Here is a 55696-nt window from a genome sequence, read left to right as displayed (position 1 = left end):
CGGCGCCTCCACCGCCCTGACCGACCTGCGGCGCCTGGTCGCGGTGCTGCGCGACCCCGACAAGGCACCGGCCCACCCCGAGACCCGGCTCGTCGATCCCGCCGAGCTGCCGACGGAACTCGACGCCCTGATGGAGCGCGCCCGCACCGCCGGAGTCCCCCTCACCGCTTCGGTCGATCCGGCCGTGGCCGGCCTGGACGCGGTACGGGCGCTCACCGTGGTGCGGCTCGTCCAGGAAGGGCTCACCAACGTCGTCAAACACGGCGATCCGCAGCGACGCGCCGGGGTGCGCGTCGGCTTCACCGGCAGCGGGGAAGTCCAGGTGGAGGTGTGCAACGAGGGCACCTTCCCGCTGCCGAACGGCAGCCCCGACTCCTACGGCCTGGCGGGCCTGCGGGAACGGGTCGCCCTCACCGACGGTCGGCTCCACGCGGGCCCGGCCCGTGACGGGTGGCGGCTGGCCGCGACCCTCCCGGCAACGCCGAGCAGCCCGGCAGAGAACGCCGCGCCCCCCGCCCCCCGTGGATCGGAGCAGCAGCCGTGATCCGTCTCCTGATCGTGGACGACCAGCAACTCGTCCGCGCCGGCCTGCGGATGCTGTGCGCGTCCGCCCCCGACCTCAGCGTCGTCGCGGAGGCCGGCAACGGGCAGGAGGCCGTTCGCCAGGCGCGCGAGGCGGTGCCCGACGTCGTCCTGATGGACCTGCGCATGCCCGGCATGGACGGCACCGAGGCGACCCGCCGCATCCTCGCCGAACGCCCCGCGACCCGCGTTGTCGTCCTCACCACCTTCGACGACGACGAGCACCTGTACCCGGCCCTGGCCGCCGGGGTGTCCGGCTTCCTCGCCAAGGACTCCACCCCGGTCGAACTGCTCGCTGCGATCCGCCGCGCCGAGGACGGCGACACCCCGTTCAGCCCCGGCGTCCTGCGCCGCCTGGTCAACGAGGCCCTGCGCACCCGCCAGACCACCCGGCCCTCTGGTCACGTCGCGCCCGCCCTCCCCGACTTCACCGCGCGGGAACAGCAGGTGCTGACCCTCGTCGCCTCCGGTCTGTCCAACGGCGAGATCGCCGAACGGCTCCATGTGGGCGTCACAACGGTGAAGACGCACGTCGCCAGCCTGATGATGAAGACCGACGCCACCAACCGCGTCCGCCTGGCCGTGTTCGCCGCCCAGCACGACCTGGCCCACCCGGCTGACGTGGCGAACCACGTCGTCACCGGACGGCCGCCGCATGTCAGGCCGCCCCACGTCAGCAGGTGTTTGTGATCCCTGGCCGTGAGGTGGGTACGGCTGGATGATCTGGTTCGTGGAGGGCTGGCGGGACGGCTCGGCGGTACTGCCGGGAGTGTGGTGATCCACTGCCGCAGACGAGGGCGGCGGAGACGGTGTTCTGCTCGGGGCGGTGCAGGTCACGGCGGTGGCGGAGGCTTCAGCGGACCCGGCAGCGGGTGGCTGCGATGCAGCGGGGAAGGCGGGCGGAGCAGCATGCGCATGCGCACACGTCTGCGCCTGCGCACTGGACATTGAACCGCTCTCGGGCGCGAGACGTTGCTCCACCTGATAGGGAGTCATCTGCACATCGAGTCCAGGAGAGATTATGCCTGCAAACGACGGCACTGATCCCCGAATTCAAGATTTTCTTGACACCCTTCCAGGGGAAACTCGGACACTGGTTGAGGAAGGCGCACTAGAGCGCCGGGAAGCAGCGGATCTATTGACCAGGTATCAAACGGTTGCCCGCGAAAGGCATGATGAGATTGTGGCGCTGATCCCGCAGATGGGTGCCGACGACGCAATTTTCGAGGCTGGGCAGCGCTATGATGCCGACAATTTGCAGGATACTCGCCTCAAGACGCTTATCGCCCAGTTCCCGGATATGCGGGATCAAATCGTATCAGGCGGGGCGGAAATAATTCGGCACGTGGATCGCGGGTTGACTGCGCAGGACGCCCTCTACGAGGTGGAAGTTGCACGAGTCGGCTACGATCGTGACCCTGGGTTCCGAGAGGATGTTGAGGCTGCGTTTTCCGCAGGTCTATATGAGACCAGGATCGATGCCGCGATTGATCTTGATCATGCGCGGGATGCGGCGTGGGTACGATCACTGGGAAACGACACCCGGGCCGCTCGCGAGAATTCACTTCCGGAGTATATTCAGGACCGCCGGCAGGACCCGCGCTCCGATACGCCTTGGCAACGTCCCAACCCGCTGCCCGCCTATACTCCACCGCAACCCCCTGCATATCAGCCTATTAACGCTGACGTGGCCCGTCACGCGGTGAACCCGGAACAGCACGACCAGCAGTCCGGGAATCGACATCCTCTTCGCCGGTCGGCACGACTCCTTTCCCGTAACACAAATGGGGCCGGTACACCTCCGTTTCGCCGGTCGGCACGACTCCTTTCCCGTAACACAAATGGGGCCGGTACACCTCCGTACAACCAGCAAAGCAACAGTCAAGGCGGCCGTAGAAGTTCGGGTCGGTGAGCCGGTGACCTCGCCGGTCGATCTGACTTCGTCGTCCACCGCAGCGGCAACATCGGATCCCCGCGCACATCCGGCTCGACCGGCGCAAGCAGTCCGGGCCGCAGCCCGGGACCGAGATCCACGGCCCGCTTGCGCCCGCCGCCCTCCCGCCGGACCCGTCCCAACGGCGCTTCACCGGCCTCCAGTTCAGCCACCCCACGCGAGACGGTGCCCTCGCGGACCCCGGCCGCGCGGGCGACGAGGCTGATCCCGCCATGCCCCAGCGACCGCGCCTGCGCTCCGGCGGGGTATTCCGGCGACCGTCCCGGCTCGATGACCGTGACCGGGGAAGACGCGATGGCGACGAGGTCCGGGAATGCCGGCCTGGTGCCGGGTCCGGTCGACGGCCGGCCGGTGGCACTTCGGCCCGGCACGCCGGCCGCCCGGGCTCATCAAGGTCCCTGACAGGATTCGTCAAGGTCTGGCGGGCACACTTCACCGTCAGGGCTGACAGGCGCTGCAGCCTCGCCCGTCGGTGCTGCCGCACCTGCTTCGCAGCGGAAGCAGCCGTCGCGCCGGGCGCGGGGACGCCGAGCAGAACCGGCCCGGGGCCACGCCCGCATCCTGGTCCCTCTACGCCGCCCGCGAAGGCATGCGGGCGGGCGGCTGAGGTCGTGAGCTGCTCACATACGTGCGGCGGCTGCCGGAGCGCTCGCCCGCTTCATGCACACGTACGAGAGAGTCTGGGGGGTGGCTGTCGATGCAGCCGTTGCACGCCGAGGATCCGGTGGCCTTCGGCCCGTACCGGCTGCTGGCGCGGCTGGGGGCGGGGGGCATGGGGCGGGTGTATCTTGCGCGCTCGGCGGGAGGGCGGACCGTCGCGGTCAAGGTCGTGCGACCGGAGCTGGCCGAGGACGGCGGGTTCCGGCAGCGGTTTCGGCAGGAAGTGGAGGCCGCACGGGCGGTGTCGGGGACGTACACCGCGCCCGTCGTGGACGCCGACACCGAGGGGGCGTTGCCGTGGCTGGCGACGGCGTACGTCCTCGGGCCCTCGCTGTCCGACGTCGTGGAGCGGCACGGGCCGCTGCCGGAGACCACTGTGCGCGCCCTGGGTGCCGGGCTCGCGGAGGCGCTGGTCGCGGTCCACGGCGCCGGGCTGGTGCACCGGGACCTCAAGCCGTCGAACGTACTGCTGACCGCCGACGGCCCGCGCGTCATCGACTTCGGTATCGCCCGCGCCGTCGACGGCGACCACCTGACGAGCACCGGCGTCATCGTCGGCTCGCCCGGCTTCATCCCGCCGGAGCAGGCGAGCGGACAGCACGCCGGTCCCGGGGGCGATGTCTTCTCGCTGGGCGTGGTGCTGGCGTACGCGGCGACCGGGCGGCAGCCGTTCGGTCAGGGCAGCGCGCCCGCGCTGCTGTATCAGGTGGTGCATGCGGATCCCGACCTGAGCGGGGTGCCGGACGGCCTGCGCGGCCACATCACGCCGCTGCTCGCCAAGGATCCGGCGATCCGGCCGGGCCCGGAGCAGGTCGGCGCGGGCTTCGCGGCCGGCGGCGCGGCGGAGCTGCTGCAGTCGTGGCTGCCAGGCCCGGTCGCGTCCACGATCGCGCAGCACGCGGCGTGGATTCTCGACCTGGAGGAGCCGCTGCGGGAAGGCGCCCCCGCGGGCGCCGCAGGGCCGCCGGCGGCGTTCGGGCCGGTTCCGGACGGGGCCTACGACGCGACGAGGCCCGGCGGCGGCACACCGGCGCCCGGCGCCGGGGCCGGGGCCGGGGCCGGCTCCGGATACACCCCGACCGCCTTTACCGCGCCCCGGCCGGATCCCGCCGGGGGCAAGCGGTCCTCCCGGCGGAGGTTCCTGGCCGCCGGGCTCGGCACCGGTGCGCTCGCGCTCGGCGGCGGCGGGCTGGCCGCGTGGCTGCTCCCCGGCGCGGACGGCGGCGGGAAGCCGGACGACGACAAGGACAAGCTGCCCGAGGCGCTGGACGCGGAGAACTTCACCACCCCGCCCGCCGGCACGAGCCCGGAGCCGCTGTGGCGGCAGCGCGCCAAGCCGCTGAGCTTGGCGTACGACGTCGCGCCGCAGGTCATCGACGGCCTGGCCATCGCCATGGGCGACCCGCTGCTCGCGTACGACCCGGTGACCGGCGACAAAAAGTGGTCGGAAGCGGGCATCACACCCGGCTCCGGGATCGTGCACAGCGGCGGATTGCTGTTCCTGCTCAGCGCCGACTACGACGGCGACTTCGTCGGCCTCGACGTCAAGACCGGCAAGGAGGCGTGGCGCAGCCGCCTCGGCGCCGGCTTCACCAACCCGCGGCCCGTCGCCGCCGACGGCAGACACGTCTACGTGATCGCCGAGATCGAGGGCGTGGAAAGCGCCGGGGAAGGCGGCACCGTCGTCGCCGCCGTGGACCTGGAGTCCCGCAAGGTCGTCTGGCGCAAGCAGCGCGACCCGGGGGCGGGTGAGTGGAGCGTGGCCGCGACCACCGACGGGACCTACCTCGTGTATGCCGACGACAACTACAACCTCACCGTCCGCTCCACCGCCGCCGGAAACCAGGTGTGGACCAAGGAGGTCGGCGACGAGATCGCCCAGCGTCCCGCCCTCCACGGCGACAAGGCAGTCTTCGCCAACCAGAGCGAGCGGACGCTGGTCGCCTATGCGCTGGACAGCGGGGACGAACTCTGGTCGGTCCCCTCTGGGCACCCCGGTAACGGCTTCAACCCCTCGGTGAGCGTCGTCGACGGGGTGGTGTACGCATCCGTCACCCGGCACGCGGTCTTCGCCGTGAACGCCGACAGCGGCGAGGTGCTGTGGCGCAACAAGGACGTGTCGCCGATGGAGATGCCGATCAGCTTCGTGCGGGCCGAGGACTCGGTGTACGGCGCCTCGTACTTCGACGGCGGCGGCATCTACGCGTTCGACGCCGAATCCGGCGAGCTGCGCTGGCGATACAACGACGGCGTGAACGACAGCGGCCAGTGGCAGGTGGCAGCGGCGGGCAGCCGGCTCATCGCCGTCCACACAGACAACATCTACGGCCTTCCCGCCGTATGACGGGGGCGGGGGCCGGCCTCATCTGGGAGGCGGGTGACGGCCCGGACGACGATGACGGGCTATCAGGCGCGCTCGTACCGGCCAACGGAGACCAAAACTGAGACCACCACCACGAATGCCGGGCCCGTCGCGGGCCCGGCATTCGTGTTTCTGCTCTTCAGCGGCGGTAGCGGTGGGATTTGAACCCACGGTGGAGTTGCCCCCACACTCGCTTTCGAGGCGAGCTCCTTCGGCCGCTCGGACACGCTACCGCCACGCAGCTTAGCCCACCCGCCGCCGTGAGCAGAAATCGTTACGGGCGCGGGCCGTCCGGGGCCGGGGCGGTGCGGAAGAAGGCGGTGAGCAGGGCGGTGGCGGGTGGGGCCAGGACGTGGGGGATGACCTCCGGGCGGTGGTTCAGGCGGCGGTCGCGGAGGACGTCCCAGAGGGAGCCCGCCGCGCCCGTCTTGGGGTCGCGGGCGGCGTAGACGACGCGGTCGACGCGGGCGAGGACCGCGGCGCCCGCGCACATCGTGCACGGCTCCAGCGTGACGACCAGCGTGCAGCCCGTCAGCCGCCAGCCGCCCAGCTCCGCCGCCGCCGCCCGCAGCGCCAGGATCTCCGCGTGCGCCGTGGGATCGCCCGTCGCCTCCCTCTCGTTCCGGGCGCGGGCCAGGATCCTGCCCGTGGGCGGTGCCTCGATCAGCGAGGCGTACGAGTCCCCCGACGCGTCCACCGGACCCACGACCACCGCGCCCACCGGCACGTCACCCGTCTCCAGGGCGCGCTCCGCCTCCGCCAGGGCCGCGCGCATCGGCGGTGCCCACAGCTCCTCGTACGGGCCGCTCTCCCCTTCTCCGCCGGGCTCGGTCAGCGGACCGCCTCCAGGACGTCCGCCGCGCCGAGCATCTCGGCGATCTCGTTGACCGCATCGCTGTGCAGCGCCAGCAACTGCTTCTCCGAGACCCCGAGGTCCTCCAGCAGCTCCGTGTCGCCCACCGGGCCCGCCGGCGTGCCGGGCGGGGCGTCCGGGTCGGCGTCGGCGTCCGCGCCGGAGCCGCCGGCGGCGTCCGGCTCGCCGTCCTCGGTGCCGTCCAGGTCCGTCAGGCTGTCCAGGGCGCTGTCGTCCTCGGGCTCCCGGCCGAGCAGCTCGGGGGTGAGCAGGATCTCCCCGTACGCGCTGCGCGCGGCCCCCGCGGCGTTCGAGACGAAGACGCGCGGGTCGTCCTCGCCGTCTATACGGATGACGCCGTACCAGATGCCCTCCTGCTCGAGCAGCACCAGCACGGTCTCGTCGTCGTCGGCCGTCGCCTCGCGGGCGAGGTCGGCCAGGTCGTCCAGCGTCTCCACGTCGTCGAGCTCTGTATCGCTCGCTTCCCACCCGTCTTCGGTGCGCGCGAGCAGTGCGGCGAAGTACACCGTGACTCTCCCACTGGTCCTAGGTGTGCCGGGCCGGGTGGTCGAGCTTGCCTGCTCTCTCCCCCCGACCAGGGGCGGGGGACCCGCCCTCACCGGAATCGTGACAGAAACCTGCGCTGTCTGCGGGGTCTTCCGCTGTGCGTCGTGAATTGGGCCGTCGCGCGGCCCCCGTTCCGCCGCTCATCGGCCGTCTACCAGCGAAAGGTGCGCATGCGGTGGACATGCCGACGCCGCGCCGCCCGGGCGCGCCGCGGCTGGACGCGCGCCCGCAGCGCCTCGGCTTCGTGCAGGTCGCGCAGGAAGGCGGCGCGGCGCCGGCCGCGGTCGTCGGTGGTCTCGGCCAGCGGATCACCGCTGCGCAGATCACGATCCGGCATCACACACCTCCAGCGTCCGAGCGGGCCGGGCGGACATATCCGCCTTGCACCCGGTTGGCGGTTGTGTACGCACCGCGGCCCGTTTCTCCACGCGTACCCCCTGGCCCCCACGGGTATCCGTGCCCGGCCGGGTCTCGGATAGATTCGGGAGCATGCGGATTCACGTGGTCGACCACCCCCTGGTGGCGCACAAGCTCACCACGCTGCGCGACGAGCGCACGGACTCTCCCACCTTCCGGCGGCTGGCCGACGAGCTCGTCACGCTCCTCGCGTACGAGGCGACGCGCGACGTCCGCACCGAACAGGTCGACGTGCGCACCCCCGTCGCGCAGACCACCGGTGTGCGGCTGGCCCGTCCCAAGCCGCTGATCGTGCCGATCCTGCGCGCCGGGCTCGGCATGCTCGACGGCATGATGCGGGTGCTGCCGACGGCGGAGGCGGGCTTCCTCGGGCTGATACGCGACGAGGAGACCCTGCAGCCCAGCACGTACGCGAACCGGCTGCCGGAGGATCTGTCCGGCCGGCAGGTCTACGTCCTGGACCCGATGCTGGCCACCGGCGGCACCCTGGTCGCGTCGATCCGCGAGCTGATCCGGCGGGGCGCGGACGACGTCACGGCGATCTGCCTGCTGGCGGCGCCGGAGGGGACGGACGCGGTGGAGCACGAGCTGGCGGGCGCGCCGGTGACGGTGGTCACGGCGGCGATGGACGAGCGGCTGAACGAGGCGGGGTACATCGTGCCCGGCCTGGGCGACGCCGGCGACCGGATGTACGGGACCGCCTAGCGGCGAGCCCGGCCGGGGACCGCCGGGCCGGCAGGCGCCGGGTCAGCGACCGCCGGGTCGGCGGGTACCCCGTGGTGCCCCGTGCCGCGGGCTGCCGCGGGCGTCCTCAGTCGCACGCCCCCGGCTTCGCCTTCGCCGGGGCCGCCAGCGCCTTCAGCGCCGCCTTCGCCTCCGCCGGCTTGGCCAGCCCGCGGAACTCGTCGCCGATGATCAGATCGACCACCGCGCCCTTGCGCTCCACCGCCTTCGGCTCCGCCTGCGCCAGTTGCGTGCCCAGCACCTTCAGCTCGCCGTCCACGGTCCCCGGGGCGCCGAGCAGGACGCCCTCGCCGGGTACCTTCTTGTCGTACGCCGCGGGCGCGTTGTCGACCTTGCCGATCTTGAAGCCGCGCTTCTCCAGCTCGTCGGCGGTCTTCTGCGCGAGGCCGGTCCTGGCGGTGGCGTTGAGCACGTTGACCTCGACCCGGCCCGGGGCGGGCAGCTCGGCCGGCTTCCCGCCGGGACCGCTCTCGGGTCTCTTGCCCTCGCCGGACTTCGCGCCGGTTTCCCCGGCGCCGCAGTCCTCGGGCGTACGGGCCTGCACCGCCTTCTCCTCCTCGTCGCCGCCCGTGAAGGCGTCGACGAGTTGCAGCGTGCCCCAGCCGGCGAGCGCGACCGCGAGCACGGCACCGAGCAGGATCAGCACCCTCCGGCGCCGGCGGCTTCGCCGCATACGCGGATATTTGGTGCCCTTGATGCGGTACGGCCCGCCCATCTCGGGGGGCGTCAGCATGCTCATGGCGGCAGCGTAGTAGCCGGAAGGGGCCGTGCCTACTAAATGATCTACGGGGTGGACGCGGGTCCCCCCGAAAGGGTCAACGGACTGCTCAGTCCAGCTCAAGGACGCGCGCGTGCAGCACCTGGCGCTGCTGCAGCGCCGCCCGCACCGCGCGGTGCAGTCCGTCCTCCAGATACAGGTCGCCGCGCCACTTCACGACGTGGGCGAAGAGGTCGCCGTAGAAGGTCGAGTCCTCGGCGAGCAGGGTCTCCAGGTCCAGTTGCTGCTTCGTCGTCACCAACTGGTCGAGGCGTACCGGGCGTGGCGCGACATCAGCCCACTGGCGGGTGGACTCCCGGCCGTGGTGGGGGTACGGCCTCCCGTTTCCGATGCGCTTGAAGATCACACGGAAAGCCTACCGGGGATGCGCCTCCGGGCGCAGCAGTGATGCACAGGAGCCACAAGCCAGCGGCAAGTGCGAAGCAAGGCGGAGGCAAGCGGGGGACGGCATAAGCAAGGCGGAGCACGGCGGAGCAAGGTGGAGCACGGTGGAGCACGGCCGAAGAGAGGCGGCGGCAAGGCGGGCGGAACGGCAGGAGCCCGGGCCGTCCGCGGCCCGGGCTCCCCTCGCGTCTGTGCTACGCCGTCACGCGCTCACCGCTCCGCGTGGTCGTCGTGCGCACCCCCGCCGCTGCCCTCGTCGCCCTCGGTGGGCACGAACGACACCGGCTCGCGCAGCGAGCTGACGTCGTGCGCGTACGTCCCGACCGCGTTGGCGATGACGTCGATGTTCGCGTCGAACGCCGGCATGCTGATGTTGTCCAGGTCGTCGCACGCCGTGTGGTAGCACGGGTCGTACGCCTTGCCCGCCGTGCCGCCGAACTTCACGGCCTGCGCCTCGGTCTTCGTCCCCTCCGCGCCCGTGAACGTGCCGCCGGACGGGATGCCCACCTCGATGAAGGGGCCGTAGTCGGAGCGGCCGGTGAAGTCGGTGCCCTCGTGCGGCATCCCCTTCCGGTCCATGAAGTCGGTGATCTGCCGCTCCAACTGCGCCGAGCCCTCCGGGCCCGGGCCCTCGCCGACGCCGTCGGAGTCGTCGCCGTCGTAGACGAAGAGGCCGTAGTTCGGCGAGGCGACCATGTCGAAGTTCAGGTACAGCTCGATGTCCCGCAACTGGCGCGGGGTCAGCCGGCTCACGTAGTCCGTGGAGCCGACGAGGCTCAGCTCCTCCGCCGACCAGAATGCGAAGCGCACCTGGTTGCGCGGCTTCTCCTCCGCCTTCGCCAGCTCCTTCGCGACCTCCAGCAGCGCCGCGGAGCCCGAGGCGTTGTCGTTGATGCCGGCGCCCTCGGAGACCGAGTCGAGGTGCGCGCCGAGCATGACCGTGCGGTCGTCGGCGCCGCCCTTGGTCTCGGCGATGACGTTCCGCGTCGTCCGCGGCTCGACGATCATCTGGATGTCGACGTGGACGGTGACCTCGCCCTGCGTCAGCAGCGTGGCCAGGGCCTCGCCCTCGGCCTTGGTGATGCCGCCGGTGGGCACCTTGACCGCGTCGGCGTCGCCGAGGGTGCCGTTGAGGGCGCCCTCGGTGTTGTTGTAGATGACGGTGGCGACGGCGCCCGCGTCCGCGGCGTTGGCCTGCTTGACGGCGAAGTTGCAGCCCCCGCGCTGGACGAGCGCGACCTTGCCCGTGTAGTCGCCGCCCGTGAAGTCGCCCGGCTCGCAGCCCGAGGTGCCGTCGGCGTCGACGGGCACGGCGGCCAGCGGCGCGTCGAGGCCGCCCTCGGGGGTCGCCTTCGAGAAGGTCATCGCGTATATCTCGATGTCCCGTGCCCCGGGCGAGACGACTGCGAACTCGTCCTTGAGCGTCTCGGAGTAGGTGAAGTCGAAGGTGTCGTACGTGACGTCGTAGCCGGCCTGCTTGAGCTGGTCGTAGACGTACGCGGCGGACGCCTCGTACCCCGGCGAACCGGCCGCGCGGTGGCCGCCGTTGCGGTCCGCGATCCGCTGGAACGCCTTGAGGTGCTTGTACGCGTCCGCGGCGCTGGACGCGCGCACCAGCTCACGGGCCAGCTTCGCGCCGTCCGTCGCCGCGGGTGCCGCGCTGGCCAGGAGCAGGGGGACGGCGAGGGCGGCCGCGCCCAGCGCAGCCGTGAATCTTCGAGGGAACACAGGAGTCCTTCCGACGTCAAAGGTGGGCGACCTGTCCGGCGTGTGGGGTCTCCTGTCCGCAAGGCGGACGGGGTGCGAGCAACCTAGCGACTCGAACGGCGTTGCGGAATGGCCGGTGGCCAACCCGTCCCGGTTCAGGCGGTCTTCTTCGCCTTCTGCCCCGTCTTCCCCTGCGCCCCGGCCGCCCCGGACGCCTTGGCCGTCTTGGCCGCCGCCTTCGCCTCCTGCTTGAACGCCCGTACCTCCGTCAGCGTCTCCGGCCCGGTGATGTCCGCGACCGACCGGCGGCTGCCGTCCTCGCCGTACGCGCCCGCCGCCTCGCGCCAGCCGTCGGGGGCGACCCCGTACTGCTTGCCCAGCAGCGCGGTGAGGATCTGCGCCTTCTGCTTCCCGTACCCGGGCAGCGCCTGGAGCCGCCGCAGCAGCTCCCGGCCGCTGCCGGCATCGCGCCAGAGGGCTTCCGCGTCGCCGTCGTACTCGTGCACGAGGTACGCGCAGAGCTGCTGGATCCGCTTGGCCATCGAGCCGGGGTAGCGGTGCACGGCCGGCTTCTCGGAGAGCAGCGTCGCGAACGCCTCGGGGTCCTGCGCGGCGATGGCGTGGGCGTCGAGGTCGTCGCCGCCCATGCGGTGGGCGATCGTGTACGGGCCGGAGAACGCCCACTCCATGGGCACCTGCTGGTCGAGGAGCATGCCGACCAGGACGGCCAGCGGGCTGCGGCCGAGCAGCGCGTCGGCCTCCGGCTGCTGCGCGAGACGGACGGTGACGTTCATCCGAGCATCATGGCAGCAGCCGGTCGCGGCCCCGCCGGGCAACACGCGGCCCCCGGCGCGCGCCTTGCGCACCGGGGGCCGCGGCCCGGCCGGGCGTCCCGCTCAGGCGCCGGCCGGGAGCTGCTTCGCGCGGTGGCGGATGCGAACCGCGGTGGCGATCTCGATGACGCCGACGGCCAGCAGCCAGGCGCCGGCGAGGTAGGTGAGGATCGCGATCGACGTCAGCGGCGACACGATCAGCACGATGCCGGCCAGCGCCGAGATCACGCCGAGGCCGATCTGCCAGCCGCGCGCGGGCATCGCCTCGTCGGAACCGGCGGCCACCGCCTGGGTGATGCCGCGGAAGAGCCAGCCGATGCCGATCCACAGGGCGAGCAGCAGGATGGACCGCAGCGCGCTGCGGAAGCACAGCAGGCCCAGCAGGATGCACAGCGCGCCGCTGATGAACGCCATCACGCGCAGCGCGGTGGAGGCGTGCGTACCGAACGCGGCGACGAGCTGCATCACGCCGATGACCAGCAGGTACAGGCCGAAGAGGATGCCGACGACGCGGAGCGTCTCGCCGGGCCAGGCGAGGGTGAGGGCGCCGAGGACGAGGGCGGCGACGCCCGCGAGCAGCACCGCCTGCCAGGCGCCTCTGGCGAGGAGGCCGAGGGGCCCTTCGGGGACGGCGCCGCGGTCGTGGTGGGCGGTACGTGCCGCGCCGCCGCCGGGCGGCGGGCCCGCGTGCTCGTCGCCCGCGACGACGCTGAGCCGGCGCTCCCGGGGGGCGTGCTCCCCGGGGGTGGCGGTGGGCGCGGCGCGGGGTTCTTCCACGCGGCGGGTGCCGTCGCCGACGGGGTGTATGCCTTCGTCGGTGTCAGCGTCGGCGGCGTCGGCAGCGGAGGGACCGGGTCTGTCGGGGCGGCCGCGGTGCGGCGCCGGGTCGGTGCTCATGCTCCAGGCTGCGAGCGGCTCCGGCCGGGCTGCCACCGGCGCTGGGCCGTACGGGTGACGCGTACGGCCGCGGATCAGCCGCGCTCCAGCTCCTCCGCGAGCACCGTCAGGTGGCTGCGCTGCACTTCCTTCGTGCTGGTCACCAGCGTCAGCGGCCCCTGCTCGTAGAGCGCGCGCAGATGCGCGAGCGCCTCCGCCCGCTCGTGGTCGGCCAGCTCCTTGCGGTAGCGCTTCACGAAGTCCGGGTAGCGCTCGAAGTCCGCGTGCAGCCAGTGGCGCAGTTCGTCCGAGGGCGCGATGGCCTTCAGCCACTCGTCGATGTGCGCCTTCTCCTTGGTCATGCCGCGGGGCCAGATCCGGTCGACGAGGACGCGCCGGCCGTCGTCCTCGGCGGGGGCGTCGTAGACGCGGCGTATCCGAGGAGGTGCGTGTTTTGTCGTCATACGTCCACGGTAGCCGTGCGGCGAGCCCCCCGCGCCCGCCGCACGGCCCCGCTCACTCCTCGCCGGCCCCGTGTCCTTCGGCCGCCACCGCCCGGAGCAGGCCGCCCGCCGGCGGGGGCCCGCCCGCCGGAGAGCCGGCCGTCAGCCGGGGGAGCAACTGCGCCGTGAGGAGGGTCGAGAGCGCGGTGCCATCAACGCCGCCGCCCCCGCCGCCGTCCGTGCGGATGACCGTCGGCTGCGGCGCGCTGCCCGCGAGCACCGCGCCCACCTCCAGCCGCCGCCTGGCCAGCTCGTACTGCAGCACCGCGCGGTTGTCGCGGTACGCCTGCGCCAGCCGGCGCTGCGCCTTCGCCTCGTTCTCGGCGGCGATCAGGCCGCTGCGCCCGCGGGTCTCGATCTCGAAGCGGACCTTCTGCGCCTCGGTCTCCTGCTGCTCCAGCAGCCGGGCGACCTCCTCGCGGGCCCGGTTCAGCGCGGCCTTGACCTCGACGAACCGCGCGTCGCGTGCCTTCTTCGCCCGCTCGATGTCCATCTGGAGGTTGTCGATGCGGCGCTTGCGGGTCAGGCCCCACTCCTGCTCGTACGCGGTCCGCTCCTTCGCCACCCGCTCGCGGGTGGCGAGGTGCTGCTGGTACTGCGCGGGGAGCTGGACGTCGGGGATGTTGGCGCCGGTGATGCGCACGCCGTAGCGGGCCAACTGGCGGTTGAGCAGGTCCTGCATGTCCGCGACGTCCGAGCCGCGCAGGTCGTACGCCCGCTCCGTGCGCACCCGGCGCGCGCGCTGGCGGATCGCGTCCTGCACGGCGCTGGAGAGCACCAGGTCGAAGTTGCCCGCGCCGATGGTGCGGACGAAGAGCACCGCGTCGTTGATGCGGAACTTCAGGAAGAACTCGATCGAGCGCAGCGGCACGTTCTCCTGCGTCGGGCAGGCCATGACCGGCGCCGAGTACGGGATCTCCGTGGCCGTGTCGACGACGAAGTCCACCCGCGACCAGGGGTGCCAGACGAAGTGCCGGCCCGGGCCCAGCGTGCGGGCGATGGCGCCGTAGCGGGTGAGGACGCCGTTCGTGCCCTGCTCGATCTTCACGATCGAGGAGCGCCACCACCACAGCACGCCGACGACCAGCAGGAAGACGCCGGTGCCGTACGCGGCCGCCGCCAGCGCGTCGTACGCGCTCGCGCTCCAGCCGTCCTCGCTGCCGCTCTGCAGCCCGGCCATCACGCCGGTCGTCAGCGCCAGCAGCGCCAGCCACAGCGGCACCATCCACCACAGCCGGCGGCGGTGGCGGGGGATGATGACGGGGATCAGGGTGCCGGCCTCGCCGCCGCGCAGCAGTTGGGGGATGTCGCCCCAGGCCGCGACGAGTTCGGAGATGACCGACCTGCGCTTCATGGCCGCCGTGCTCATGCTCCCGCCTCCTCGTGCCCGTGGTTCGCGGGCCCGAAGCCCGTGCTCTCGTGTCCGTAGCCTTCGCCGGCGACTCCGATGGCGGCACCGACTGCCTGCGGCTCGTGCGGCGCGGGCTGCTGCTCCGCCTCCGCGCTGCCCGCCGGGGCCGGCACCGGCGCCGGCCGCTCGGCCTCGCGCAGCGCCCGGATCTCCGGCTCCCGCTCGGCGATCCGCGCCGCGACCTCGGCCAGCCGCTCCCGTACGGCCGCCATCTCGGCCTCCGAGAACAGGTCCGCGCCGTGCTCGCCGATCAGCTCCCGGGCGAGCGCCAGGAAGTCGACGCCCGCGCCGCCGCCGTTCGCGCCGTCGGCGGGGCCGCCGATGCGCAGCAACTGCGGCAGGTGGTCGGCGACCTGCTCCAGGGTGTCGAGGACCTGCTGCTGGTAGCGGTACTCCAGGATCTCCGGCGCCTCGGCCGTCGTCACCGCGCGGATGTCGAGCGCCTGCGCCTCCAGCAGCGCGGCGTTGGCCCGCGCCTCCGACTCGGCCTGGACGTACCGCTGCCGGGCCAGCGCCTCGGCGCGGTTGGTCTCGCGCTCGACGGCGGTGTCCATCTGGGCCTGGTACTGGGCGATGTCCGCCTGGATCGCGGACAGTTCCTCCTCGCGGGTCGCCAGCTCCTTGCTCAGGTCGCCCTCGTCCTGCTCCTTGCGGAGCTGGAGCGCGTACTCGTGGGTGTACGCCTCCTTGGCCATCCGCACCATCTCCGGCGCCGCGAGGTCCATGCGGTACGGCTGGTCGGAGGGCTCGGCGTGGGTGATGTTGGCGTTGGTCAGCTCGACCGCGGGCCGGAACTGGCGGTTCAGCGAGTCGAGCAGCCGGGTGGTGTCCTCGCCGACCATGTCGTAGATGCCGGCGGCCTCCTGCTCGTAGATGAGGCTGCGGATCGTCTCGCTGACGGCGTTGTTCAGCTTCTCCTCGAAGCCGCGCACGGCGCCGAGGGTGTAGACGAACTCGACCGGGTCGCTGATCCGGAACTGGATGAAGAGGTCGATGGACGCCTTCACCCCGCCCTTCGTCGGGGCCTCGCGCACGGGCGCGTTGAAGGGGTACTCGCGGGTGGTGTTGAGGATGTACGAGACCCGCTTCCACGGGTTCAGCAGGATGACCCGGCCGGGGCCGACGACCTGCTCCAGCTTGCCGAACTTGGTGATCAGGGCATGACACCCATCGGGCACCATCACCATCCCCTGCCGCCACCACACGAACCCCACGGCGAAGATCGCCAGCACCCAGTAGTGGGCGCCGAACAGCGGGTTCGTCACCACGTCGTCGCCGGTGGCGGCCACCGCGATGGTGCCGACGGCGCCGACGACGAGCAGCAGCGACACCGGCAGCATGCTGAGGAACGAGCGCCCGCGCGGCAGCACCATCGGGCAGATGGCGTGCACCTGCTCCAAACCCTCGCGCTTCAGCTCGCTGCGGTTCAGCACCTCCCCGGCCTCGTCCAGCGGCACGGACTGCTGCGTCATGACGGTGTCGAGGCTGCCGCCCTGGTCGCGGGCGGCGGGGAAGTCGGCCGGGTCCATCCCGTCCTCCCGGGGCGCGTCACTGCGCCGGCCCCGGCCGCCTTCCCTGCCCTCGCGGCCCTGCTCCCCGTCGGGCAGTACGCCGCGGCGGCGCAGCTCGTCCTGGGCGAGCTGCCTCGGGTCGTTCCCCTCCATCACGGCCTGCGCCGCGCCTCTGATGGTCTGCGCACGCGAACGTGCCATGTCGTCCCCCTCCTCAGTCGCGTGATCACTCTCCGCAAGCCCAACCGTTTCGTACAGTCGTGCGCAAGCACAGGCGCGGATCGTGACAACACGGGTACGTGGTCATTGCACGATTCCGGCAGTAACCGGGTTTAGGAGAGCACCTGCTCTGCTATTCCGCCGCCCGGACTCTCCGGGCACGGTCCCGCTGACCCCGCCGGCCGGGCGGCGGCGCTATCAGGGCCCCGCGTGCACCTGGCACGCCCACAGGCTGGGTGTCTGCGGATAGGTGTCCCGCAGACCGCGTACGGCGCGGTGCAGGGCCTCGGCCGTGCGGTCGGCGTCGAGCGTGCCGTCGCCCCTGGTCAGGCTCTCGTAGACGCTGAGCGCGACCTGCGCCCCGATCACGTCGTCGACGTGCCACAGCGAGCCGACGACATGGGGGAAGCCGGCCATCTGGAAGGCGCTGACGATGTGGACCGCCTCGTCGGCGAGTTCGGGCCTGGTGTGCAGGGTGGCGCAGGCGGACAGGTAGGCGAGCCGGACCGAGGGCAGCCGCAGCCGGGCCAGGTCGCGGACGGTCAGCGGGCGTTCGGCGTGGTCGTGCAGGACGAGCCGGCTGCCGGAGGCGCGTTCCAGGTCGCCCAGGGCGTGGCAGGCGAAGTGGGCGTAGGCGTGCCGGGGCAGCGCCGAGACGACCGCGGAGTGGGTGGCGGAGGCGTCCGCGAGCAGGGTGGCCCGGGGCACCACGCGGGCCAGGTGTCCGGCCTCGCGGAGCGCGCCGGGGAGCGGGGCGTGTCCGGCCGCCTGCGCGACGCTGACGACGAGGGTCCCGGTGCCCGCCGGGCGCGCGGTGCGCAGGCGGGCGTGGTGCAGGGCCCGTAGCGTCGGCGTGTACGAGGAGATCACCCGGTCCAGCGCGCCGGGACCGGCGTCGGCGGGCGCCGCCGCGTGCAGGGGCAGGGTGCCCAGGAGGCCGCCGGGCGACCACCACACGCGGGTGGCGGCGGGCAGGCGGTCGAGGACCGGGCCGGTGACGGCCTCCCACAGCCAGGCGAGGGTCTCCCGTACGTCCCGCTGGGCGTGCTGCGCCTGCTTGCGGGAGGTTTCCGGGGCGTCGATGCGGGTCAGCGCGTTCTCGAAGGTCTTCAGCCGCGCCGCCGCCGTCTGCGGGGTGAGGCCGGGGAGCGGTACGGCATCGATGGAGCGCTCGGTGACGACCAGGGCGTCGCTGCCGTACGGGGAGACGTTGACCAGCACCACCGGGCCCGCGGCCGCCGTGGCGCGGAGTTCGCGCTCGTCCCAGTCCCGCACCGGGCGCAGCAGGCCCAGTTCGGGGTGCTCGGCGCGGATGCGGGTGACGAGGTCCCGCCACTCGGCGGCCAGCCGCTGCCGCAGGTCGGTGCGGGCACCGTCGGAAGCGGACGGTCCCTCGTCCAGGAGTCCCGGACCGCCGGTCGCCGTGTCCAGCGCCTCCCGGAGTTCGTCGAAGCGGTCGGCGAGATCCGGGGCGGTCTCCCTGAGCCGGGTCAGGTCGCTGTCGGCGTCGAAGGCGTGGGAGAGGATCACGCCCCTGGCCTGCTCCAGGAGGCCGACCCCGAGCCCCGGCCGGCCGCAGCGGACCGCGCAGGCGGCGGCAGCGGCGCCGAGACCGACGGTCCTGCTCAGCAGGAACTCCTGGTCGTCGCGGACGAGATGGCGGGGCGCCACGGCGGGCAGCAGGTCGACCGCCACGACGTACCCGTCCAGGGCGCCTTCCCAGTCGCCCAGCTCCGCCCGGATCTCGCCCCAGGTCTGTGCGGCTTCGAGGCGTACGGCGGGCGGGCACTGCTGCTCCAGGGCCGCCTCCCGGCACAGCCCGGCCGCTTCCGCCAGGTCGGCCGGGCGGCGCCGGCGGCCGAGGAGCGGGCCGCGCAGCGCGTTGCCGAGGTTCATCAGGCGCGACGTGCGCGTGGGGTGGCCGGGCGGGGCGGCCTCGGCGGCCCGGCGGTACAGCGCGACCACCTCGTCCCGGGCGGCCGACGAGAGCACGGCACGGGGGCTCACCTGCCGTGCGCTCGCGGCCACGGTGAGGGCGCCCGGCAGTTCCGGGGAGTTCGCGGGCAGCATCGCGACCACCGCGTCGGCCAGTTCGCGCGCCTCGTGGGCGTCTTCGGAGCGCTGCGTGTGCGAGAAGCGGCTCAGCAGGGCGACGGCGAGATTGTGGCGCCGCCGGGACAGCGCCGGGTCGCCTGCCGGGGTGAGGGCGAGGGCTTCTCTGAAGAGCCCTACGGCTTCGTCGAGCCGGGCCAGGGGCTCGGCGGCGCGCTCGGAGCCGGCCATGACGCCGAGAGCCGTCGAGCTGAGCCGCGCCGCCTCGTGCGCGGGCCCGATACCGGGCAGCGCGGCGGCCCGGTGCCGGCATTCCTGCGCCTCCCGCAGGTCGTCGCCGTCCTCGGTCAGCCGGTGCCGCAGGCTCAGCGCCGCGGCGAGGTTGAGCAGCCGCAGCCCGAGCATCGCGTGCCCGTCGCGGGTGAGCGCCACCGACTCGCGATGGACCCGTACGGCCTCGTTCAACTCCTCCGATTTTCCCGAGCGTTGGTAGCACGCCATCAGCACCAGGCCGAGGTCGTCGAGCGCACTGGAACGGTCCGGGTGGTTCTGCGGCATCAGGGTCTCGGCGTGCCTTAGCTGCCGCAGCGCCTCGTCCAGGTCCGCCCCGCGCGTCTCCGGCGCGCGCATGTAGTTGTTGTAGAGGGCCATCGCGGGAGAGATGAGGGGCAGTTCCTGCCCGGCCGCCGCCCCCTCGGCGGTGCCGGAGGGGGCGGTAAGCCTGAGGGCCTCGTCCAGATCGGCCGGGTCGCCGGTCGCCACGTGCCGGGCGCGCAGGGCGTTGCCCAGCGCGTTGCGCAGGGCGGCGGTCTCCCCGGGATCCTCCGCCGTCCGGAGCGCCTGGGTGAACACGGCGATCGCCTCGTGCAGGTCCTCTGCCCGGCCGGTGTGCTGGTACCTGAGGACGAGCGCCATGCCCAGGTCGTGGCCCGCCTCCGCGGCCCCCCGCGGATGGCCGCTGACGGCCAGGCGGCACACGTCCACCACCTCGTCGCACTCCTCGGGGGTCGCGCCCTCCACCTGCCGCAGCATCAGCAGCCCGTTCGCCAGGGTGCTGAGACAGACGGCCAGGTGCGGGCTCCCGGGCGGCAGTTGGGCCCGTACGTCACGCGCGATGCCGACCGCCGCGTGCAGGTCGTCGGCCTCGTACGTGTCCAGGTGGCGGAGCAGGAGCTGGCGGCCCAGGCCGGCCAGGGTGAGGAGCCGCTCGGGGGAGTCCGCCGGCAGGGCCTTGACGGCGCGGTGGACGAAGCGGACCGGATCCGCGTCGGCCACGTCCCCGAACGGCCAGGCGATTCCGGCATGGGCCACGATGCCGGACAGGTCCCTGAGCCGGGGGGCGAACCGGGGGTGGTGCTCCGGCGTCGCGAGGACGGCGAGGCCGCCGCACCCGATCCCGGTGGCGAGCAGGGCCTCGCGCGAGGCGGTCATGGCGACCATCGCCGCGGCCACCTCGTGCAGCCGGCGGACGTCTTCCGGCGCGTCCGCCGGCGGGTCGCGGTGCTGCCCCTGGGCCGCGAGCCCGACCGCGGCGCACTGGGCCGCCCACTCGTTCGGACCGTCCGCGGCGGCGGGATCGGGGCGGGACGCGGGATCCGCGGTCGCGTAGCCCGCCGCCAGCTCCGGGGGTACCGACTGCGGGTCGGCGACCCACACCGGAAAGAGCAGTGTCCCGGCCATGCACCCGTGCACCCTGCCCCCGGCCTCCGGGTCGGCCATGGCGCGGGCGGCGCAGAGCCAGCCGGCCGCGTGCCGGGCCTCCACGTCGGTCTGCGCGTCGGCGGTCCGCAGCAGCCCCCGGAGTTCGGCGTCCGCGTCGCGGCCGAAGACGACTGCCCGGTCGACACCCCCGTACGCCGCCCCGGCCCGGTCGAGGCGCGCTCCCAGCGCCCGCAGGAACACGTCCCGGTCGTACCTCACACCTTCGCACCCCCTCGCCGCCGCCCCTGACGGTACGTCAACTCGCCCGCAATTCTGCCCGATCTGCGGCATACTCCGACTGTGGTTGCGTCTCCGGGCTTCTCTCCCTCCGACGGCAGAACGGCGGCGGCGCTGTGCACGCTGCTCGGCTCGCCGGAGGACCTGGAGTACCCCGGGGTGCGGGAGGCGGCCGAGCGGGCCCGGGACCTGCTGCGGGCGGGCGCGGACGCCGACGAACTCGCCGCCTGCGTACGCACGCTGGACATGCTGCTGCGCCAGAGCGGGGACGCCCGCGGCCTTGTCGCCGAGTCCCGGGGCGGCGAAGTCCCCGGCGTCACCGCCCACATCAAGGTGGCGGTCTGTCCGGGCCCTGCCCGGTGCACCCGCGTCGAAAGGGCCCGCGACCTGCTCCCCGCCCCGCACTGCGCCGTCAACGACACCCGGATGCACAAGGGCCGGCTCGGGACCGCGCAGTGACCCCGCCCGCATGAACCCGCTCCTCGCCACCCTCGGCGGCAAACTCACCGAGCGCTGGCTGAACCTGCTGGTTCTCCCCGGTGCCCTCTTCCTCGCCGCCACGGCCGTCGGCACCACCCTGGGGCAGCGCCACTGGTACGACGCCGACCGGCTGCGCACCACCCTGGACGACCTCGCCGCCCGCCCCGCCCTCGACCGCACCGGCACCGCCGCCCTCGTGGTGGCCCTCCTCCTGCTCACCGCGGCCGCGGCCTCGCTCGCCGTGCAGTTCCTCGGCGGCGCGATCGAGCGGTACTGGCTGCGCCCGGGCCGGGACCGGCTCTCCCGCGCCCTGACCGCTCGCCGCGCCGGCAGGTGGACGCGCCTGCACGCGCAGCTCGAAGCGGCCGTCGCCGAGATCCCCCTGCGCGGCACCGGACCGCACGGCGCGGTGCTGGTCCCGCCGGACGTCCAGGCGCGCATCGAGGACCTCACCGGGGCCCGCGACCGCATCGCGCTGCGCACGCCCACCCGCCCCACCTGGTACGGCGACCGCATGCAGGCGGCGGCGGACCGGCTGGAGTCCGCGTACGGCGTGGACCTCGCCACCCTCTGGCCCCGCCTGTGGCTGATCCTCCCCGAGCCCGCCGTACGCCAGATCCAGTCGGCGCACGACTCCTTCAGCGCCGCCGCCCGCCTCGCCGCCTGGGCCGTGGGCTACGCCCTCCTCGCCTGCTGGTGGTGGCCGGCCGCGCTGGCCGCCGCCGGCTGCGCGGTGGTCGCCCGCGCCCGGGCCCGCGACGCGCTGGGCGCGCTCGCCGCGCTCGTCGAGGCCGCCGTCGACGTCCACGGCCGGGAGCTGGCCCAGCGGATCGGCCTGATCGGGGCGGACGAGGCGGGGCTGCTCGGGCACGAGGCGGGGGACAGGATGTCGGAGCTGTTCCGGAAGGCCGAGTGAGGCGGCTCTACGGCTCCGGCGACGGCGACGGCGACGGCGACGGTGACGCGGACGGGGACGCGGACGGGGACGCGGACCGGGGCGTGACCGGCGTAGGGTCGCGCCCATGTCTGCCGTCCGGATGCACGCCGACGAGGCGGAGATAGACGCCGCGCTCGTACGGAGCCTGATCGCCGCCCAGTTCCCGCGGTGGGCCGCGCTTCCCGTCGAGCGGGTCGCCTCCGGCGGCACCGTCAACGCCGTCTTCCGGCTCGGCGACGAGCTGAGCGTGCGGATGCCCCTGACCGCCGCCGGTGCCAAGGACGTGGACCTGGAGTTCTCCCATCTGCCCCGGCTCGCCGCCGGCCTGCCCGTGCCCGTACCCGAGCCCGTCGCCGTGGGCGACCCCGGGGCCGGGTACCCCTGGCAGTGGAGCGTCTGCCGCTGGCTCCCCGGGACGATCCTGCCGCCCGACGCCGGCGTCGCCGCCCCCGGGCCGCTCGCCGGCCAGCTCGCCGGCTTCGTCAACGCGATGCGCGCCGCGGACCCGGCCGGCGGCCCGCCCTCGTACCGCAGCGAGACCCTGGCCGACCGCGACGCGGAGACCCGCGCCGCCCTCGCGCAGCTCAAGCCCGAGGACGGCGTGGACGTGCCCGCCGTGACCGCCGCCTGGGAGACCGCGCTGCGCGCGCCCGCGTACGCCGGGCCGCCGGTGTGGCTGCACGCCGACCTGTCCCCCGGGAACATCCTGCTCACCGACGACGGCCGCCTCGGCGGCGTCATCGACTTCGGCTGCATGGGCCTCGGCGAACCGGCCGTCGACCTGATCGCCGCCTGGAACCTCTTCACCGGCCCGGCGCGCGAGGCGTTCCGCGCCGCGGTGACGGGCGGGGACGACGACGCGGCGTGGGCGCGCGGGCGCGGGTGGGCGCTGTCGATCTCGCTGATCCAGTTGCCGTACTACCGGCACACCAACCCGGTCATGGTCGCCAGTTCGAAGTTCGTCATCGACGAGGTGCTGGCCGACGGGTAGGGTTGCGGGCATGACCTGGCGACATTGATGTATACGTACCGCCCGCCCCGAGCGGCGATTGGCGGCCTGCTTCTACGCGTACTCGTTCCTGGACGACTTCGTCCTGCTCTACCCCGTGTACGCGCTGCTCTTCGCCGACCACGGGCTGTCGCTGTGGCAGATCTCCTCCCTCTTCGTCATCTGGTCGCTGACGTCCCTCCTGCTCGAAGTCCCCTCCGGGGCCTGGGCCGACGCGTTCTCCCGCCGCCTGCTGCTGTGCGCGGGGCCGCTGCTGACGGGCGTGGGGTTCACGCTGTGGATACTGGCGCCGTCGTACTGGGCGTTCGCGGCGGGGTTCGTGCTGTGGGGAGCGAAGGGCGCGTTCGCGTCGGGGGCGCTGGAGGCGCTGGTATACGAGGAGTTGGGCCGGGCGGGCGCGGCGGACCGGTACGCGCGCACGCTGGGGCGGGGGCGCGCGGCGGGCACGGTGGGCGTGATGGCGTCGATGGCGGCGGCGGCCCCGGTGTTCGCGGCCGGCGGGTACGCGGCGGTGGGGGCGGCGAGCGTGGCGTCCTGCCTGCTGGGGGCGGCGGTGGCGACGCGGTTTCCGGAGCACCGGGCGGCTGCCGCCGGCGCTGAGACGGTACGGGCGCGGGGGCAGGGTCCGGCGGGTGGCGAGGCGGCACCGGACGGGGAGCCACCGTCGGGCGGGAACGCGGGCGGCTCCGGCAGCGCTCGCCGGGGCGACGGTCAGGGCGCGTCCTCGGGCGTGGACGCCGGTCCCCCCGCCGACGCCGACGCCGGTCCCGACTCCGGTGACCCCGAACTCGGCTGGGTCGGCACCCTCCGCGCCGGGCTCGCCGAACTCCGCGCCGAGCCCTCCGTCCGCGGCGCCCTCCTCCTCGTCCCCGCCGTCGTCGCCGTCTGGGGCTCCCTCGACGAGTACACCCCCTACCTCGTCCGCGAGGCCGGCGTCGCCGACCCCGCCGTCCCGCTGTACCTGCTGCTGATCTGGGCCGGTGCCGCCGCCGGCGGGCTGCTGGCCGGGCGGGTCGAGGAGCGGGGCCGGGCCGCCAGGACGCCGGCGGGGGTGCTGGCCGCGCTGCTCGCCGGGTCCGCGGTGGCGCTCGCCGCGGGCGGGCTGCTGGGGACGGCGGTGGGGATCGCGCTGGTGGGGGTCGCGTTCGGCGGGTTCCAGGTGGCGACCGTGCTCGCGGAGGCGCGGTTGCAGGAGCGGATCACCGGGCCGGCGCGGGCGACCCTGACCTCGCTGGCCGGCGTCGGTACGGACCTGGGGACGATCGCGGTCTACGGCGCGTACGGCCTGCTCGGCTCGGCCGCCGGGCTCGGGCACGGGGCGGCGTTCGCGGTGTGCGCGCTGCCGTATCTGGTCGTCGCGCCGCTGCTGCTGCGCGGCCGGGGGCGTAAAAGAGCGTAGGGCGCGGCGCCGACCGGGGGCGGTGAGTCAGGGCACCGCCCCCGGTCCCCGGCGCTGCTACGCGCCGTCCCCCGTCACCGGTGCGCCGCTGGGCACCGAGGTCAGGCCGGCGTACAGCACGTCCGGGTCGGCCGGGCTGACGGCGAGGGCGCCGATGCCGTGGTGGCCGGAGTGCCGGATCGTCAGCTCGTCGTCGTCCGCGTCGTGGCGGTAGAGGTTGGTGCCGCTCCACGGGTCGCCGTACTCGAAGTAGACGACGTCGGCGTCGGTCGGATCCGGGCGCATCCAGCCGCCGTTGTAGATCACGACGTCCTCGCCGTCCTGGAACTGGTCGACCACGGTCCTGAAGGTGCGGCCGCCGTCGGTGGAGCGGTAGAGGTGCCGGCCGCTCTCGCCGGCCTCCAGCTCGGTGACGTTCAGCGCCTTCGCGTAGACCACCCGCGGGTCGACCGGCGAGATCGCCAGGGAGAAGCCGTTGACCTTGTCGCCCGCGGCGCCGAGCCTGGCGCGGCGCCAGGTGCGGCCGGCGTCGTCGCTGGTGAAGCCGCCGGCGTCGCTCACGCCGACGACGATGCGGTCGAAGTCGGCGCTGGAGACCTTCGCGTCGTAGAACATGGTGTGCGGGCCGACATCGGCCAGCGGGACGGGCGTGCCGATGGGGCGGAAGCTGCGCCCGTGGTTGGTGGACTCCAGCACGCGGCCGTTGTCGGTGACGGCCCGCAGGTGGCCGGCGCGGCGCGGGTTGGCGGTGAGCCCGTAGAGCCCGCCCAGCTTCTCGCCGTCGAAGGCCGGCATCTTGACGACCTCGTTGCCGTCGACCCGGTAGACGCGGTCGCCGCGCAGCTCCCACACGTAGGCGCTGCCGTCGCGTCCGGGCGCGACGAACCAGTGGCCCGCACCGAGCTTGGCGATGGTGCGCCAGCGGCAGCCGGCATCGGCCGACCCGGTCACCCGGCCGTTGATGTCGGTGGCCAGCAGCCGGTTCGGGGTGGCGAGGGTCTCCAGGCCGGTGACCAACTGGTAGTACGGCGGCCGCTCGGGGGTGGTGGTCGGTGCGAAGGTGGCGCCGCCGTCCCGGGTGTGGGAGAGCGAGCCGTCGCTGACGACCCGGTCGCACTCGGGTGCGTCCCAGTGCCCGGGGTGCGCGGCGGCGTTGGCGGGGGCGGCGGCCGTGAACAGGCTCGCGACGAGCGCTGCGCCGACCGTCACGGTGGTAATCGCGCGGTGAAGGGGTCTCACCCGGATCTCCTCCTCGATGACGTTGTCCTCACCAGGAAGTACCGTGATCGTCTGGATGTCCACGTGCATCGACTGGCGGACGGACGCCATGGCGCCCATGCGCCGCTCGCGCTGCCCCCATCAGGCGGGACATATCCGATACGCGCCCGGGGGGTCCACGTCATGTTCGAGCCGTTCGGCGTTCTCGCGTCCGACGAGGCCCTGTACCGCCTGCTGCTCCGTCATCCGCCGCTCGACACCGCGCGGTTGGCGGCGGCGGCCGGGCGTACGGAGGCCGAGACCGCCCCCGCGGTCGAGCGGCTCGCGGAGCTGGGCCTGGTCACGCTGCTGCCCGGCGCCCCGGTCCGGCTGGTCGCGACCCGTCCCGACGCGGCCGTCGACCAGCTCACGGTCCGCTGGCAGGACCAGGTCGCCGTGGCCAGGACCGCGGCGACCGCGCTCCTCGCCGACCTGCCGGTCGACCGCAGGCACCGCCCCGAGGACCAGGTGGAGATCCTCTTCGGCCGCGGTTCCGTCGCGGCGGCCTTCGACCGGCTGCAGCGGTCGGTGCGGCGCGAGTTGCTGGTCCTGGACCGGCCGCCGTACGCGCAGGAGCCCGCCGAGCCGAACCGGGCGGAGCTGGAGATACTGGCGCGCGGCGCGCGGGTGCGCGGGCTGTACGCGCCGGAGGCGCTGGAGGTGCCGGGCGCGTTCGACGTCTTCGAGGCGGTCGTCGCGGCCGGGGAGCAGGCCCGGGTGCATACGGACGTGCCGCTGAAGCTCGCCGTCGCCGACGCCTCGACGGCCATCCTGCCGTTCAGCCGCGAGGCCCACGAGATGGTCGACAGCGCGTTCGTGATCCACGAAGGGGCCCTGCTGGACGCGCTGGTGCAGCTCTTCGAGCTGCTGTGGGCGGCGGCGGTGCCCGTGCCGGCGGGACCGGGGACGGCGGTCGGTGCAGCCTCGAAAGAGCGGGCGGGCGAAGCCGAGTCCGACCGGCAACTGCTCACGCTGCTCGCCGCCGGGCTAAAGGACGAGGCGGTGGCGCGGCGGCTGGGCGTGAGCGCCCGTACGCTCAACCGCCGGGTCAGCGCGCTCATGCTGCGGCTCGGGGCCCGTACCCGCTTCCAGGCGGGGCTCCAGGCGGCCCGCAACGGGGCCCTCGACCTCTGACGCAGAGGCGTATACGAAGCAACTGGCGCGGCGGTCAACCGACCTCGGCCAGAAGGCCGTTACCGGCCGGCCGACTGCTCCGCCCCGGGCAGCGCCTGGGCCAGCACCTCGCGGTGCGTCGGCCTGGCATCCTCGTACAGCTGCCGGCCCTCCTCCGTCAGCAGGACGAAGACGCCGCGCCGGTCGACGTCGCACATCGCCCGCGTCACCAGCCCCGCGCGCTCCAGCCGGGCCGTCAGCCGCGACGTCGCGCTCTGGCTCAGGTGCACCGTGCCGGCCAGCTCGGCCGCGCGGCACTTGTCGTGGTCGCTCGTCGCCAGGCCCTCCAGGGCCTCGAACTCGCTGACGCCGATGCCGTGCCTGCTCTGCAGCTCGCGCTCCAGCGCGCCCCACACCGCCGCGTGACAGGCCAGGAGGCCGTGCCAGCGGTCCACCAGGGCGCGTTCGGCGCCGACGTCGCTCACGCTCACAGACCCCAAGGTAACATGCGCGTGAACCTAATGCCACTTCATTAAATGCGTTGGCATTAGATGTCTCTGCATGTACTGTGGTCCGTCATGAGCTCTTCCGCACATCTGTCCACGACCTCGACGAAGTGGGACGCCCGCCTGTGGGGCATCCTGCTGACCGTCTCCCTCGTGGTCGGCCTCGACGCTCTCGACGTGTCGATGGTGGGGGTCGCCCTCCCCTCCATCCAGGCCGACCTCGGGCTGTCCACGAGCACCCTCCAATGGGTCGTCAGCGGGTACGTCCTCACCTACGGCGGTCTGCTCCTCCTCGGCGGCCGCACCGCCGACCTCCTCGGCCGGCGGCGGGTGTTCCTCGTCGCGGTCGCTGTGTTCGCCGTCACCTCGCTGCTCGGCGGGCTGGTCGACGACGGCGGGCTGCTGATCGCGACCCGGCTGCTGAAGGGCGTCTCCGCGGCGTTCACCGCGCCCGCCGCGCTCTCGATCATCACCACGACCTTCGCCGAGGGCCACGCCCGCAACAAGGCGCTCGGGATCTTCGCCGTCTTCGGCGCCAGCGGCTACAGCGCGGGGCTCGTCTTCTCCGGCCTGCTGACCGAGGTCGGCTGGCGCTGGACCTTCTTCCTGCCCTTCCCCATCGCCCTGATCGCGCTCGTCGCGGCCTTCCGCGTGCTGCCCAAGGAGGGGCGTCCGGAACGTACCGGCGGCTACGACATCCCCGGCGCGGTGACCGGCGTCGGCGCGATGCTCCTGCTCGTCTACACCGTCGTCGAGGCGCCGGAGGTGGGCTGGGGTGCGACCCGTACGCTGCTGCAGTTCGCCGTGGCCGCGGTGCTGCTGGGCGCGTTCCTCGCCATCGAGCGGCGCAGCAGCCACCCGCTGATCCGGCTCGGCATCCTGCGCTCAGGACCGCTGGCCCGCGCGAACCTCGGCGCCGCCGTGTTCTTCGGCGGGTACCTGGGCTTCCAGTTCCTGGTCATGCAGTACCTGCAGTCCGTGCTGGGCTGGTCGGCGATGGAGACGGCGCTCGGCTTCCTGCCGGCCGCGCTGATCGTCGCGTTCGGCTCGCCGCGGATGGACTCGCTGATCGACCGGGTCGGCACCACGCGCACCATCGCGGGCGGCGTGGTGGCGCATCTGCTGGCGTATGTGCTCTTCCTCGCCATCGACCGGGACGCGCCGTATCTCGTCGGCACCCTGCCGAGCATGGTGCTGCTCGGCCTCGGCTTCATGCTGGCGTTCGCGTCGTTCAACATCCAGGCCACCGCGGGCATCCCGGACGACGAGCAGGGTCTCGCGGGCGGGCTGCTGAACACCTCGCTCCAGGTGGGCGGGGCGATCGGGCTGGCGATCGTGACCGCCGTGCTCACCGCCAACGCGGAGGGCGAGACCGGCTCGCGGGCGCTGCTGAACGGCTTCGACCCGGCGCTGTACGTGGTCGCGGCCATGGCGCTGCTGGGCCTGGTCATCGCGCTCACGGGCCTGCGCGGCTCGCGCCGTCCGGACCAGGAGCAAAAGCCGGTGGAGGACCGCGAGTTCGTCTACGCGGCCGACTGACCCACACCGCCACGACCACGGGGAATCGGGGGTACGCGGACCCGGGCCGGCCAGGCCCGGGTCCGTTTCCGTGCGCGCTCACCCCGGCGGGGCGTCCTCGTCGTCGTCCGGCGTTACCCCCAGGCTGTGGAGGAACGCCGCCGCGGCCGGGGAAGGACGGGTGCGGGGCCAGATGAGGCGCTCCTCCCGGGAAGGACCGTCGGCGATCCGCACGGTGGCCAGGCCCGGGAGGCGGGGCGCGAAGGTGCTGGGGAGGAGGGCGACGCCCAGCCCGGCCCGTACGAGATCCGCCATGAAGTCCATCGACGACACCTCGAAGCCCACCGTCCGCCGCAGCCCCGCCGCCGCGAACGCCTCCTCCGACTGCGCCCGCGCCGCCGTGCCCGCTGCGAAGTCGACGAACGTCTCCTCCGCCAGCCGCGCCAGGTCCGTCTCGCCCGCGTCCGCCAGCGGGTGGTCCGGCGGCAGGACGGCCAGGTGCCGGTCCCGTACGAGGATCCGCTCGCGCACCCTCGTAGCCCGGAAGCCCGCGGGGACGCCGAGCAGCGCCAGGTCGTACGTGCCCTCCGCGACCGCCCGCACCAGGTTCTCGCTCGCGCCCACCGCCAGGCTGATCCGCACCTGCGGGTACGTGTCGTGGAACTCCTTCAGCGCCGCCGGCAGGTTCACCGCCGCCACCGTCGGGATCGACCCGATGGCCAGCCGCCCGCGCACCTCCCCCGTCGCCGCCGCGACCTCGGCGCGGGCCCGCTCCGCGGCGGCGAGGGTGGCGCGGGCGGCGGGCAGGAACGCCTCGCCGGCGCGGGTGGGGCGCACCTGCCGGCTCGTCCGGTCGAACAGCCGGGCGCCCAGCTCCCGTTCGAGCTTGCCGATCTGGTGGCTCAGCGCCGACTGGACGACATGGCAGCGCTCGGCGGCGCGGGTGAACCCGCCGGTGTCCGCGACGGCGACGACGTAGCGCAGTTGCTGCAGCTCCATGCGATCCATCGTGATACGAGATGGATCAGATGACAACTATGTGTTGGACTCATCGATGGGGGTGGGCGGAGTTTGGGTCCATGACAACGGACTCGGTATCCCCTCGCGAGGAGCCCGCCGCCCTCGGCCGCGGCCTGTTGCTGCTCATGGCGACCGCCACCGGCCTGTCCGTGGCGGGCAACTACTTCGCCCAGCCCCTCCTCGACCTCATCGGCCGCGACCTGCACGTGGGCAGCACGCTGGCCGCGCTCGTCGTCACCGCCGCGCAGACCGGGTACGCGCTGGGCCTCATCCTCCTCGTCCCCCTCGGCGACGTGACCGACCGGCGGCGGCTGTCCGTCGGGCTCTTCGTCGCCACCGCCGCGTTCCTCGCGCTCACCGCCGCCGCGCCCAACGGGCCCGTGCTGCTCGCCGGTACGGTCCTCACCGCGCTGGCGTCCGTCGGCGCGCAGGTCGTCGTCCCGTACGCGGCCGGGCTCGCGGCGCCGGAGGAGCGGGGGCGGGTAGTGGGCGTCGTGATGTCCGGCATCCTGCTCGGCGGGCTCCTGGCCCGTACCGCCTCGGGGGCGCTGTCGGAACTCGGCGGCTGGCGCACGATCTACTGGGTCAACGCCCTGCTCATGGCCGGCATGGCCGTCCTCCTCCACCGCCACCTGCCGCGGCTGCCGGCGGCGGGCGCGGGGATGTCGTACCCGGCGCTGCTGCGCTCCACGGTCGCGCTGCTGCGCGAGGAGCCGGTGCTGCGGCGGCGGTCGGCGCTCGGGGCGCTGTCGCTGGCCTCGTACAGCGTGCAGTTGACGGCGCTGACGTTCCTGCTGGCGCGGCCGCCGTACGGCTGGTCGGAGTCGGCGATCGGGCTGTTCGGCCTGGTCGGGGCGCTGGGCGTGGTGACGATGACGTTCGCGGGACGGCTCAACGACCGCGGCCACGTGCAGGCGGTGACGGGCGCGGGCGTGCTGCTGCTGACCGGCTCGTGGGTGCTGCTGGGGGTGGCGGGCGAGTCGCTGCCGTGGCTCGTCGTGGGGATCGTCGGCCTCAACGTCGCGCAGCAGGCGGTGCTCAACAGCAACCAGGCGGTCGTGTACGCGATACGGCCCGACGCCCGCAACCGCATCAACTCCGCGTTCATGACGAGCTTCTTCGCGGGCGGGGCGGTGGGCTCCGCGCTGACGTCGGTGGTGTGGGCGCGGGGCGGCTGGCAGGCGGTGTCGGCGCTGGGCGCGGTGCTGGCGGCGGGGACGGTCGTGCTGTGGGTGGCGGAGCGGGTGGGGGCTGCCCGGGGGGCCGCGCGTACGGGTGGCGCCCGGGGCGTACGGGCCAGGGCGCGGCCCGTACAGGACGACCCCGAGCCCCGGTGCGCACCCGTACGGTGACGTGCTACGCGCCGCCGCCCTGCTGGAGCGGTGCCAGCGCCGCGGCGATGTGGGCCTCCGCCGCCGCGCGGTCGACGCCGAGCCGGGAGAGCACGCCGTCGCCGTTCTCCTGCTCCAGCAGCGCCAGCAGGATGTGCTCCGTACCGATGTAGTTGTGGCCCAGCCGCAGCGCCTCGCGGAAGGTCAGCTCCAGCGCCTTCTTCCCCTCCGCGTTGTACGGGATCAGCTCAGGCACCGTCCCCTCAGCGGCCGGCGGCAGCGCCGCGGTGGCCTCCTGCCGCACGGTGTCGAGGAGGATGTCCTGCGCGACGATCGACGCGGCGCCGATGCCGGCGGGGTCGGCGATGAGCCCGAGGACGAGGTGGGCGGGCCCGATCTCGGTGTTGCCCGCGGCGCGCGCCTCGTTCTGGGACGCCATCACGACGTTCTTGGCGCGGCCGGTGAACCGGGCGAAGCCCTCGCTCGGGTCGAGCGTGAAGCCCTCGTCCGAGCCCTTGGTCACGAACCGCTTCTGGGCGGCCTGCCGGGTGACGCCCATGCTCTTGCCGATGTCGGTCCAGGAGGCGCCGGAGCGCCGCGCCTGGTCGACGAAGTGGCCGATGAGGTGGTCCGCGACGTCGCCGAGGTGGTCGGCGGCGACGACGGCTCCGGTGAGCTGGTCGAGGACGTCGGGGTGGACCTTCTTGATGGCCTCGATGAGGTCGTCGAGGCGTACGGGATGCGTCGAGCGCGCGGGTTCCGTCATGCTGACAACCGTAGGTTGACACCCCGGTGTGTGTCAACCTTCGGTTGACACCGCACGGAAGTGGGTGGTCAGCCTGCCGTCCGCGTCCAGGACGTGGAACGCCACGGCGGGCGGCTGGTCGAGATGGACGTGCTGGTCGGCGTGCGCGCGCCGCTCCCAGGGCAGCCGGACGGTGTTGACGACACCGCCCGCGACGAGCAGCGGGCGGCCGGCGAAGGTGGTGGCGGCGGCGGTGTGCGCGTGCCCGGCGAGAAAGGCGGCCACCTGGCGGTGACGCCCGGCCAGCTCGGCAAGCCGTGCTTCGTCGAACTGCCGGATCTCGTCGACGTACGGCACATGCAGCTCGACGGGCGGATGGTGGAACGCGACCAGCACCGGCTCCCCCTCCGGCACCCGCCCCAACTCCTCCTCCAGCCACGCCAGCGTCCCGTCCCCGAGCCACCCCTCGGGCTTCCCCGGCACCGACGAGTCGCACGCGAGCACCGTGAACCCGGCCCCGCGGTACACCTGATCGACGGGGGCCGAGGACGCCGCCTCCCCGAGCAGCCCGCTGCGGAAGGCGGCCCGGTCGTCGTGGTTCCCGGGACAGACCAGCACGGGATGCCGCGACGCGAGCAACTCGCGGGCGGTCGCGTACTCCTCGGGCGCGCCGTGGTCGGCGATGTCCCCGGTGACGAGGACGAGGTCCAGGTCGTACGGCAGGTCCTCCAGATACTCGACGATGGCACGGGTCCGCCGGACACTGCGCTCGTCGTCGATATGAACGTCACTGAAATGCGCGATCACAGCCATGGCGTACACCCCTCCCCGGCACGCCCACACCGGCGCCCCGCCCGCCCGACGCTACGACCTGCCCGGACGGCGGGTGAACAGCCACTTCACGACCGGTGGCCCGCGGCGGCCTCCAGGTCCGGGGACTTGAACACCGCCCAGACGACTTTGCCGATGCCGAGGCGGTCGGAGGTGCCCCAGTCGTCGGCGAGGGCGTGTTCGTCTCCGTGCCACCATGCAACAGACGGTAGGCAGTCAATTACCCATCAATATGAATCAGCGGAATAAGCCCTGGTCATCCAGGTGAAAACGGTTCGACATACCCCGCAACTGCTCACGTGTGGAGGCCCGTTCCGCATAGACGATCCTGCGGAGGGTCGCACGTGCGATCGGGTGGTTGCGTACCAGTTCAGGCGCCAGGCTCTCCGCGGTGCCCAGCTCCTCCAGCGCCTTGTCGCGTTTTCCGTCCCAGAGGTACGCACGCGAGAGGTCCATGTGATGGTGACCACGGCGAGAGTTCGGCAGGGCGGCCAGAGCCTCGTCATCGGCTTCGCCGTTCAGCCGGAGTGCCGCGCCCTGATTACCCATCTCCAACTGCACGCTGATCGCATGGATCTCCACGTTGCCGGTCGAGAATGTCAAGGTCGCCCGATCGTGGATCGGCGGCCCCGCATACGCATCCACCAAGCCACACGCCTCACGGGCCAAGCCAATGCGGTGCTCCGCTTCCGCCTCGTTGTTCGCCAGAGCGGCAGACACCGCAGCACGCAACTGCAAGGCCCCCCACAGGCGCACCGCCAGTTGATCGCCCCGGTCGTAGGCATCCTGCACATGACGCAGGGCCTTGTCCGCCAGTGATAGAGAGTCATCCCAGGCGGCGGTCGTCCACATGTCCCACACCCGCATCCAGTCGGCGACAGCCGGCATCAGTGCGTCACCGGAGCGTTGGGCAGACCAGGCTGCCCGCTCGCAGGCCATGGCGATCAGCTCAGGGTGACCAAGAGCATGAGCAGCCGTATGCGCGAACTTGCAGCAGATCGCATAGACGGCGTACGCCTCCTGAGCGCGGGTGCTACCTGGACATCCACCGCGCCCCCTTCGGCGAAGAAGTGACTCTCGCCGACCCGGTGGGCATCACGCTCGACACCGAGACCCTGAAGAACTACGTCGGCTGACCACGGGTCAGAACGTCGACGGGTTCGAGCCGGACGACGGCTCGCCTCGGTACACGGTAACGGTGCAGAGGCTTCTTGCCAGTGGCGGTCTATAGTGGGGCTATGGCTACGACGACGATTCAGGTCACCCGTGAAGTCCGGGATCACCTGGCCGAGCTCGCCAAGGAGCGGGGGGTGAGCCTGGGGCAGTTGGTCGAAGCCCTCGCTGCCGAGCAGCCCACGGCGGCGCAGCGGGCCGAGCGGCTGGCCGCCGACCGTGAGGTGGCGCGTCGTCTGATCGGCGTCGACCTGAGCGACGAGGAGTTCGACCAGGCTCCCGACGTTCTTGGCAACATCTACAAGATGGCCGCCGAGAAGGCCCGTGCCGCCCGGGACGCCGTCGCTTGATCATCCTCGACACCGGCGCGGTCAAGGCTCTCGCCGCCGGTCACAAGGCGCTGAACCTGCTCGCGGGCAACATGGCGAACACCCCCGGCGACCAGTTGCGGATCCCCGCGCTGTGCCTGATGCGGGCCGAGGCCGACGAGGAGCGGTTGCACCGCCGGGTGCTGGCGTTCTCCTCGGTCGTCGTCGACCCGCTCGACACCATGGCCGCCGCCTCCGTCGGCACCATGATCCGGGACGGCTACGGCGCCTCCGACACCTGCCACGCCCTGTACTGCGCGCTGCCCCGCGCCGAGTTCACCGGCATGTCGATCCTGCTGACCGAGGGCGAGGGGCACTACCCGCCGGGCGTCGTCACCGTCGACGTCAACTCCCCCGGAATGCTCGGCTTCCACTGACGGACGGCGGCCGCCGCCCGTCAGTCGTCCGCCAGGCGGGACAGCGCCAGGTTCAGTTCCAGGACGTTGACCTTGTCGTTGCCGAGGAAGCCCAGGTCCCGGCCCTCCTTGTGGGCGTTCACCAGGTTTTCCACCTGCGCCACCTCCAGGCCGTTCTCCTTTGCCACCCTGTCCACCTGGATCTCCGCGTACGCCGGGGAGATGTGCGGGTCTATGGCCGAGCCCGAGCCCGTTACCGCGTCCTTCGGGACGGCCGACACGGGGACGTCGTTGAACGACGCCACCTGCTGTCGTGCCTCCTTCACCGTCTTCACCAGCGTCGCGTCCGACGCGCCCAGGTTCGACGGGCCCGTGGCCAGGGGGTCGTAGGCGCTGTTGGAGGGGCGGGGCTGGAACCAGCGGGGGTCGGGTTCGTCCGTGCCCTTGAGGTTCCAGCTCTGGCCTATCAGCTTCGAGCCCGCCTCCCGGCCCTCGTATGCGACTTTCGAGCCGTTCGCCTTGTCGGCGAACGCGCCCTGCGCGATGCCCGTGATCACCAAGGGGTAGATCACGCCGGTGACCACGGTCAGGACCAGCAGCGCGCGCAGCGCGCTGAAGAGCAGGCGGGCGGTGGAGCGTGCGGAAGTGTTCATGTGTGGTCGGCCTCCGTCAGCCGATGCCGGGGATGAGCGAGACGACGAGGTCGATCAGCTTGATGCCGACGAACGGGGCCACCAGGCCGCCGACGCCGTAGACGCCGATGTTGCGCCGGAGCATGCGGTCGGCGCTCATCGGGCGGTAGCGCACGCCGCGCAGGGCCAGCGGGACCAGCGCGACGATGATCAGCGCGTTGAAGACGACCGCGGAGAGGATCGCCGACTCCGGCGAGGACAACTGCATGATGTTGAGCTTGTCCAGGCTCGGGTAGGCGGCGGCGAACATCGCGGGGATGATCGCGAAGTACTTCGCGACGTCGTTGGCGATCGAGAAGGTCGTGAGCGCGCCCCGGGTGATGAGGAGCTGTTTCCCGATCTCCACGATCTCGATGAGCTTTGTCGGGTTGGAGTCCAGGTCGACCATGTTCCCGGCCTCCTTGGCGGCGGAGGTGCCGGTGTTCATGGCGACGCCGACGTCCGCCTGGGCCAGCGCGGGGGCGTCGTTCGTGCCGTCGCCGGTCATGGCGACGAGCTTGCCGCCGGCCTGCTCGCGCTTGATGAGGGCCATCTTGTCCTCGGGCGTGGCCTCCGCGAGGAAGTCGTCGACGCCGGCCTCGGCGGCGATGGCCTTCGCCGTCTTGGCGTTGTCGCCGGTGATCATGACGGTCCTGATGCCCATGCGGCGCAGCTCGTCGAAGCGTTCGCGCATGCCCTCCTTGACGACGTCCTTGAGGTGGACGACGCCGAGGACCCGCGCGCCGCCGCGGTCGTCGGCGACGGCGACGAGCAGCGGGGTGCCGCCGGACTCGGCGACGGTGTCGGCCATGTCCCGTACGGTGCCGGGGACGTCGCCGCCCCGTTCGCGTACCCACGCCGCGACCGCGCCCGCCGCGCCCTTGCGGATCTGGCGGCCGTCGACGTCGACGCCCGACATCCGGGTCTGCGCGGTGAACGGCACCCAGTCGGCGTGCGCCAGCGCGCCGGGTTCGCGCTCGCGCAGCCCGTAGCGGGACTTGGCGAGGACGACGATCGAGCGGCCCTCCGGCGTCTCGTCGGCGAGCGACGACAACTGCGCGGCGTCGGCGAGTTCCGCCTCCTCGGCGCCGGGGACCGGCAGGAACTCGTGCGCCTGCCGGTTGCCGAGCGTGATGGTGCCGGTCTTGTCCAGCAGCAGCGTGGACACGTCGCCTGCGGCCTCGACGGCCCGGCCGGACATGGCGAGCACGTTGCGCTGGACGAGCCGGTCCATGCCCGCGATGCCGATGGCGGACAGCAGCGCGCCGATGGTGGTGGGGATCAGGCAGACGAGCAGCGCGGCGAGCACGACGAGGGACTGCTCTGCGCCCGCGTAGACCGCGAAGGGCTGGAGCGTGACGACGGCCAGCAGGAAGACGATCGTGAGCGACGAGAGCAGGATGTTCAGCGCGATCTCGTTCGGCGTCTTCTGCCGGGCCGCGCCCTCGACCAGCGCGATCATGCGGTCGATGAACGTCTCGCCCGGCTTGGCGGTGATCCGTACGACGATGCGGTCCGAGAGCACCTTCGTGCCGCCGGTGACCGCCGAGCGGTCCCCGCCCGACTCCCGGATCACCGGCGCCGATTCGCCGGTGATCGCGGACTCGTCGACGGAGGCGACGCCTTCGACCACGTCGCCGTCGCCGGGTATGACGTCGCCGGCCTCGCAGACGACGAGGTCGCCGACGCGCAGATCGGTGCCGGGGACCCGTTCCTCGCCCGCGGCGGTACGGCGGCGGGCGACCGTGTCCGTCTTGGCCCTGCGCAGCGTGTCGGCCTGCGCCTTGCCGCGGCCCTCGGCGACGGCCTCCGCCAGGTTGGCGAAGACCACGGTGAGCCAGAGCCAGGCGGCGATGACCCAGCCGAACCAGTCGCCGGGGTCGGTGACCGCGAGGACCGTGGTCAGGACCGAGCCGATCTCGACCACGAACATCACCGGCGACTTCACCAGCGCCCGCGGGTCGAGCTTGCGCAGCGCGTCGGGTACGGACCGGAGCAACTGCCGGGGGTCGAACAGCCCGCCGCCGACCCGGGGTCCGGGCTCGTGCCGTACGGGATCCGCGTCGGTGTGCGGCGCGGGGGCGGGGGTGCGGGTCTGGAGGGTCATGCGGCCAGTCCTTCGGCGAGCGGCCCGAGCGCGAGCGACGGGAAGAAGGTGAGCCCGGCGACGATGGCGATGCAGGCCACCAGCACGCCGGTGAACAGAGGCTTGTCGGTACGCAGCGTCCCGGCGGTGGCCGGCACGGGCCGCTGCCCGGCGAGCGATCCTGCCAGCGCCAGCACGAACACCATCGGCAGGAACCGGCCGAGCAGCATGCACAGGCCGAGCGCGGTGTTGTGGAACTCGGTGTTCGCCGAGAAGCCCGCGAAGGCGCTGCCGTTGTTGTGGGAGGCGGAGGTGTAGGCGTAGAGGACCTCGGAGAAGCCGTGCGGCCCGGTGTTCGTCATCGACGACTCGCCGTTGCCGGTGCCCATCGCCAGTGCCGTGCCGGTCAGCACCAGCGCGGGGGTGACGAGGATGTAGCAGGCCGCGAGCTTCATCTCGCGGGGCCCGATCTTCTTGCCGAGGTACTCGGGCGTACGGCCCACCATGAGCCCGGCGATGAAGACCGCGACGATCGCCATCACCAGCATCCCGTACAGTCCCGAGCCGACCCCGCCGGGCGCGATCTCGCCGATCATCATGCCGAACAGCAGCACGCCGCCGGAGAGTCCGCCGAAGGAGTCGTGGAAGGAGTTGACCGAGCCGGTCGACGTCATCGTCGTGGAGACCGCGAAGAGCGACGACGCGCCCTCGCCGAAGCGCTGCTCCTTGCCCTCCATCGCGCCGCCCGCCAACTGCGCGGCGGTGCCCGGGTGCGCGGCCTCCAGCGCGGTCACGGCGATCACGCCGGCCAGCCAGATGCCGGCCATCGCGGCCACGACGGCGTAGCCCTGCCGGACGCTGCCGACCATCCTGCCGAACGTGCGCGGCATGGCGAACGGGATGACGAGCAGCAGGAAGATTTCGAGGAGGTTGGAGATGCCGTTCGGGTTCTCGAAGGGGTGGGCGGAGTTGGCGTTGTAGAAGCCGCCGCCGTTGGTCCCCAGGTCCTTGATGGCCTCCTGGGAGGCGACGGCGCCGCCGGTGAGGTGCTGGGTCTGCCCGGTCACGGTCGTCACGGACTGCGGGTCGGAGAAGTTCTGGATCGCGCCGCACGCGACGAGCAGCACGGCCGCGACGGCGGCCGTCGGCAGCAGGATCCGTATCGTGCCGCGCACCAGGTCCGCCCAGAAGTTGCCCAGCTCGCCGGTGCGGGAGCGGACGAAGCCGCGGATGAGCGCGACCGCCACGGACATACCGACGGCGGCCGAGACGAAGTTCTGCACGGCCAGGCCGCCGGTCTGGGTGAGGTGGCCCATCGCGGACTCGCCCGAGTACGACTGCCAGTTGGTGTTCGCGACGAACGACGCGGCGGTGTTGAACGCCTGGTCGGGGCTGATCGCGGCGAAGCCGAGGGAGAGCGGGAGCTTGTCCTGGACCCGCTGGAGCAGGTAGAGGAAGAGCACGCCGGCCAGGGAGAACGCGAGCACGGCGCGCAGGTACGCGGGCCAGCGCATCTCGGCGTCGGGGTCGGCGCCGATGACGCGGTAGATCCAGCGCTCCACGCGGCTGTGCTTCTTGCCGCCGTAGACCCCGGCCATGTAGTCGCCGAGGGGGCGGTGGACGAGCGCGAGGGCGACGACCAGCGCCGACACCTGGAGCACGTCAGCGAGTATCGGGCTCATGCCGGGACCTCAGAACCTCTCGGGGAAGACGAGGGCGAGGACCAGGTAGCCCAGCAGGGCGACGGCCACGATGAGGCCCACCACGTTGTCGGCGGTCATAGCTTGGCCACCCCCCGGGCGATGAGCGCCACCAGCGCGAAGACCGCGAGCGTGGTGACGGCGAAGGCCACGTCGGCCATCGGTGCTCCTAGACGGAATCGAATCGAACGGACACGTCCAGAGAAACCCCGCGGCGGGACGGATGTGACAGGCGTTGACGGTCCCCTGACGAGGCGGGGGGCGGCGTTGACGCGATTCATACGCAGGTGAGGGGGTGCGGGCGCCGCGTGACGGCGTGGCCTCCCGGGCGGGGGTATGGGCGGCCCGCGGGGGGTGCGGGAGCGTAGCCTGAGGTACGGAGACGGCCGCCGGTCCGCCGGCCGGGCCGTCCCGCGGCGGTGGGGCCCGCCGTACCCGAACCGCGGCGCCGGATGCCGCCAACGGTCCCTGCTTGCGACGGAAGGCGCGCGCTGCCGCGCGCGCCGCGGCGAGTGGGTGAGGTGCGCAGATGACGGAGGCCCCGCGGCCCGGCGAAGACGTCCGCCGGATGCACCGGGCCGAGCCGATCGACCCCGATGTCGAGGTGGTGCAGCCCGCGCCGCGCGAGCACCGGTGGCGCGGTCAGGGCGCGCCGGTGGCGATGGTGGCGCTGGGCGGAGGGCTGGGGTCCGCGGCGCGGTACGGGGCCGGGCTGCTCTGGCCCACGGAGCCGGCGGCCTTCCCGTGGACGACGCTGCTGGTGAACGTCGTCGGGTGCGCGGCGATCGGCGTGCTGATGGTCCTGATCACGGAGGCGCGGACGGCGCACCGGCTGGTGCGGCCGTTCCTGGGCGCGGGGGTGCTCGGCGGGTTCACGACGTTCTCGACGTACGCGGTGGACGTGCAGCGGCTGGTGGCGGAGGAGGACCGGGCGGCGACGGGGGTGGCGTACCTGGCGCTCACGCCGGTCACGGCGCTGGCGGCGGTGTGGGCGGCGCAGGCCGTGACGCGGCGGGCGGTGGGGCGTTCCTCGTCCGGCGCGGGCGGCTCGCGGGTGCCCGCGGGGGAGGACGCGTGAACTGGTTGCTCGTGGTCGCCGGGGGGATGGCCGGGGCGCCGCTGCGGTACGTCACGGACCGGGCGGTGCAGTTGCGGCACGGCTCGCCGTTCCCCTGGGGCACGCTGGCCGTCAACGTCACCGGCTGCCTGATCCTCGGCACCCTCGCGGGCGCGACGCTGGCCGGCGCCGCCTCCGAGTCGGTGCGGCTGCTGCTGGGCACGGGGCTGTGCGGGGCGCTGACGACGTACTCGACGTTCTCGTACGAGGTGCTGCGGCTCGCCGAGAAGGGCAAGGGGCGGTACGCGGCGGCGTACGCGGGCGCGAGCCTGGCGGTGGGACTCGGCGCGGCGTTCCTGGGCGCGGTGGCGGGGGAGGCGGTGTGGGGGTGAGGGGCGCCCTCTCGTTGCCGTACGGACGGTGCGGGCGGTACGGGCGGTACGGGCCGTACGGACGGGGCGTACCGGAAACCGGCGTGCTTCCCCGGCGGCCGCTCGGGTAGCGTGCGCGTCATGTCGAGCCCCGAGTCGGACAGGCGGGGGCTTTCGGTCACGCCGTCAGCCCCCTGAACCACTGAGTCCGCAGCCCCGCCGCCGCGCCGCCCGGCGCGGCCGGACGTGCGCGCCCTCCGGGCGCTGACCCCGCGGTGACCGAGACGCCTTCCCCCTTCCTCTCCTCGTCTCGGAGCCTCTCGATGCCCTTCCCGCTCTATCTGCTTGCCCTGGTCGTCTGCGCTACGGGGTCCTGATCTGTCAGTTTCCGACTCCCGCAGTAGCGGGGGTCCACCTCCCCTTCAATTCGAATCGGAGGCAGGCTGACCCGCTTGAATGCCGGGACTCCCTCATTGGGCACGTGATGCATGATCCGATCCCACATGCCGCTGTTGATCCAGTGCGCGCAACGCGAGTGGATTGTACTGTGATGGCCGAACTCTGCGGGCAAGGCATCCCAGTTCACACCTGTGCGCGCCTTGTAGAGAATCGCCTCTACTACTTGGCGTGGAGGAATCGTCCGTGACTTCCCGCGCAAATCAGGCTCAATTCTCTCCCATACCTCGTCCGGCAGAGATTCAGGCACTAGCCGATCGTTCTGGTAGAACCACGTCTCAAGCGAGCATGGGCGACCCCTTCGTGTCTTCAGGCGAGGGCCCGTGATAGTCACCCTTACATTCCACAGCGCAAGAAACCTACGCTGATCTTCCAAGGGGAGATCTGGAAGATCCTTGGTCGCCATCGCAGCGAGATCTTCTAGATCCTTGGCGAGGATCTCGGAGGCTTCTGTTTCGGCTTGCCACTCGATGGCATCGTCACGAAGTGTTCGGAGTTTTACCAACTCTCGCTTCAAGTCCTTTGTGGCCTCTTTGATGGCGGGCTGGGGGTCTTCGTCTCCCGATTCGACCGCCTCTTTGGCTGCCATGACGATGACAGCAGCAATTGCCTTGTTCTGGACTTCGATTTGCCGATCAAGCTCTTTGATTCGGCGGGCATGGTTGCTCTTTTGGTCAGCCGAGATCTCTAGCCATTCGGCTGCCATCGACTTGAGCTGTTCCGGCGAACGGAAGAGTTCGCAAACTTCTTGCCAAACCCGTGCCTCAAGCGCGTCAGCATCTACATGCTGGCAGGAGCATGGTTTGTTGCCCGGGTACTTTTCTTGCTTCCCGGAGCAGATGTACCAGCGCCCGTCACTCTCGGAGCGCCATGATCCGTTGTAACGACTCCCGCAGCCGTGGGAATTGAAGATTCGACCGGAAAGCGGGTAAGTGTGCTTGCCGCTCACTTGGCCCCGGCGTCCCGTGTCCAGTGCAAGCTTAAGCTTCCGCCTTTCGTCCTCATCGAAGATGGGCGGGATCGGGACCACAACCGTGTCCCCGAACATCGGTGAACCGTCCGGGTTCAACTTGGTCTTGCTGTAACTGCCACCCTCGTCGCGCGCAGGGTTGCGGAATACGCTGCACGCATCCGAGACGGCATCCGACGACATTGTCTTTCGCAGACCCCAATGACGCCAGGGCTTTCCGTCCCGCCTGTGAAGCCCTTCTTCATTGAGCCGTTGAGCGGCCTGCCGACAGTTCTTTCTCTCCAGCACAATGAGTTCCCAGGCACGCCGCAATACAGCAGCCTCGGATTCGTTGATCGCGAGACGGGAGCGCTTCTTCTTTCCTTGGTCTTTGATTCGATAGCCGAACGGTGGAATGCCGCCGACCCAACCGCCGTCTAGGGCCTTCTCCTGCAACCCGTCCTGCGTGCGCGTCCGAATGGTCTCCCATTCGGTTTCGGCATAATCGGCCTGCCGCCGCATTTCCGAACGGCCGTCTTTTGTGGTGTTGTCGACGTCGCCCTCAGCGATGGCTACGAAAATCCCGAGATCTTCCAACTCCCACACCCAACGCCAGAATGCGCGCCCGGTGCGCCCAATAGCACGGCCTTCTTTTACGACCACGACATCGAAAAGTCCTGCGCGGGCATCCTCCATCAACCGCTGAAGGTCATCGCGTTGGTCGGCTTCAAGACTGCCGCTCACTCCGTCGTCTACGTAGGTGCCTACGTGTTTCCACGACTTCTTTTCAATGTAGCGGCCGGTCTTCTTCCCCTGACTGGCAACGCCATAACCCTTCTTCTGCTCCTCGGTCGACACCCGCAGGTAATCAACCGCGCGCAGGACGCGCCGCCCAACTAATTCGGTCGCTGCCTGGACAGAGGCGGGGGTGGGTGTGCTTATATGGGCCACGTCGGCTCCCTAGTAGTCGGCCAGCCCCGGGGCGGTGGCAGCCGCGCTCGGGGCACCTTGTGATTCGAGCATCTTACGCCATCACTTGACGGGTCGTCACTAGCGCGTGGCTCACGTTGCCTTTTAGCGGATTTCTGAAACAGAAGTCGCAGGAGCCACTGACGCTCGGTCTCGGTGAGAGTCGCGCCCGCGTGCCAAATCACTTCAACGGATGCTCCGTTGCTGGTCTCTTCGGTCTTCCGTCGAAGCCCTCTGCGTTCCTCGGGGGCGTCGGATCGAATCGACAATTTGCTTTCAGATTCCTCCTTCATAGATCTTCCTCCATTTCTCGATGTTGGGCTTTTCCTCCTTCTTTGATCTGCGCTTGAATTCCGGTTCCGCCCGGGGCGTGACTGTCCCCAGGCGGAACCGGCTGCCCGTTACTGACTGTGGTCGTCCACCGTGTACGTCCACGGACGAGTGCGCGGCCTACACGCGCAGGCGCGCGCGAGGCCCCGTGGACGATGCGCGGACGAGGACGGCTACTTTCCGTCGCGGTTGGGGGGTCGCTGCTGGCTGCGGTCACGAGAGCGCCGCGCCCGCTGGGTGGTGCCGGGGCTGGTCGTGCCGCGCTGGTGATGACCGGCGTTGGCAGCTCGCCACTTGCCGCGCGCGAGCTGCACCGCGCGCCCGGCGTCGGCGTGCTGACGAAGCCGGGCGTACACCCAGCTCCGTCCCATGCCGCACGCAGCCATGAGGCGGCCCACGGTGGCCCCTTGCGGGCCTGCCTCCCGCAGGGCCGTCCAGAGTGCCGTCTCCGGGTCTTGGGGCGTCTCCGGGGCGCTCCGAGGGCTGTCCGGGTGTGCGGGGAGCTTTGCGCCTGTCTCCACCTCGCTCGTGTCCCTGGCGGGCACGGGTGCCGGGCGGGGCAGTGTCGGCCGCCTCCCCGCATGCAGCGCCGCATGTCGGCTGACGGCGTCGTCGTCAACGAGAAAGGCGCGCGCCCTTTCCGGCATGTGATGCTCCGGAGTGGAAAGCAGGAATGTTCCCGGGAGGCTGAGCCGTTCAGCGTGCCACCCTGCTTTCGCCATGCCTTGACCGAGAATCAGATCAGTGTCCCGGCGTTCCCGCACCCGCAGACAGCCCCGCTCGTGGCCGCGCTCGCCCGTAACTGGCCGGGGCGGGGCACGCTCCTCGCCTTCGTCGTCGTGTTCGCGGCGGCGCACGTCGTGGGCGCCCTCACCGGCAGCTTCGCGGTGCTGTTCGCGACCCGGCTCTTCGCCGCGCTGGCGAACGCGGGCTTCCTCGCCGTCGCGCTGACCACCGCCGCAGGGCTCGTACCGCCCGACCGGAAGGGGCGGGCGCTGGCCGTCCTGCTGTCGGGTACGACGGTGGCGACGGTCGCCGGGGTGCCCGGCGGGTCGCTGCTGGGCGCGGCGTTCGGCTGGCGGGCCACGTTCTGGGCGGTCGCCGCTCTGTGCCTGCCCGCGGCCCTCGGCATCCTCGCGGGGATCCCCGGGCGCAGGGCGCGGCCGGGTGCCGCGGGCGAGCCCGCTCTGCGGTCGGAGCTCGCGCGGCTCAGGAGCCCGCGGCTGATCCTCGTCATGCTGCTCGGCGCGCTGGTGAACGCGGCCACGTTCGGCAGCTTCACCTTCCTGGCGCCGCTGGTGACCGACACCGCCGGGCTGGCCAAGCCGTGGATCTCGGTCGCGCTGGTGCTCTTCGGGGCGGGGTCGTTCGCCGGCGTCACCTTCGCGGGGCGGCTCGCGGACGTGCGCCCCGGTGCGGTCGTCGCCGCCGGGGGGCCGCTGCTGCTCGTCGGCTGGCCGCTGCTGGGGCTGCTGGCCGGGTATCCGGTCGCGCTGCTCGGGCTCGTGTGCGTGCTGGGGGCGCTGTCGTTCGCGGTGGGCAGCACGCTGATCACGCGGGTGCTGTACGAGGCCGCCGGCGCACCCACGATGGCCGGGGCCTACGCGACGGCGGCGCTGAACGTCGGCGCCGTGGCCGGGCCGCTCGTCGCCGCGGGCGCGATCGGCGCCGCCGGGACCCGCGGGCCGCTGTGGGCGAGCGGGGTCCTCGTCCTGGCGGCGCTGCTCGTCGCGGCGCCGTTCCGCGGGGTGGTCGCGGGGGCGCGGAACGGCGGGTGAGCGTGGCCGGCGCCGTCAGAGGAGGCCGTTGAGGAGGGGGAGGTCGAGTTCGAGGCCGCCGCGGTCGGAGTCCTCGGCCGAGCCGCCGTCCGAGCCGCCCGAGCCGGAGCCGTTCGAGCCGCCGCTGTCGCCGCTGTCGCCGCCGGTGCCGGTGCCGGTGTCGCTCTCGTTGGTCGGCGTGGGCGTCGGGGTGCCGGTGGACGGTGACGACGACTCGGGTTCCGCCGTATCCGGCGCCGTGACGCGCCCCTCCGCCGGGGTGGTGGTCGTCGGCGCCGGGCTGTCCTTCGTCGGTGCCGGGCTCTCCGTGGGCCGGCCCGCGTCGCGGGCGGCCTTCGTCGGCCCGGTCCGCGGTTCCGCGGGCTCCGCGCCGTCCGGCTTCGCCGCGCCCGAGGGGCGGTCGCCGTCCGGGGTGGCGCTGCCGTCGTTGCCGGGCTCCTCGGACGGGAGCGGCTGCACGGGGGTGTCGGCCCGTGCCACGGCCTCGTCCGTACGGGCCCCTCCGCCGCCGCCTATGGCGTTCGCGGCGAGCAGCCCGCCCGAGAGCACGGTCATCCCGGCGGCCGCGAGACCGGCCAGCCGCCGGCTGCGCCGCTTGTAGCGCCGGTGCCGCGCCCGGGGCCGTACGGGCACGAGTTCCGCCCCCACGCCCTCGCCGCCGTGCGCGGCTTCCGCCACCGCGGGCAGGGGCGCCGTCCGGTCGTGGTTCTCGAACAGCTCCAGGTCCCCGGGCGCGGGTCCGCTCGACTCCGCCGCGGGAAGCTGCAGCGCCGGGGTGCCGAGGGTCCCGTAGATCTCGGGGACCGCGGGCACGTGGCGCGGCTGCGCGCACCACGGTGCTCCCGCCGGGTCGTGCCGGCTGTCGCACCGCGGGCAGTAGATCGTCGTCACTGTCCTGGCGTCCCTTCCGTCGCGTGGGGGCGAGAGGTGCTCCGACGCCGGATCAATGTGCCAGCGCAGGAATCCCGCGGAGCATGAAGAATCCCCATAAGGAGTGCGGCGGTGAGACCTATCTCACACTGCAGGAGGTGGTACAGACCGCCGCGCCTCCGGACATCGCACCCACGCCTCCGGGGCCTGGCGGAGGCTGCGAGACTGCCGCGATGACCGTTCAGCTCGTGTCCGTGATCGGGAACAGCCCCGGGGTCGGCAAGTCCACCCTCTGCCGGGCCCTCGCCGCGGCGCTCCGCGAAGACGGGGCGGTGGTCGACCACTTCGAGGAGGCCGACATCCTCGTGCGCGAGGCGTTCCGCCCGGTGGCCGAGGAGTTCGCGGACGGTACGGGGGCGGTGCGCCCCGGGACGCTGGTCGCGTGCGTCCGCGCGTACGTCGCGGAGGCGGCAGCCGCGGGGACGGGCGTCCTGGTGACGGACGCGCTGCTGCCGTTCGTGCCGTCGCTCGTGGCCTGGGGCCACGACGAGGACGCCGTCGCGGGCGTGGCCGAGGACCTGGTACGGGCGGTGGCCCCCGCGGAGGTCACGGTCGTCTACGTGCACGATGACCCCGGGGCGGCCCTGCGCCGGGCGGTCGCCCGGGAGGGCGCCGGGTGGGCGGAGTGGTACGTGGCGAAGCTGGGCTCCTCGCCGGGCACGCGGCACGTAGGGGACCTGGACTCGGCGGCGGCCCACCTGCGGGCGGAGACGGAGCTGACCCGGCGGGTGCTGGCCCGTACGCCGTGGCGGACGGTGCCGGTGGACACGGGCGAACTGGACGCCGAGGCGGCGTTCGCGTACGCCCGCGCCCAACTCGCGTGGCGGCCGGGGCAGTTCTAGCCCGCCGGTAGGCGGCGGGGGCCGCCCGCGCTGTCCCGTTCGCCCCGGAAGATCCCGCCGTACGGGCACCCCGGGCGCCGCGATGTCAGACCCACGCGAGACGCTCGAATCCGAACCGTTTGTTGCTGACTTCCGTAAGGATCCGAGATGAGCAGCTTCGCCGAACTCCGTTCCGCCGTCCGCGGCCGGGTGCTCCTGCCCGGCGACGACGGCTTCGAGGCGGCCACCAAGCCGTGGAACCTGGCCGTGCCGCAGCCCGCCGCCGGCGGCGTCGTGGAGGCGGCCGACGCCGACGACGTCGCCGCACTGGTCCGTTATGCGCGGCGGGCCGGTGTCGCGGTGGCCGCGCAGCCCGCGGGGCACGGCGCCTCGGGGGCCGTGGAGGGCGCCGTTCTGCTGCGCACCGGGCTGCTGGACGAGGTGCGGGTCGACCCCGCGGCGCGGATCGCGCGGGTCGGCGCCGGGGTGAAGTGGGGGCGCGTACTGGAAGAGGCGTCGCGGCACGGGCTGACCGGGCTGCCCGGCAGCTCGCCCGTCGTCTCGGTGACGGGCTACACGCTGGGCGGCGGCGTCAGTTGGTTCAGCCGCGCGCACGGCTGGGCGGCCGACTCGGTCACCGCCTTCGAGGTCGTCGACGCCGAGGGCGTGCCCGCCCGGGTGACCGCCGAGAGCGACCCCGAGCTGTTCTGGGCGCTGCGGGGCGGCGGGGGCGACTACGTGCTCGTCACCGCGACGGAGTTCCGCCTGCACCCCGCGCCCGCCCTCTACGGCGGCCAGATGCTGTGGCCCGGCGCGCAGGCCCGCGAGGTGCTCGACGTCTTCCGCTCGGTGACCGCCGCGGCGCCCGACGAACTGACCGTCTGGGCCGGGCTGCTGAACCTCCCGGGCGCCGACCCGATGGTCGCCGTCCACACCACGTACCTCGGCGGGGGCGCCGGCGACGCCGGGCCCGAGCTGCTGCGCCCGTTCGACGCGATCGCCGGCCGGATCGACGACAACCGGGCCGTGCTGCCCGTCCACGAGCTGGGCACCATCACCGCCGAGCCCACCGACCCCAGCCCGGGCCTCGGCCGCGCCGAGATGCTCACGGCCGTCGACGACACCGTGATCGACGCGCTCCTCGCGGAGCCGATCGCGCCGCTGCTCGGCGTCCAGATCCGTCACGTCGGCGGTGCGCTGGCCCGCCCCTCGGACTCCCCGCACGGCGCGCTGCCGGAGCCGTACCTGCTGTACCTCTTCGGCGTCCCGTTCTCCCCCGAGGTGGCCGCCGGCATCCCCGCCCGCCGGAGCGCGCTGGTGAAGGCCCTCGGCCCGTACGTCGCGGGTCGCAAGCCGTACACGTTCCTGGGCCCCGACGAGAGCCCGGCGGACGTCTTCGGCCCGGAGAGCCTGGCCCGCCTGCGGGCCGTCAAGCGCGCCCGCGACCCGCAGGGGGTGTTCCGCAGCAACTTCCCGGTCGGCAAGGACTGACCCCTTTGCCGACGGCCTTTGCGGCCCCGGCGACCGCCGTCACCGCACGACCGCGGTGAACTCCGCGGTGCGGACGGCGTCCTCGTGCTTGAAGTCGAGGAACAGCCGGTACGTCCCCGGGCCCGGCACCTGCGCGTGGAACGCCACGACGGGGCCGGGTTCGGTCGTCCCGTCGCCGGGGGAGCCGTCCGGGTGGACGTGGACGTACGCGAGGTCCTCGCGGCGCAGCGCCACGAGGTGGCCGTACGCGGCCAGGTAGGGCTGCAGGTCGGTGACGGGCTTGCCGTCGCGGGCGACGGCGAACTCCAGCCGCCGCCCCTCGCCCGCCGCCGGTTCGCCGGTGAGCGTCACCTCGCGGCCGTCGACGGTGAAGGCCGGGGCGGGCGCGGGGAGTTCGCGCGCGGGCCCGGCGCCGTCGCCGGCCGTCAGGTCCGCGCCGAGGGTGAGGGTGCGGCCGAGCGCGGCGGGGGCGAAGTCGGCGAAGACGCGGTAGGCGCCGGCCTCGGGGAGGAGGACGCGGACGGACCAGGTGCCGTCGGCCGCCTCCGCGGGGTGGACGTGGACGTAGCGGGTGAGGTCGCGGCGTACGACGATCAGGTGGACGAGCTTGTCGTGGATGGGCGTCAGGTCGGCGACCGGGCGGCCGTCGGTGCCGAGGAGGCGGAAGCGCAGCTCGGTCTCGGCGCCCGTGGGGAGCGCGGTGGTCTCCAGCGCGAGGGTGTAGCCGTCCTCGGAGCTGTCCAGCCCGGCGGGTCCTGCGGGGGCGTGGTGACCGTGGTGGGCGTGGGCGTCGTGGTGACCGTGGCCGGCGTCGTGGTGCTGGGTGGCGTTCATGGTGGGTGTCCTTGCCCTTCGTATCCGGTGCGGTCTGTCTGGTGATCAGCGTAGCAGAGATACCCCCCAGGGGTATATCGAGGTGCGGTGACGCGCGTCATGCGGGGCCCGGACAGGGCTGAGACGCGGGCGCTACGCCGCGGTGGTCGTACGGTCCCGGGTGAGCCGCGCGCCGCGCGCCGGCAGATACGGCCCGGCCGTACGCGCCGCGCCCGCCGGCCGCCACAGCAGCACCGCCGCCACCGCCGCCGCGAGCCCGATGACCGCCAGCGCGCCGGCCGCCACCCCCGTCCCCGCCCGCGCCGCGAGATAGCCGGCCAGCGGGTACGTGAGCAGCCACGCGACGTGCGACAGCGAGAACTGCGCCGCGAACGCCGCCGGCAGGTCCGCCTTCCCCGGCACCGCGCCGCGGATCAGCCGCCCCGTCGGCGTCACCATCGCCGAGGTCGCCGCGCCGAGCACGGCCCACGCGGCGAGCAGCGCCGGCCAGGTCCGTACCCCCGCCGCGAGGCCCGCGCCGACGACGGCCAGCACCGGCGCCGGCACGAACGCCGCTGGCAGCATCACCGCGCGGTCGCCGACCCGCTCCAGCACCCGGGGGAGCGCCAGGGCGACGGCCATCGACCCGGCGCCGTAGGCGCCCAGCGCGAGCGAGACGTCGCCGACCGGGCGGGCGAAGTGGTCGCGGACCAGAACGACGGTGTTGACGATCACCATCGAACTGGCTGCCGCGACGGCGAAGTTGAGCGCCAGGAGCGCGCGGAGCCGGGGCGCGGAGCCGAAGAGCCTGATCCCGTACGCGGCCCTGGCGAACACCCCGCCGCTCTCCGTGCCGCCCTCCCCGCCGGTCTCGCGCGGCGTCGGCTTCGGCAGTGCCACGGAGACGACCAGCGCGGCGGAGGCGACGAAGCCGGCGGCGGTGCCGAGGAAGAGCCGGTCGTACGTGAGGAGCGTCAGCAGCCCGGCCGCGAGCACGGGGCTGAACAGGCTCTCCATGTCGTACGCGAGCCGCGACAGCGACAGCGCCCGGGTGTAGTCGCGCTCGGCGGGGAGCACCTCGGGGATGGTGGCCTGGAAGGTCGGGGTGAACGCGGCGGAGGCGGACTGGAGCAGGAAGATCAGCACGTAGATCTGCCAGACCTCGGTCACGAACGGCAGCGCGAGCGCGACGACGCCGCGCACGAGGTCGGCGGCGACCAGCAGGGCGCGGCGCGGGATGCGGTCGCCGAGGGCGCCGATGACGGGGGCGATGCCGACGTAGGCGACCATCTTGACGGCCAGGGCGGTGCCGAGGACGGCGGAGGCGTTGCCGCCGGCGAGGTCGTAGGCGAGGAGGCTGAGCGCGACGGTGGCGAGGCCGGTGCCGACGAGGGCGATGACCTGGGCGGCGAAGAGGTGTCTGTAGGTGCGGTTGCGGAGTACGGAGAACATGGCCCTGGCCTCTTCCTGTGCTCGTGTGCGCATATACGCACATGATAAGCAGAGGAGGGCCCCGGTGCTATTCCCGCGGGGCCGGTTACCGGCTCAGGAGTGCCAGGGCTCGCCGGTCATGAGGTGATCGGCGTGGTTGAGGGCCTCGACGACGAGGCCGCGCAGATGCCCGTCGCGCAGCGAGTACACGACGCGGCGGCCTTCCTTCCTGGAGTGCACCAGGTTGGCGAGGCGCAGCTTGGCCAGATGCTGGCTGACGGCCGGCCGGGCGGCGCCGCTGGCGGTGGCCAGCTCGGTGACGTCGGCCTCGCCCTCGGCGAGCAGCCACAGCAGGTGCAGCCGCGTCGCGTCGGCGAGCAGCGCGAAGACCGTGCTCGCGGCTTCGAGCTGCTCCCGGTCGGGCGTCCACTCGTGACGGTGGACGGCGGGGGTGGGCGAGGGGGCGGTGTCGCGCTCCGGCATGCGCCCATCGTATGGCCGTACGAGGCCCGGGGCGGGCGTCGCGGCTGCTCAACCGGCGCGGTACATGCCGATGGAGCCGTGCCCGGCGACGTCGGCGAAGCCGAACTTCTCGTACAGGAACCGCGCGGGCCCGTCGGCGACGAGCGACACGTACGCGGTGGCGGGCGCCCGCCGGTCCAGCTCCGCGACGAGCGCCGCCATGATCTGCTTCCCGAGCCCCTGCCCCTGGTGCTCCGGCAGCACGCACATGTCCACCACCTGGAACACGGTGCCCCCGTCCCCCACGACCCGCCCCATCCCCACCGGCACCCCGCGGTGGTACACGACGACCCCGTACCACGTCTGCGGCAACCCCACGGCGGCAGCCTCGGCCGCCTTGTCCGACAACCCGGCCCCGGTCCGCAACCGCCGGTAGTCCGCGACGGAGGGCACCCCGGCCCGTATCTCGTAAGGGTCACCTATCGATGTCATGCATTACACCCTAGTCGAGCGGCCGGTCACTTCCCCGCTTCGGGTCCGTACCATTGCAGGGCCTGCCCGGTGGCGGCGGCGATGCCGTCGAAGTCCCGGTCGCGGTGCAGCAGGGTCAGCCCCTGCAACTCCGCGGTGGCCGCCACGACGAGGTCGACCGGACCCGCACCGCGGTGCTGCCCGCGCTTGGTCAGCGCCTCCTGCACCTGAAGGGCCCGGCCGTACGCCCGGTCGTCGACCGGCACCCACCCGAAGATCGTCCGCAGGTCGTCCACGCCCCGCGCCCGGTCGTCGGCGGAGCGGGCGCTGTAGAGGAACTCCAGCTCGGTGATGGGGCAGACCGCGATGAGCCCGGCCGCGGCCGCGCGGTCCCACCCGAACTGCTCGGCGTCGCCGCGCATCATCCGGGCGAGCGCGCTGGTGTCGACGAGGTACTGCGCGGCGTTCACCCGCGGTAGTCCCTCTTGTCCTCAAGCAGGTCGAGGTCGAACGCGCCCTCCTCGGCCGCGGCCCGCAGCCGCGTGAGCGCCAGCGCCCGCCGCCGGTTGTCCAGCACCTCGCGCAGCGCGGTGTTGACCGTCTCCTTCTTGGTGCTCGTGCCGAGGGCCTGCGCGACGTCGGCGAGCAGGCCGTCGTCCAGATCGATCACCGTACGACTCACTCTGCACCTCCCTTGATATCAATCAAGCCATCTTTGATATCAACGGTAGCACTCCCTCTCCCCCCGGAGGGGGTTCGTCTGCGATGATGGCGCTTCCCAAGGTGACGGCGGAACGAGGAAGCCGGTGTGAATCCGGTGCGGTCCCGCCACTGTGATCGGTGAGCCGGCTCCGAACAGGCCACTGCCCCCGCGGGGGTGGGAAGGCCAGGGGCCGGCGGTGAACCGAGAGCCAGGAGACTCACGTCGTCGCCTCCTCGGCGAATCTGGGGCGGATTTCCCCGGAGAGGAGCGTGCGTCGTCGTGCGTGCCCTGCTGCGCGGCCCGGTGCGGTCGTTGCGTGTGGTCGTTCCCCTTTCCCTGCTGCTCGTCGCCGCCTGCGGGGGGCCCGCGCGGGACGACGGGCGGGCGGAGGGGGAGTCGCCGCCCGGGTTTCCCGTGACCGTCGGCAACTGCGGGGTCGAGACCACCTACGAGCGGCCCCCCGAGCGGGCCGTGACCCTCAATCAGCACGTCACCGAGATCATGCTCGCCCTCGGGCTGGAGAAGTCCATGGTCGGCACCGGCTATCTCGACGACCAGATCCCGCCCGCCTACCGCGAGGCGTACGACGGCATCGAGGTGATCGCCGACGGGTACCCCTCGTACGAGACGCTTCTCGCCGCCGAACCCGACTTCGTCTACGGCGGGTTCGCCAGCACCTTCGAGGAGGGCCGCAGCCGCGACGCGCTCGCCGGGGCCGGCATCGACTCGTACCTCAGCCTGGAGGAGTGTGCCGAGCCGCCGGTGACGGTGGACCTCATGGACCGCGAGATACGCACCGTCGCCGAGGTGTTCGGCGTCCCGCGGCGGGCGGAGAAGCTGCTCGGCGAGCTGCACGGGACGCTCGACGGCGTGCGGGAGGCGGTCGCCGGGGCCGAGGCCGCGGAGGTCTTCGTCTACGACAGCGGGGACAAGACCGCGTTCACCGCGGGCGGCGGCGGGATCGGCAACGAGATCATCGAACTGGCCGGCGGCGCCAACGTCTTCGCCGGCCTCGGCAAGACCTTCGGCGACGTGTCGTTCGAGCAGGTCGCCGCCCGGGCGCCGGATGTGGTCGTCATCTACGACTACGGCGACCAGTCCGTCGCCGACAAGAAGCGGTTCCTGCTCTCCCACCCCGCGCTCACAGACGTCCCGGCGATACGGAACAAGCGCTTCGCCGTCCTGCCGCTGTCCTCGACCGTCCTCGGCGTACGGGTCCCGGAGGCCGTCGACTCCCTGGCCCGCCAGCTCCACCCGGACCGCTTCCGGTGACGAAGGCCCGGGCGCTGCCCTTTCCCGCCCTCCTCGTTCTCCTTCTCGGCCTGCTGCTGCTCTCCGCCACCGCCGCCGTCGCCCTCGGCTCCGTCCGCGTCCCCGCGGGCCAGGTCTGGGGCATCCTCCTGCACCGCCTCCACCCCGCCCTCGCGGACCCCGGCTGGACGCCCGTGCGCGAGACCATCGTGTGGGACGTACGCCTCCCGCGCGTGCTGCTCGCCGGGGCGGTGGGGGCGGGGCTCGCGGTGTGCGGGATGGCGCTGCAGGCGCTCGTACGGAATCCGCTCGCCGACCCCATGCTGCTCGGCATCTCCTCGGGCGCCACGGTCGGCGCCGTGCTCGTCGTGGTCTTCAACGTCACCGTCTTCGGCCTCTTCACCCTGCCGCTCGCGGCCTTCGCCGGCGCCCTCGCCGCGCTCGCCGCCGTCTACTTCCTCGCGCTCGGCACCGACGGCCGCATGACGTCGCTGCGCCTGGTGCTCGCGGGCGTCGCCATGGCCGAAGTCCTGTCCGCCGTCGTCGGGTTCCTCATCGTCACCTCGGGCGACCCGCACAAGACGCAGGCCGCGCTGCGCTGGATGCTCGGCGGCCTCGCCGGCAGCACGTGGCGGCTCATCTGGATCCCGCTGGCCGTCGTCGTCCTCGGTACGGTCGCGCTGCTGGCCGTCGCCCGCCCGCTCAACCTGCTCCTCGCCGGCGAGGAGGCCGCCGCCGCCCTCGGCCTGGACGTGCACCGCTTCCGCTCCGCGATGTTCGCGCTCGTCGCCGTGATGGTCGGCGCGGCGGTCGCGGTCAGCGGGGCGATCGGGTTCGTCGGGCTGATCCTGCCGCACGTGGTGCGGCTGCTCGCCGGCGCCGACCACCGGCGGGCGCTGCCCGCGGCGGCGCTGCTCGGCGCGGCGTTCCTGATCGCCGCCGACCTGGCGGCGCGCACGCTGATCAGCCCCGAGGAGGTCCCGGTGGGAGTGCTGACGGCGCTGGCCGGCGGGCCGTTCTTCCTGTGGCTGATGCGCCGGGGGGCCGCCCGGTGACCGGCCACGCGCCCGCCGCGCCCGGCGCCCTGCGGCTGGAGTCCGTCACCGTGACCGCGGGCGGGCGCACGCTCGTCGACGCGGTGTCCCTCGACGTCGCGCCCGGCGAGGTCGTCGGCCTCGTCGGCCCCAACGGCGCCGGCAAGACGACGCTGCTGCGCACCGTCTACCGCGCGCTGCGGCCCACCTCCGGGCGCGTACTCCTGGACGGCGACGACGTGCGCGCCCTGCCCCCCAAGCTGCTGGCGCGGCGGCTCGCCGCGGTGCTCCAGGAGATCCCGGGCGCCTTCGAGCTGACGGTGTACGACGTGGTGGCCATGGGCCGGACGCCGCACAAGCGCGCCTTCGCCGGGGACGACGACGCCGACCGCGCCGTCATCGCCGCCAGCCTCGCGGCGGTCGGGGCGGCGGAGTTGGCCGCGGCGCCGTTCGACCGGCTGTCGGGGGGCGAGAAGCAGCGGGTGCTGATCGCGCGGGCGCTGGCGCAGCGCGCGGGCACGATGGTGCTCGACGAGCCGACCAACCACCTCGATCTGCGCCACCAGCTCGACGCGCTCCGCCTCGTCCGCGGCCTCGGCGCCACCGCCCTCGTCGCCCTGCACGACCTCAATCTGGCGGCCGCGTTCTGCGACCGCATCTGCGTGCTACGGGCCGGCCGCGCGGTCGTCGCAGGCCCGCCGGCCGACGTGCTGACGCCCGCGCTGCTCGCGGAGGTGTACGGGGTGGTGGCGGAGGTCGCCGTCCACCCGAGCACGTCCCGCCCCCACCTCACCCTGCTCCCGGACGCGCCGCCGCCGGGGGCGGCCACGGCGGGAGGCCCGGGTGCGCCGGGTGGTGGGGGCCTGTCGGAGGGCGCGAGCCCGGCCCGGGCCGCCGAATCTCCTGGTGCGATACCGGCCGTCGAGCCACCCGACCCACCCGACCCACCCGACCCGCCCACCGCCGCCGGCTCGTCCAGCCCCGCCCCGAAGGGAGCACCGTGACCTCCGCCGCCGACCAGCCCCTGCCCCCGGCCGTCGTCGCCGCCGCGCTCGGCGACGTCGCCGCCCTCGGCTGCGGCGACTGCTCCCTGCGTACGTGACGGACGCCTGCCCCGGCATTCTCACGGCGCCCCCGCCTCCGCCCCCCGCGCCGCCATGCCGGTGGCGTACGCCCCGGCCGTACCCGTGACGTACGCCACCGAAGGCCCGCCCCCGGGCGGCGTTTACCGATTCGTTACTCGGCAAGACGCCGTCCATGTCGAACAGAAGCAGACCCAGTGCGTCGTCGGTGATCGCCGGCATCGCGGATCTGGCCGCGATCGTGATCGGACTGTGGGTACTCCTGTACGTCCTCGACGCGAACCGCTCGAACGACTTCGTCGCCTTCGTGCACGACATCGCGAGCTGGCTCGCGGGCTGGTCCCGGGACATGTTCACCGTGGACCCCGACTGGTGGCAGGTCCTGCTCAATTACGGGATCGCCGCCCTCGTCTACCTCGCGGTCGGGCACACGGTGTCCAGGACCG

51 protein-coding genes, 1 tRNA gene, 3 pseudogenes and 1 riboswitch (2 of these 56 cut by a window edge) are annotated in these 55696 nt (G+C 72.8%); of the genes and pseudogenes, 23 read left to right on the top strand and 32 right to left on the bottom strand.

All coding sequences use genetic code 11. The annotated features are described in order from the left end of the window. The 3 genes from OG946_RS16790 to OG946_RS16780 form a co-directional block, all read left to right on the top strand. A protein-coding gene (locus OG946_RS16790; RefSeq protein ID WP_326796905.1) for a sensor histidine kinase crosses the window boundary here: on the top strand, positions 1-544 show its end. It extends 680 nt beyond the left edge of the window; 544 of the gene's 1224 nt are visible here — the last part of the coding sequence; the start codon falls outside the window, past its left edge; its stop codon occupies positions 542-544. Then, positions 541-1272 carry a response regulator transcription factor gene (locus tag OG946_RS16785; protein ID WP_326796904.1) on the top strand — a complete coding sequence of 244 codons (732 nt, stop codon included), beginning with the start codon at positions 541-543 and terminating at the stop codon, positions 1270-1272. The genes OG946_RS16790 and OG946_RS16785 overlap by 4 nt, the downstream gene beginning before the upstream one ends. Positions 1273-1603: 331 nt before the next feature. Then, positions 1604-2494, top strand: a complete 891-nt coding sequence (locus OG946_RS16780) for a hypothetical protein (RefSeq protein ID WP_326796903.1) — start codon at positions 1604-1606, stop codon at positions 2492-2494. A 17-nt stretch (positions 2495-2511) separates the two neighbouring features. On the opposite strand, the pseudogene OG946_RS16775 reads toward OG946_RS16780, so the two are convergent. Further along, positions 2512-2772: pseudogene (locus OG946_RS16775) on the bottom strand (ISAzo13 family transposase); the annotation flags it as partial. 461 nt (positions 2773-3233) lie between these two features. Between OG946_RS16775 and OG946_RS16770 the strand changes: the two are divergent. Further along, positions 3234-5540 carry a serine/threonine-protein kinase gene (locus OG946_RS16770; RefSeq protein ID WP_326796902.1) on the top strand — a complete coding sequence of 769 codons (2307 nt, stop codon included), beginning with the start codon at positions 3234-3236 and terminating at the stop codon, positions 5538-5540. A gap of 164 nt (positions 5541-5704) precedes the next feature. Here OG946_RS16770 and OG946_RS16765 read toward each other — a convergent pair. The 4 genes from OG946_RS16765 to OG946_RS16750 form a co-directional block, all read right to left on the bottom strand. Beyond that, positions 5705-5791, bottom strand: a tRNA-Ser gene (locus OG946_RS16765). A gap of 41 nt (positions 5792-5832) precedes the next feature. Then, complete coding sequence (locus OG946_RS16760; RefSeq protein ID WP_326796901.1) at positions 5833-6333, bottom strand: nucleoside deaminase; 501 nt, start codon at positions 6331-6333, stop codon at positions 5833-5835. 56 nt (positions 6334-6389) lie between these two features. Further along, a complete protein-coding gene (locus OG946_RS16755) occupies positions 6390-6938 on the bottom strand; it encodes a tRNA adenosine deaminase-associated protein (protein WP_326796900.1) in 549 nt (182 codons plus the stop codon). 191 nt (positions 6939-7129) lie between these two features. After that, on the bottom strand, positions 7130-7315 hold the full coding sequence (locus tag OG946_RS16750; RefSeq protein WP_125939077.1) for a hypothetical protein: 186 nt from the start codon (positions 7313-7315) through the stop codon (positions 7130-7132). A gap of 152 nt (positions 7316-7467) precedes the next feature. On the opposite strand from OG946_RS16750, the gene upp reads away from it, so the two are divergent. Then, entirely contained in the window at positions 7468-8100 is a 633-nt protein-coding gene (gene upp / locus OG946_RS16745; RefSeq protein ID WP_047016662.1) for a uracil phosphoribosyltransferase, read from the top strand. Positions 8101-8206: 106 nt separating this feature from the next. Here upp and OG946_RS16740 read toward each other — a convergent pair whose 3' ends face one another. The 9 genes from OG946_RS16740 to OG946_RS16700 form a co-directional block, all read right to left on the bottom strand. Continuing rightward, entirely contained in the window at positions 8207-8872 is a 666-nt protein-coding gene (locus OG946_RS16740; protein WP_326800275.1) for a LytR C-terminal domain-containing protein, read from the bottom strand. A gap of 94 nt (positions 8873-8966) precedes the next feature. Continuing rightward, the gene (locus OG946_RS16735) at positions 8967-9263 is read right to left on the bottom strand and encodes a type II toxin-antitoxin system VapB family antitoxin (protein ID WP_018836497.1); all 297 of its coding nucleotides are present in this window, start codon (positions 9261-9263) and stop codon (positions 8967-8969) included. 248 nt (positions 9264-9511) lie between these two features. Further along, positions 9512-11029 (bottom strand): M28 family metallopeptidase, encoded by a 1518-nt coding sequence (locus OG946_RS16730; protein ID WP_326796899.1) that lies wholly within the window; start codon positions 11027-11029, stop codon positions 9512-9514. A 134-nt stretch (positions 11030-11163) separates the two neighbouring features. After that, positions 11164-11802: an HhH-GPD-type base excision DNA repair protein gene (locus OG946_RS16725; protein ID WP_326796898.1), complete on the bottom strand. Its 639-nt coding sequence runs from the start codon at positions 11800-11802 to the stop codon at positions 11164-11166. Positions 11803-11904: 102 nt separating this feature from the next. After that, a complete protein-coding gene (locus OG946_RS16720) occupies positions 11905-12738 on the bottom strand; it encodes an HdeD family acid-resistance protein (protein ID WP_326796897.1) in 834 nt (277 codons plus the stop codon). A 74-nt stretch (positions 12739-12812) separates the two neighbouring features. Then, positions 12813-13181, bottom strand: coding sequence for a DUF488 domain-containing protein (locus OG946_RS16715; protein WP_326796896.1), 369 nt, complete (start codon positions 13179-13181; stop codon positions 12813-12815). Between the two features lie 52 nt (positions 13182-13233). Further along, positions 13234-14589: an SPFH domain-containing protein gene (locus OG946_RS16710; protein ID WP_326796895.1), complete on the bottom strand. Its 1356-nt coding sequence runs from the start codon at positions 14587-14589 to the stop codon at positions 13234-13236. Continuing rightward, entirely contained in the window at positions 14586-16343 is a 1758-nt protein-coding gene (locus OG946_RS16705) for an SPFH domain-containing protein (protein WP_326796894.1), read from the bottom strand. Before OG946_RS16705 ends, OG946_RS16710 begins: the two co-directional genes overlap by 4 nt. Positions 16344-16559: 216 nt before the next feature. Next, complete coding sequence (locus OG946_RS16700) at positions 16560-20333, bottom strand: CHAT domain-containing protein (protein ID WP_326796893.1); 3774 nt, start codon at positions 20331-20333, stop codon at positions 16560-16562. 81 nt (positions 20334-20414) lie between these two features. On the opposite strand from OG946_RS16700, the gene OG946_RS16695 reads away from it, so the two are divergent. The 4 genes from OG946_RS16695 to OG946_RS16680 all read left to right on the top strand — a co-directional run bounded on the left by OG946_RS16695 (position 20415) and on the right by OG946_RS16680 (position 24176). After that, on the top strand, positions 20415-20810 hold the full coding sequence (locus tag OG946_RS16695; protein ID WP_326796892.1) for a hypothetical protein: 396 nt from the start codon (positions 20415-20417) through the stop codon (positions 20808-20810). A 10-nt stretch (positions 20811-20820) separates the two neighbouring features. After that, positions 20821-21747 carry a hypothetical protein gene (locus OG946_RS16690; RefSeq protein ID WP_326796891.1) on the top strand — a complete coding sequence of 309 codons (927 nt, stop codon included), beginning with the start codon at positions 20821-20823 and terminating at the stop codon, positions 21745-21747. Positions 21748-21868: 121 nt separating this feature from the next. Beyond that, a complete protein-coding gene (locus tag OG946_RS16685; RefSeq protein ID WP_326800274.1) occupies positions 21869-22759 on the top strand; it encodes an aminoglycoside phosphotransferase family protein in 891 nt (296 codons plus the stop codon). A gap of 58 nt (positions 22760-22817) precedes the next feature. Next, positions 22818-24176 (top strand): MFS transporter, encoded by a 1359-nt coding sequence (locus tag OG946_RS16680; protein WP_326796890.1) that lies wholly within the window; start codon positions 22818-22820, stop codon positions 24174-24176. A 57-nt stretch (positions 24177-24233) separates the two neighbouring features. Here OG946_RS16680 and OG946_RS16675 read toward each other — a convergent pair whose 3' ends face one another. Then, positions 24234-25505 carry a WD40/YVTN/BNR-like repeat-containing protein gene (locus tag OG946_RS16675; RefSeq protein ID WP_326796889.1) on the bottom strand — a complete coding sequence of 424 codons (1272 nt, stop codon included), beginning with the start codon at positions 25503-25505 and terminating at the stop codon, positions 24234-24236. A gap of 72 nt (positions 25506-25577) precedes the next feature. Here OG946_RS16675 and OG946_RS16670 point away from each other — a divergent pair, with 72 nt between their 5' ends. Continuing rightward, positions 25578-26567, top strand: a complete 990-nt coding sequence (locus OG946_RS16670; protein ID WP_326796888.1) for a helix-turn-helix transcriptional regulator — start codon at positions 25578-25580, stop codon at positions 26565-26567. Between the two features lie 59 nt (positions 26568-26626). Here the strand turns inward: OG946_RS16670 and OG946_RS16665 are convergent, their stop codons facing one another. After that, a complete protein-coding gene (locus tag OG946_RS16665) occupies positions 26627-27037 on the bottom strand; it encodes a MarR family winged helix-turn-helix transcriptional regulator (protein ID WP_442814386.1) in 411 nt (136 codons plus the stop codon). 87 nt (positions 27038-27124) lie between these two features. Between OG946_RS16665 and OG946_RS16660 the strand changes: the two genes are divergently transcribed. Then, positions 27125-28591: an MFS transporter gene (locus OG946_RS16660; protein WP_326796887.1), complete on the top strand. Its 1467-nt coding sequence runs from the start codon at positions 27125-27127 to the stop codon at positions 28589-28591. Positions 28592-28669: 78 nt separating this feature from the next. Here OG946_RS16660 and OG946_RS16655 read toward each other — a convergent pair whose 3' ends face one another. Further along, positions 28670-29569 (bottom strand): LysR family transcriptional regulator, encoded by a 900-nt coding sequence (locus OG946_RS16655; protein WP_326796886.1) that lies wholly within the window; start codon positions 29567-29569, stop codon positions 28670-28672. 80 nt (positions 29570-29649) lie between these two features. Between OG946_RS16655 and OG946_RS16650 the strand changes: the two genes are divergently transcribed. Beyond that, positions 29650-30942 (top strand): MFS transporter, encoded by a 1293-nt coding sequence (locus OG946_RS16650; RefSeq protein ID WP_326796885.1) that lies wholly within the window; start codon positions 29650-29652, stop codon positions 30940-30942. 4 nt (positions 30943-30946) lie between these two features. Here OG946_RS16650 and OG946_RS16645 read toward each other — a convergent pair whose 3' ends face one another. The 3 genes and pseudogenes from OG946_RS16645 to OG946_RS16635 form a co-directional block, all read right to left on the bottom strand. Beyond that, the gene (locus tag OG946_RS16645; RefSeq protein WP_326796884.1) at positions 30947-31687 is read right to left on the bottom strand and encodes a Clp protease N-terminal domain-containing protein; all 741 of its coding nucleotides are present in this window, start codon (positions 31685-31687) and stop codon (positions 30947-30949) included. Positions 31688-31720: 33 nt separating this feature from the next. Then, on the bottom strand, positions 31721-32479 hold the full coding sequence (locus tag OG946_RS16640; protein ID WP_326796883.1) for a metallophosphoesterase: 759 nt from the start codon (positions 32477-32479) through the stop codon (positions 31721-31723). 255 nt (positions 32480-32734) lie between these two features. Next, positions 32735-33520, bottom strand: a pseudogene (locus OG946_RS16635) (helix-turn-helix domain-containing protein); the annotation flags it as partial. 215 nt (positions 33521-33735) lie between these two features. Here OG946_RS16635 and OG946_RS16630 point away from each other — a divergent pair. Continuing rightward, positions 33736-34020: a hypothetical protein gene (locus OG946_RS16630; RefSeq protein WP_047016645.1), complete on the top strand. Its 285-nt coding sequence runs from the start codon at positions 33736-33738 to the stop codon at positions 34018-34020. Further along, positions 34017-34415, top strand: coding sequence for a hypothetical protein (locus OG946_RS16625; protein ID WP_326796882.1), 399 nt, complete (start codon positions 34017-34019; stop codon positions 34413-34415). Before OG946_RS16630 ends, OG946_RS16625 begins: the two co-directional genes overlap by 4 nt. A gap of 20 nt (positions 34416-34435) precedes the next feature. Here the strand turns inward: OG946_RS16625 and kdpC are convergent, their stop codons facing one another. From kdpC to kdpF, 4 genes are read right to left on the bottom strand one after another with little or no spacing between them, the layout of a single operon-like run. Next, positions 34436-35047 (bottom strand): potassium-transporting ATPase subunit KdpC, encoded by a 612-nt coding sequence (kdpC, locus tag OG946_RS16620; protein ID WP_326796881.1) that lies wholly within the window; start codon positions 35045-35047, stop codon positions 34436-34438. Between the two features lie 16 nt (positions 35048-35063). Then, positions 35064-37172 carry a potassium-transporting ATPase subunit KdpB gene (gene kdpB, locus OG946_RS16615; RefSeq protein WP_326796880.1) on the bottom strand — a complete coding sequence of 703 codons (2109 nt, stop codon included), beginning with the start codon at positions 37170-37172 and terminating at the stop codon, positions 35064-35066. Beyond that, entirely contained in the window at positions 37169-38833 is a 1665-nt protein-coding gene (gene kdpA, locus OG946_RS16610; protein WP_326796879.1) for a potassium-transporting ATPase subunit KdpA, read from the bottom strand. The genes kdpB and kdpA overlap by 4 nt, the downstream gene beginning before the upstream one ends. A 9-nt stretch (positions 38834-38842) precedes the next feature. Further along, the gene (gene kdpF, locus OG946_RS16605; RefSeq protein ID WP_018836529.1) at positions 38843-38932 is read right to left on the bottom strand and encodes a K(+)-transporting ATPase subunit F; all 90 of its coding nucleotides are present in this window, start codon (positions 38930-38932) and stop codon (positions 38843-38845) included. Between the two features lie 448 nt (positions 38933-39380). Here kdpF and crcB (OG946_RS16600) point away from each other — a divergent pair, with 448 nt between their 5' ends. Next, positions 39381-39929, top strand: a complete 549-nt coding sequence (gene crcB / locus OG946_RS16600; RefSeq protein ID WP_326796878.1) for a fluoride efflux transporter CrcB — start codon at positions 39381-39383, stop codon at positions 39927-39929. After that, positions 39926-40300, top strand: a complete 375-nt coding sequence (crcB, locus tag OG946_RS16595; protein ID WP_326796877.1) for a fluoride efflux transporter CrcB — start codon at positions 39926-39928, stop codon at positions 40298-40300. Before crcB (OG946_RS16600) ends, crcB (OG946_RS16595) begins: the two co-directional genes overlap by 4 nt. A 316-nt stretch (positions 40301-40616) precedes the next feature. On the opposite strand, the gene OG946_RS16590 is transcribed toward crcB (OG946_RS16595), so the two are convergent. Next, positions 40617-42635 (bottom strand): recombinase family protein, encoded by a 2019-nt coding sequence (locus OG946_RS16590; RefSeq protein WP_326796876.1) that lies wholly within the window; start codon positions 42633-42635, stop codon positions 40617-40619. A 1121-nt stretch (positions 42636-43756) separates the two neighbouring features. Between OG946_RS16590 and OG946_RS16585 the strand changes: the two are divergent. Then, positions 43757-44761: pseudogene (locus OG946_RS16585) on the top strand (MFS transporter); the annotation flags it as partial. A gap of 15 nt (positions 44762-44776) precedes the next feature. Here the strand turns inward: OG946_RS16585 and OG946_RS16580 are convergent. After that, positions 44777-45652, bottom strand: a complete 876-nt coding sequence (locus OG946_RS16580) for a hypothetical protein (protein ID WP_326796875.1) — start codon at positions 45650-45652, stop codon at positions 44777-44779. Positions 45653-45864: 212 nt separating this feature from the next. Between OG946_RS16580 and OG946_RS16575 the strand changes: the two genes are divergently transcribed. Continuing rightward, a complete protein-coding gene (locus tag OG946_RS16575; RefSeq protein WP_326796874.1) occupies positions 45865-46533 on the top strand; it encodes a hypothetical protein in 669 nt (222 codons plus the stop codon). Positions 46534-46680: 147 nt separating this feature from the next. Next, positions 46681-48003 (top strand): FAD-binding oxidoreductase, encoded by a 1323-nt coding sequence (locus OG946_RS16570; protein ID WP_326796873.1) that lies wholly within the window; start codon positions 46681-46683, stop codon positions 48001-48003. Positions 48004-48042: 39 nt separating this feature from the next. Here OG946_RS16570 and OG946_RS16565 read toward each other — a convergent pair whose 3' ends face one another. From OG946_RS16565 to OG946_RS16540, 6 genes are all read right to left on the bottom strand, one after another. Beyond that, positions 48043-48837: a hypothetical protein gene (locus tag OG946_RS16565; protein ID WP_326796872.1), complete on the bottom strand. Its 795-nt coding sequence runs from the start codon at positions 48835-48837 to the stop codon at positions 48043-48045. A gap of 132 nt (positions 48838-48969) precedes the next feature. Beyond that, complete coding sequence (locus OG946_RS16560) at positions 48970-50268, bottom strand: MFS transporter (protein WP_326800272.1); 1299 nt, start codon at positions 50266-50268, stop codon at positions 48970-48972. 93 nt (positions 50269-50361) lie between these two features. Continuing rightward, entirely contained in the window at positions 50362-50730 is a 369-nt protein-coding gene (locus OG946_RS16555; RefSeq protein WP_027741432.1) for an ArsR/SmtB family transcription factor, read from the bottom strand. A gap of 48 nt (positions 50731-50778) precedes the next feature. Next, positions 50779-51201, bottom strand: coding sequence for a GNAT family N-acetyltransferase (locus OG946_RS16550; protein ID WP_326796871.1), 423 nt, complete (start codon positions 51199-51201; stop codon positions 50779-50781). 26 nt (positions 51202-51227) lie between these two features. Next, positions 51228-51650 (bottom strand): PIN domain nuclease, encoded by a 423-nt coding sequence (locus tag OG946_RS16545; RefSeq protein WP_326796870.1) that lies wholly within the window; start codon positions 51648-51650, stop codon positions 51228-51230. Continuing rightward, positions 51647-51862, bottom strand: a complete 216-nt coding sequence (locus OG946_RS16540; protein WP_326796869.1) for a type II toxin-antitoxin system VapB family antitoxin — start codon at positions 51860-51862, stop codon at positions 51647-51649. Before OG946_RS16540 ends, OG946_RS16545 begins: the two co-directional genes overlap by 4 nt. A gap of 73 nt (positions 51863-51935) precedes the next feature. Then, a riboswitch (cobalamin riboswitch) is annotated at positions 51936-52118 on the top strand. Positions 52119-52297: 179 nt separating this feature from the next. Here OG946_RS16540 and OG946_RS16535 point away from each other — a divergent pair. The 4 genes from OG946_RS16535 to OG946_RS16520 form a co-directional block, all read left to right on the top strand. Beyond that, positions 52298-53155, top strand: coding sequence for an ABC transporter substrate-binding protein (locus OG946_RS16535; protein ID WP_326800271.1), 858 nt, complete (start codon positions 52298-52300; stop codon positions 53153-53155). Further along, positions 53152-54189, top strand: coding sequence for a FecCD family ABC transporter permease (locus OG946_RS16530; protein ID WP_326796868.1), 1038 nt, complete (start codon positions 53152-53154; stop codon positions 54187-54189). The genes OG946_RS16535 and OG946_RS16530 overlap by 4 nt, the downstream gene beginning before the upstream one ends. After that, positions 54159-55172, top strand: coding sequence for an ABC transporter ATP-binding protein (locus OG946_RS16525; RefSeq protein WP_326796867.1), 1014 nt, complete (start codon positions 54159-54161; stop codon positions 55170-55172). Before OG946_RS16530 ends, OG946_RS16525 begins: the two co-directional genes overlap by 31 nt. A gap of 253 nt (positions 55173-55425) precedes the next feature. Continuing rightward, on the top strand, positions 55426-55696 hold the 5' portion of the coding sequence (locus tag OG946_RS16520; RefSeq protein ID WP_326796866.1) for a hypothetical protein. Its footprint extends 14 nt past the window's final position; 271 of the gene's 285 nt are visible here — the first part of the coding sequence; it begins with the start codon at positions 55426-55428; its stop codon lies off the right edge, out of view.

This window comes from Streptomyces sp. NBC_01808 (genome assembly GCF_035917395.1).
GTDB lineage: Bacteria > Actinomycetota > Actinomycetes > Streptomycetales > Streptomycetaceae > Streptomyces.
This window is presented reverse-complemented; position numbering and strand designations above follow the sequence as displayed.

What these genes read in the sequence shown, in the direction of transcription:
- OG946_RS16550 (WP_326796871.1), bottom strand. Translation starts at nt 51,201, where the DNA reads ATGACATCGATAGGTGACCCTTACGAGATACGGGCCGGGGTGCCCTCC.
- OG946_RS16725 (WP_326796898.1), bottom strand. Translation starts at nt 11,802, where the DNA reads ATGAACGTCACCGTCCGTCTCGCGCAGCAGCCGGAGGCCGACGCGCTG.
- OG946_RS16660 (WP_326796887.1), top strand. Translation starts at nt 27,125, where the DNA reads ATGAGCTCTTCCGCACATCTGTCCACGACCTCGACGAAGTGGGACGCC.
- OG946_RS16650 (WP_326796885.1), top strand. Translation starts at nt 29,650, where the DNA reads ATGACAACGGACTCGGTATCCCCTCGCGAGGAGCCCGCCGCCCTCGGC.
- OG946_RS16720 (WP_326796897.1), bottom strand. Translation starts at nt 12,738, where the DNA reads ATGAGCACCGACCCGGCGCCGCACCGCGGCCGCCCCGACAGACCCGGT.
- OG946_RS16780 (WP_326796903.1), top strand. Translation starts at nt 1,604, where the DNA reads ATGCCTGCAAACGACGGCACTGATCCCCGAATTCAAGATTTTCTTGAC.
- kdpF (WP_018836529.1), bottom strand. Translation starts at nt 38,932, where the DNA reads ATGACCGCCGACAACGTGGTGGGCCTCATCGTGGCCGTCGCCCTGCTG.
- OG946_RS16690 (WP_326796891.1), top strand. Translation starts at nt 20,821, where the DNA reads ATGAACCCGCTCCTCGCCACCCTCGGCGGCAAACTCACCGAGCGCTGG.
- OG946_RS16750 (WP_125939077.1), bottom strand. Translation starts at nt 7,315, where the DNA reads ATGCCGGATCGTGATCTGCGCAGCGGTGATCCGCTGGCCGAGACCACC.
- OG946_RS16575 (WP_326796874.1), top strand. Translation starts at nt 45,865, where the DNA reads ATGACCGTTCAGCTCGTGTCCGTGATCGGGAACAGCCCCGGGGTCGGC.
- OG946_RS16565 (WP_326796872.1), bottom strand. Translation starts at nt 48,837, where the DNA reads ATGAACGCCACCCAGCACCACGACGCCGGCCACGGTCACCACGACGCC.
- OG946_RS16715 (WP_326796896.1), bottom strand. Translation starts at nt 13,181, where the DNA reads ATGACGACAAAACACGCACCTCCTCGGATACGCCGCGTCTACGACGCC.
- OG946_RS16640 (WP_326796883.1), bottom strand. Translation starts at nt 32,479, where the DNA reads ATGGCTGTGATCGCGCATTTCAGTGACGTTCATATCGACGACGAGCGC.
- OG946_RS16675 (WP_326796889.1), bottom strand. Translation starts at nt 25,505, where the DNA reads ATGGCGTCCGTCCGCCAGTCGATGCACGTGGACATCCAGACGATCACG.
- OG946_RS16740 (WP_326800275.1), bottom strand. Translation starts at nt 8,872, where the DNA reads ATGCTGACGCCCCCCGAGATGGGCGGGCCGTACCGCATCAAGGGCACC.
- OG946_RS16770 (WP_326796902.1), top strand. Translation starts at nt 3,234, where the DNA reads ATGCAGCCGTTGCACGCCGAGGATCCGGTGGCCTTCGGCCCGTACCGG.
- kdpA (WP_326796879.1), bottom strand. Translation starts at nt 38,833, where the DNA reads ATGAGCCCGATACTCGCTGACGTGCTCCAGGTGTCGGCGCTGGTCGTC.
- upp (WP_047016662.1), top strand. Translation starts at nt 7,468, where the DNA reads ATGCGGATTCACGTGGTCGACCACCCCCTGGTGGCGCACAAGCTCACC.
- crcB (WP_326796878.1), top strand. Translation starts at nt 39,381, where the DNA reads ATGACGGAGGCCCCGCGGCCCGGCGAAGACGTCCGCCGGATGCACCGG.
- OG946_RS16760 (WP_326796901.1), bottom strand. Translation starts at nt 6,333, where the DNA reads ATGCGCGCGGCCCTGGCGGAGGCGGAGCGCGCCCTGGAGACGGGTGAC.
- kdpB (WP_326796880.1), bottom strand. Translation starts at nt 37,172, where the DNA reads ATGACCCTCCAGACCCGCACCCCCGCCCCCGCGCCGCACACCGACGCG.
- OG946_RS16705 (WP_326796894.1), bottom strand. Translation starts at nt 16,343, where the DNA reads ATGGCACGTTCGCGTGCGCAGACCATCAGAGGCGCGGCGCAGGCCGTG.
- OG946_RS16685 (WP_326800274.1), top strand. Translation starts at nt 21,869, where the DNA reads ATGCACGCCGACGAGGCGGAGATAGACGCCGCGCTCGTACGGAGCCTG.
- kdpC (WP_326796881.1), bottom strand. Translation starts at nt 35,047, where the DNA reads ATGAACACTTCCGCACGCTCCACCGCCCGCCTGCTCTTCAGCGCGCTG.
- OG946_RS16655 (WP_326796886.1), bottom strand. Translation starts at nt 29,569, where the DNA reads ATGGAGCTGCAGCAACTGCGCTACGTCGTCGCCGTCGCGGACACCGGC.
- OG946_RS16555 (WP_027741432.1), bottom strand. Translation starts at nt 50,730, where the DNA reads ATGCCGGAGCGCGACACCGCCCCCTCGCCCACCCCCGCCGTCCACCGT.
- OG946_RS16630 (WP_047016645.1), top strand. Translation starts at nt 33,736, where the DNA reads ATGGCTACGACGACGATTCAGGTCACCCGTGAAGTCCGGGATCACCTG.
- OG946_RS16710 (WP_326796895.1), bottom strand. Translation starts at nt 14,589, where the DNA reads ATGAGCACGGCGGCCATGAAGCGCAGGTCGGTCATCTCCGAACTCGTC.
- OG946_RS16645 (WP_326796884.1), bottom strand. Translation starts at nt 31,687, where the DNA reads ATGACGGAACCCGCGCGCTCGACGCATCCCGTACGCCTCGACGACCTC.
- OG946_RS16560 (WP_326800272.1), bottom strand. Translation starts at nt 50,268, where the DNA reads ATGTTCTCCGTACTCCGCAACCGCACCTACAGACACCTCTTCGCCGCC.
- OG946_RS16670 (WP_326796888.1), top strand. Translation starts at nt 25,578, where the DNA reads ATGTTCGAGCCGTTCGGCGTTCTCGCGTCCGACGAGGCCCTGTACCGC.
- OG946_RS16570 (WP_326796873.1), top strand. Translation starts at nt 46,681, where the DNA reads ATGAGCAGCTTCGCCGAACTCCGTTCCGCCGTCCGCGGCCGGGTGCTC.